Here is a 53259-nt window from a genome sequence, read left to right on the forward strand (position 1 = left end):
CAGCGCGTCGTGCAGCGTCGCGTCCCGGGTCACCGTGTCGTGCACCAGCTGCCCGGCCCTGGCCAGCGAACCCTTGGCCCGGCTCAGGTCGCCGCGCCGCAGCCACTTGTAGGGGCGGTTGTTGCGGTCCAGCATGAGCAGCTCGTTGTGCTGGCCGGCCCGCAGCTTGTTGAAGATCGACTGGAGCGGGTCCTCCACGGTCACCGTGGGGAAGTCCGCGATGCCCACGTCCCGTACGCGGGTGAGGTTGAGCCGCTTCAGGGCGGCGCCCGCTCCCACGAAGCCCGAGACGAAGTCGTCGGCGGGGTTGGTGAGGATCGCCTCGGGGGTGTCGAACTGCGCGATGTGCGAACGCTCCCGCAGCACCGCGATGCGGTCGCCGAGCTTGATCGCCTCGTCGAAGTCGTGGGTGACGAAGACGATCGTCTTGTGCAGCTCGTGCTGGAGACGGATCAGCTCGTCCTGCAGGTGGTCGCGGGTGATCGGGTCGACCGCGCCGAACGGCTCGTCCATCAGCAGCACCGGGGGATCGGCGGCGAGGGCGCGCGCCACCCCCACACGCTGCTGCTGGCCGCCGGAGAGCTGGCGCGGGTAGCGTCCGTGGAATTCGCGGGGGTCCAGCCCGACCAGGTCGAGCATCTCCTCGACGCGGTCCTTCACGCCGGACTTCGACCAGCCCGTCATCTTCGGCACGAGGGCGATGTTCTCGGCGACCGTCATGTGCGGGAAGAGGCCGGAGGACTGGATCGCGTAGCCGATCTTGCGGCGCAGCTTCACCGGGTCCATGTCGGTGACGTCCTCGTCGTTGATCTTGATCCGCCCGGAGGTCGGCTCGATCAGACGGTTGATCATCTTCAGTGTGGTGGACTTCCCGCAGCCGGAGGGGCCGACGAGGATCACGGTCTCGCCCGCCTTGATGTCCATGGACACGTCGTCCACGGCGGGGGTGGGGCTGCCCGGGTAGGACTTGCTCAGGTTCTCCAGCCGGATGGTCGCGCCCGAGGTGGCGGGGCGCGGCGGCGCCGACTCCGTCGATGCGGCGGCGGTCTCAGGCACGGATCCCCCTAGGGATGGTGAGCCGCCCGAGCAGAACGTACGCGGCGTCGAAGAGCAGGGCGAGGATGACGATGCCGATCGTGCCGGCGAGGACCTGGTTGATGGCGTTGGCGCTTCCGAGTGAGGCGAGGCCGCGGAAGATCTCGTTGCCGAGTCCGGGGCCCGAGGCGTAGGCGGCGATGGCGGCGATGCCCATCAGCATCTGGGTGGAGACCCGGATGCCGGTGAGGATCGGCGGCCACGCGAGGGGCAGTTCCACTTTGAGCAGGCGTCGGGTCCGGGACATGCCGATGCCCTTCGCGGCGTCCACGAGGGACGGGTCGACCCCGCGCAGCCCGACGATGCAGTTGCGGACGATGGGCAGCAGCCCGTACATCGTCAGGATGATGACGGTGGGCGGGACCCCGAGGCCGACCAGGGGGATCAGCAGACCGATCGCGGCGAGCGACGGAATGGTCAGGATCGCCGAGGTGGACGTGATCGCCAGTGAGCCGCCCCAGCCGCTCCGGTAACTGACGACACCGATCAACACGCCGAGGAGCGTGGCGATGACCATGCACTGGAAGACGGCGCTGGCGTGCTGATACGTGTCAGTGAGCAGTTGCTGGTGGCGAGTGCCCAGATACTCCCAGAAGTTCACATGTTGCTCCGTAGGCTCAGGTCGGTGTCCCCTGCAGCCTGCTCAACCAGCGGGATAATACGCAGGGGCACCGGGTTTTCCATGACGATCGCTGTGGAAGCCCGGACAATGCCATCAAAACCGACCACGAGGTCGATGACCCGCTGGAGGTCCGCGTTGGAACGCGCGACCAGGCGGCAGAGCATGTCCCCGTGCCCGGTGGTGGTGTGCAGTTCCAGCACCTCCGGGACGCCCCGCAAATGGGCGCGTACGTCCGCGCCTTGGCCCTGCTTGATCTCCAGCGTCGCGAAAGCCGTGACGGGGTAGCCGAGGGCCGCCGGATCCACGTCCGGGCCGAGGCCCCGGATGACGCCATTGGACTGAAGGCGGTCCAGCCGCGCCTGCACCGTCCCGCGCGCCACCCCGAGGCGCCGTGACGCCTCCAGTACACCGATACGGGGCTCGCGGGCCAGCAGCACGATGAGCCGGCCGTCGAGATGATCGATCGCCATGATCCGCCTCCTGATGGTCAGCCTGTACAGATAGCCCGTCCATCCTGGCGTTCGACCGGACAGATTGACCAGTGGATCAGCGAACTGTTGCGCACCTTGCGAACCGGCGGGAACCTTCGGACATGACTGAGACTGTGCACACCACCCCCGACACCGCCCGGCAGGCCGATCCCTTCCCGGTCAAGGGAATGGACGCGGTGGTCTTCGCGGTGGGCAACGCCAAGCAGGCGGCGCACTACTACTCGACCGCCTTCGGCATGAAGCTCGTCGCGTACTCCGGCCCGGAGAACGGCAGCCGCGAGACCGCGAGCTACGTCCTGACCAACGGCTCGGCCCGCTTCGTCCTCACCTCCGTCATCAAGGCGTCCACCGAGTGGGGCACCTTCCTGGCCGACCACGTGCACACCCACGGTGACGGCGTGGTCGACCTCGCCATCGAGGTCCCCGACGCCCGCGCGGCATACGCCTACGCCGTCGAGCACGGCGCGCGGGGCATCACCGAGCCGTACGAGGTCAAGGACGAGCACGGCACGGTCGTCATGGCCGCCATCGCCACGTACGGCAGGACCCGCCACACGCTCGTCGAGCGCGGCGGCTACGACGGCCCGTACCTCCCCGGTTACGCCGCCGCCGACCCGATCGTCGAGCCGGCCGCCAAGCGCACCTTCCAGGCCATCGACCACTGCGTCGGCAACGTCGAGCTCGGCCGGATGAACGAGTGGGTGACCTTCTACAACACGGTCATGGGCTTCACCAACATGAAGGAGTTCGTGGGCGACGACATCGCCACCGAGTACTCCGCCCTCATGTCGAAGGTCGTCGCCGACGGCACGCTGAAGGTGAAGTTCCCCATCAACGAGCCGGCGATCGCGAAGAAGAAGTCGCAGATCGACGAGTACCTGGAGTTCTACGGCGGCGCGGGCGTCCAGCACATCGCGCTCGCCACGAACGACATCGTCGCGTCCGTGAAGGCCATGCGGGCGGCCGGCGTGCAGTTCCTGGACACCCCGGACTCGTACTACGACACCCTGGGGGAGTGGGCGGGAGAGACCCGGGTTCCGGTCGAGACGCTCCGTGAGCTGAAGATCCTCGTCGACCGCGACGAGGACGGCTACCTGCTGCAGATCTTCACCAAGCCGGTCCAGGACCGGCCGACGGTCTTCTTCGAGATGATCGAGCGGCACGGCTCGATGGGCTTCGGCAAGGGCAACTTCAAGGCCCTGTTCGAGGCGATCGAGCGCGAGCAGGAGAAGCGCGGAAACCTCTAGCCGGTCTTCGACCTGGAGATCGAGCCAGGACGCGGCGGAGGAGGGCACCCCGAAGCCCCGGGGCGCCCTCCTCCGTCCCGCTACGGCGCCGCCGTCCCGCCCGGCTCCGGAGCACGCGGGGACGGGGACGGGGCCGCCGGCCGCGAGGGCTTCGGCTCGGGTGCGGACTCCGCCTTCGGCTCCCGCCGGGGTTCCGGCGTCGTCCCGGCCGCGGAAGGCGCCGGAGCCGGGGGCTCGGGGGCCGGCTCCGGGGAGGGCGGCAGCATGTCCGCCGGGCCGCCCGACGAGGGCTCGCCCAGGGCGTCCAGGGCCTCCCGCGCCAGCGGTGCGGCCAGCGGTGAGAAGCCCGGGTCCGTGCGGAGGGCCTCCTCCAGATGACCGCGGGCGGGGCCGTCCTGGCCGAGGGCGCTCTCGATCATCCCCAGGTGGTACGCGTACGAGGCATCCCGTACGCCGGTCTCCACGGCCCGCTCGGCGTACTGCATGCCCTCCTCGCTCCGGCCCGCCCGGTGCAGCGACCAGGCAAGGGTGTCCGCCACCGCCGAGCTGCGGCGCTGCGACTCCCACACGGTGCGCATCAGCTCCACCGCCGCCTCCGGGTCGCCGTGGTCGGCCTCGAAGCGGGCCTCGGTCAGCGACTCGTCGACCCCGTCGGCCTCCGCCCTGGTGAGGAGGGAGCGGAGCTCCGCGTACTGGGTGCGGGCGTCGCCGTCCAGGTCCAGCGACTCGTACAGCTCACCCAGTTCGAGCACGTACGCGGGGCGGGGCAGCTTCGTCGTCACCGTCCGGTAGGCGTCCAGCGCCTCGTCCGTGCGGTCCAGGGCCACCAGGGCGCGGGCCCGGCCCGCGAGGGAGACCAGATGGCCGCGGTCGGTCCGCAGGGCCGCGTCGTACTGCGCGAGTGCCTCCGCGGGCTCCCCGCGCTCCGCGGCGAGGGTGCCGAGCCGGTGCAGGGCCGCAGCCTTCTCTGCGGGCGCGGCCGCACGGTCCGCGGCCTCCTGGGCGGTGGCGAGGGCGTCCTCGCGCCAGCCCTGGTTGCGGTACATCTCGGACGTCCTGGCCAGGGCGGGGGCACCCTTGCGCAGCGTCGCGAACTTCTCCGTCGCTCTGCCCGCCGCCGCGTACTCGCCGAGGCCGTTGTAGGCGTCGATCAGCACCGGGTACGCCGTCCAGTTCCTCGGCTCCCGCGCGCGGACCGTCTCACCCCACTTCTTCCCCGCGAGGAAGTCGTTCCGGGCGTTGGCGAGCGCCCCGAGCCCCACCCAGGCCTCCGCGTTCCCGCGCTCGCCCGGCTGAGCGGCCAGCGAGCGCTGGAGGGCCTGCTCGGCCCGGGTGTAGTACGCCGCGTCCGACGCCCGCCGGCCCCACTCGACGTAGGCCGTGCCGAGCACCGCCCAGGACGGGGCGTCCGCGGGGTGCGTCTCCACCCACTTCTGCCGGTCGCCGATGAGGGCCGTCAGATCGGACAGGGAGGCGGGCGCACCCGCGGCGGCCGCGGCCTCGGCCCGTGCCACCGGTCCCGCCACGGGGGGCGGGGCCTCCTCGGAGCCGTCCGGTACGGCGATCACCGCACCGGCCACGAGCACGGCGCCGGCCACCGCACCGAACGCCGCCCTGCGCAGCGTGGTGCGCATCGGCGTGGGAAGCGGGGGTACGGCCGTCGCACCCTGCGGCGGCAGGGGGGAGGGGGGCGGCTCCGGGTTCTGCTGCGGCTTGGCATCCATGGCCATCACTCTGCGTCAGTACGAAGATCGCATCGCGCTCCGCGAAGGCTGACGCAGACGGGTTCACACCATTGGCCCCGGGTGACACGCTTGGATCATGGACGATCTTCTCGAACGACTGCGCGCGGGTCTCCCGGCCGAGGCCCTGATCACGGACCCGGACGTCACCGCCTCGTACGCCCACGACATGGCGAGCTTCTGCGAGGCCGGTGCCCCTGCCGTCGTGGTGCTGCCGCGGACGGTCGAGGAGGTCCAGCACGTGATGCGGACCGCCACCGCCCTGCGGGTCCCCGTCGTGCCCCAGGGCGCGCGCACCGGTCTGTCGGGCGCCGCCAACGCCTCCGACGGCTGCATCGTGCTCTCCCTGGTGAAGATGGACCGCATCCTGGAGATCAGCCCCGTCGACCGGATCGCGGTCGTCGAGCCGGGCGTCGTCAACGCGACGCTCTCCCGCGCCGTCGACGAACACGGGCTGTACTACCCGCCGGACCCGTCGAGCTGGGAGACGTGCACGATCGGCGGCAACATCGGCACGGCCTCCGGCGGGCTGTGCTGCGTGAAGTACGGCGTCACCGCCGAGTACGTCCTGGGGCTGGAGGTCGTCCTGGCCGACGGCCGGCTCCTGAACACCGGGCGGCGCACCGCGAAGGGCGTCGCCGGATACGACCTGACCCGCCTCTTCGTCGGCTCCGAGGGCAGCCTCGGCATCGTTGTCAAAGCCGTCCTCGCGCTGCGTCCCCGCCCGCCGCGGCAGCTCGTGCTCGCCGCCGAGTTCCCCTCCGCGGCGGCGGCCTGTGACGCGGTGTGCCGGATCATGGAGCGAGGGCACACCCCGTCACTCCTCGAACTGATGGACCGTACGACCGTGCGTGCCGTCAACGCGATGGCCTCCATGGGCCTCCCCGAGAGCACCGAGGCCCTGCTGCTCTGCGCCTTCGACACGCCCGACCCGGCGGCCGACCTCGCCGCCGTCGGGGAGCTGTGCACGGCATCCGGCGCCACCGAGGTCGTGCCCGCGGACGACGTCGCAGAGTCCGAACTCCTGCTCCAGGCGCGCCGGCTGTCCCTCCCCGCCCTGGAGACCGTCAAGTCCGCCACGATGATCGACGACGTGTGCGTGCCGCGCTCGAAGCTCGGCGCGATGATCGAGGGGACCGCCGCCATCGCCGAGAGGTTCGGGCTCACCATCGGCGTCTGCGCCCACGCGGGCGACGGCAACACCCACCCCGTCGTCTGCTTCGACCACACCGACGCCGACGAGTCCCGCAGGGCCCGCGAGTCCTTCGACGAGATCATGGCGCTGGGCCTCGAACTGGGCGGCACCATCACGGGCGAACACGGGGTCGGCGTACTGAAGAAGGAGTGGCTCGCCCGCGAACTCGGCGAGGTCGGGGTCGAGTTGCAGCGCGGCATCAAGGCCGCCTTCGACCCGCTCGGGCTGCTCAACCCCGGCAAGCTCTTCTGACGGCCGCGCACCACCGCTCAGCCCTCGCCGTCCTGCGGCTCGTCCTGGGGCCAGGGGTCGCTCAGCCACGGGTCGTCGGCGGGGAGCGGGGTCAGGAGTTCGGCGAGGGCCCCGTCCAGCCCCAGCAGTGTGCTCTCGGTCCCCGGCGGCACCACCCGGAGGGTGCGCTCCACCCACGCGGCCACCGCGCCCGACGGCACCTCCAGGAGGGCGTTGCCGTCGGGTGAGGTGAGCGCGACACAGATGACGCCGCGGTCCTCGACCTTGGCCGGCCAGATCCGGACGTCCCCGTGCCCGCACGGCCGGAACACCCCTTCCACGAGCAGCTCGCGGGCGAACGTCCAGTGGACGGGCGACTCGGAGCCGATGTGGAAGGTGATGTGCACGGCGTAGGGGTCGTCGGTGAAGTAGGACAGCCGGGCGGGTACCGGGACGGACCGCTCGAGCGACAGGACCAGCTTCACTTCCAGCTCGCGTTCCACGGCGTTCTGCATGGGGGTGCACGACCTTCCGATGCTCGTAGGGGCCGGTCCCTCGACCGGTCCGCACAAGGAGAGAGCGCCCTCCCCGGCGTCTATGACGCGACTTCCCAGAAAAACTTCCCCGGACCCTGAAAGTGGTCCAAACAGCAGGACCGGCCCGGGGGTGCTCGGAGGTCTGATAGATGTGGACCCTTGTATTGAGGACTCGAAGAGATACGGGACCACGGTGATGAGCGCCCCAACCCCGGCACCCGGTGACGAAAGCCCCCGCGAGGGCTACTACCCCGACCCGTCCATTCCCGGCTACGTCCGGTACTGGAACGGCGCTTCGTGGGTCCCCGGCACGAGCCGGCCCGCGCCCGGGCAGGACGGGACGCCGACGGCCGGCCCCGCCCCGCAGCGGCAGGCCCCGGTGGACGAGACCGGACCGATGTACCTCGACGAGGTCGACGGGCCGGACAGCGGCGGTGGGACGAGCGCCCCGGAGGCCGACGTGGCCCCCATCCGTCCCCGGCCGGCGTCCGCCTGGCAGGCCGACACCTCCCGGCAGACCGGCTTCGGCGGTGAACGCGACGACCGCGTGTCCTGGGGCGGCCAGGACCCGCGTACGACCGAACCCCTCACGGCGCCCCCCGCCGCCCCGGCCGACGGCGCCCCCGCCGACCCCCGGCAGCCCGGCGCCCCTGACCCGACGCGCGGTGCCCTGCCCGGGATGCGGGACGGCAACGAAGGGGTGAGCGACGGAACCGTCGCCATCCGCGTCGACCGGCCCGGCGGCAGCGGCGACTCCGGCCGGCCGCCGGCCGAGGGCACGGTCACGATGCGCGCGGTTGGCCCCGGTGGAGCCGCCCGGCCCCCGCGTCCGCGTGAGGAGGGGCCGGCCCCCGCCGACGGCACGATGACGATCCGTGCCGTACCGCCCGGCGGCACGGCACAGCCGTCCGCCCCCACGCCGTCGCCCACCCCGCCACGGGCACAGGCGCAGGCACAAGGTCAGGCACAGCCACCGGGGCAGGCGCAGGCGCAGGCACAGGCACAAGGGCGGGCACAGGCACAGCCACCGGGGCAGGCACAGGCACAAGGGCGGGCACTGGTACAAGGGCAGGCACCCGCTCTGCCCACGCCTCTGACGCCGGGACCCGGCGGTGGGTCCGCGTCCTGGGCGCAGCAGGCCCACCAGCTCGCGCAGCCCGAGCGGACGGCTCGCCCGCAGCCGCAGCCCGGCGCCCGGCAGCAGAGCCCGGTGCCGGCGCGGCACCAGGGCGCGGGACCCGAGCGGCAGCAGCCCGTCGTGCCCTGGAAGCCGCCGGTGGAGGACCCCTTCCAGCAGCTGGCCCGGTCCCAGAGCTCCGCCAGGCCCGCCGGGCTCGGCAAGCGGCTCGCCGCCCGCATCCTCGACACCGTCGTCCTCGGCGCGCTCGTCGGGGCGGTCGGCTTCCCGCTGGTCACGCAGGCGATGGACCACATCGACCGGAAGATCGAGGTGGCGAGGATGTCGGGCGAGACGGTCACCGTCTGGCTCCTGGACGCCACCACGGCGGGACTGTTCGGCGGAGTGCTCGCCGCCTTCCTGGTCCTGGGCTTCGTCATCGAGGCCCTTCCCACCGCCAGATGGGGCCGCACGCTGGGGAAGACCCTGTGCGGGATCGAGGTGCGGGACATCGAGTCCCACGACGCGCCGGGTCTGGGCGCCGCACTGCGCCGCTGGCTGGTCTACGGGGTGCTGGGACTGCTCGTCGTCGGTGTGCTCAACGTCCTCTGGTGCCTCTTCGACCGGCCGTGGCGCCAGTGCTGGCACGACAAGGCGGCCCGCACCTTCGTCGCGGGGCGATGACGTCGCGTACGCCCGTGTGCTGACGCCCCGTCCCCCGAAGGGACCTCTGCCGTTGCGGGCCCTCGTGGGCCGGGGTGCACTGCCCCCATGAGTAACGTGCCACCGCCTCCGCCGCCCGGCGACGACGACCCCTTCTCGAAGAGGCCGCCGCAGGGGCCTCCGCCCCCGTCGAGCGGCTCCCCCTACGACAGCGGGCCGCCGCCTCCGCCCCCGCCGCCGAACGACCCGTACGGGGGCGGTGGTGCGGATCCGCTGGCCGGTATGCCGCCGCTCGCCGAACCGGGCAGACGGATCCTGGCGCGGCTGATCGACTTCCTCATCATCTCGATCCCGCTGTATCTGATCTCGCTGCCCTTCGGCGGCGCGGTCGACGTCTCGTCGGACGACGGCAACGACGACTTCGGCAACGCGGTCGGCAACGCCTACTCGGGCCACCAGCTGGTCTGGTCGCTGATCGGCCTGGTCGTCTACGTCGCCTACGACACGTACTTCACCCACAAGGACGGCCGGACGCCCGGCAAGCGGCTGCTGAAGATGCGCGTCGCGATGCTCAACGACGGCTCGGTGCCCGACACGAGTTCCTCGCTGATGCGGGCCGTGGTGCTCTGGCTCCCGGCCCTGCTGTGCTGTCCGTGCCTGTGGTGGCTCATCAACATCGTGCTGATGTTCACGGACAAGCCCTACCGGCAGGGTCTGCAGGACAAGGCGGGCAAGACCGTGGTCGTCAGTGTCCCCTGAGCCGCGGGGGTCAGCGGTGCAGCGAGTGCTCCCCGACGTGCTGCCGCCGGACGGTGGCGATCTCCACGTCCTCGACGGTGCGGTGCGTCCGGGCGGCGGCGGGCGGTGCCACCCTCCGGGCCGGCCTCGCGCGGGCCGGCAGGGCCAGGGCCACCAGCAGGCCGAGCACCAGCGCCGCGGTGCCGACGGCGGCGACACCGATGCCGGACTCCGTACGGAACAGCAGCAGCATGGCGAGGGCGGAGATGACGACGGTGGCCGAACCGTAAAGGAACTGTGCGGCAGTCGGACGCGGCATGGCGGTATCCGTCCTCGGGGTGTCGGATAGGGGCAGTCTCTCAACACGTTCGCACTGTCAATCGACTCTACGACGGTGGATGCCCGTGAGGAACCGGTAGTAAGCGTGACCTAACCCACGGTACCGGTGCACGGGGGGCGCACGGAGTCACGTTGTGACCAACGAGGCTGCCCGGCGCGCCGGTTGGACGATCGGGCCGCCCGGATGTGCGTCCGGATTCCGGAACGTCACTCCCGCATAGTGCACTTGGTATGTGCAAGTCAAGGTCTGTCTTTTCTCTCGTAACTCCGATCGAATGTCGTCACTTGTGACGCGTTGAACGCGCGCGGCCCGTCTTCACCCCCTGGCCGCGGACGCGAACGCCGGGGAGGACTGCATCAAGTGATCACTCAGAGACGGGCGCTGCGCGCCACCGCGGTGGCCGTGGCGCTGGCCGCCACCGCCGCGACGGCGTCCACCTTCGCCACAGCCCAGGCAGACGACAAGGCGCCGGGATCCGGCACCTCCGTCGTCGACCGTCGCGACCCCGCGCCGGTCAAGGCGACCGAGCACGACCTGGAAGGCCCCTTCAGCAAGGAGCAGGACGCCCAGCGGCAGGCCGCGCTGGAGCAGGTCCTGGCCGGCGACAAGAAGGTGTCCACCAAGGACGGTTCCAAGGTCGTCAAGCTCGGCAAGAGCAAGTACGTCGAGCTCGGCCGGGAGAAGACCGACAAGATCTTCACCATCCTCGTGGAGTTCGGCGACCAGGTCGACGACACCACGATGTTCGACCCCGACGGCGACGGCCCGAAGCCGCCCGTCAAGAAGTTCGGCGGCACGCCCGGCCCGCAGCACAACGAGATAGCCGAGCCCGACCCGGCGAAGGACAACAGCACCGCCTGGCAGGCCGACTACGACCAGCAGCACTTCCAGGACCTGTACTTCGGTCAGGGCAAGGGCAAGGAATCGCTGAAGACGTACTACGAGAAGACGTCCTCCGGGCGTTACTCGGTCGACGGCGAGGTCTCGGACTGGGTCAAGGTCCCGTACAACGAGTCCCGTTACGGCTCGAACTACTGCGGCTCGACCAACTGCGCCAACGTCTGGGACACCGTCCGCGACGGCGTCAACGCCTGGGTCGCCGACCAGAAGGCCAAGGGCCGCTCCCTGGACGAGATCAAGGCCGACCTCGCGCAGTACGACGAGTGGGACCGTTACGACTTCGACGGTGACGGCGACTTCAACGAGCCCGACGGCTACATCGACCACTTCCAGCTGGTCCACGCCGGCGAGGACGAGTCCGCGGGCGGCGGCGCCGAGGGCACGAACGCCATCTGGGCGCACCGCTGGTACGCGTACGGCACCAACGCCGGTGCGACGGGTCCCGAGGGCAACAAGGCCGGTGGCGCCGAGATCGGCGACACGGGTATCTGGGTCGGCGACTACACCGCGCAGCCCGAGAACGGCGGACTGGGCGTCTTCGCCCACGAGTACGCCCACGACCTCGGCCTCCCGGACCTCTACGACACCTCCGGCGGCGGCGAGAACTCGGTCGGCTTCTGGTCCCTGATGTCGGCGGGCTCCTGGCTCGGCACCGGCGACGGCGAGATAGGCAACCTGCCGGGCGACATGACCGCCTGGGACAAGCTCCAGCTCGGCTGGCTCGACTACGCGACGGCCAAGGCGGCCACGAAGTCGACCCACAAGCTGGGTGTCTCGGAGTACAACACCAAGGACAAGCAGGCGCTCGTCGTCGAGCTGCCCGAGAAGGAAGTCACCACCACCGTGACGAAGCCCGCCGAGGGCTCGAAGCAGTGGTGGAGCGACATGGGTGACGACCTGTCGAACACCCTGACCCGCCCGGTCGACCTCACCGGCAAGACGTCCGCCTCGCTGGACCTGTCCGGCTGGTACGACATCGAGGCCGACTACGACTACCTCTACACCGAGGTCTCGGAGAACGGCGGCACCAGCTGGACCGCGCTCGACGGCACCGCCGACGGCAAGGCCATCCCGCGTGACGCCAGCGACAAGCCGGCCCTGACCGACGTCTCCGGCGCGTACAAGAAGCTCAGCTTCCCGCTGGACGCCTACGCCGGCAAGAAGATCGACCTGCGCTTCCGCTACCAGACGGATGGCGGCGCGGGCGGCAAGGGCTTCACGGCCGACGCCATCACGGTCACCGCCGACGGCGCCGCGCTCTTCACGGACAACGCCGAGGGCGACGACAACGGCTGGACCAGCAAGGGCTTCTCGCGGATCGGTGAGTCGTTCACCAACGACTACCCCCAGTACTACATCGCCGAGAACCGGCAGTACGTCTCGTACGACAAGACCCTCGAGGTCGGCCCGTACAACTTCGGCTTCACCACCACCCGCCCCGACTGGGTCGAGCACTACGCCTACCAGAACGGCCTGATGGTGTGGCTCTGGGACACGTCCCAGAAGGACAACAACACCTCGGTCCACCCCGGCCAGGGTCTGATCCTGCCGGTGGACTCGCACGCGAAGCCGCTGAAGTGGACGAACGGGACACTCCTGCGCAACAAGATCCAGCCGTTCGACGCGCCGTTCAGCTGGTACCCGAACAAGGGCTTCACGCTGCACAACGCCGACGTGGCGCTGAAGATCAAGCCCTCGCTGGGCGTCCCGGTCTTCGACGACCGCAAGGGCACCTACTGGTACGCGGAGAACCCGACGGGAAGCGTCAAGGTCTCTGACACCAACACCCGGCTCACCATCGTGAACGAGCCGCTCAGCGGCTCGACGATCACAGTGAAGGTCGGACCCTCGGGCAAGTAGACCGAAAAACGCCTGGTCACAGCATGATCGGCCGTCGCCCTCTAGCGGGCGGCGGCCGATCGTGTTTAGGTGCGTCCTACCGATCCTTATTGACACGAAGTCTTACGGGGGAGCGCGAAGCATGGCAGGCGGAGGTTTCTGCAGGTTGCCCAACGGCACCGTGGTGGTGGCACTGACCCTGAACGGCCCGGCCGGGGGATCCGGCCCCGGAGAGCCGGTACGGGTCCTGGTGCACGCGGCGAACCGGGCGCGCGCCCTGACCAGGCTGCGCAACCTCGGGCTGCGCGCCGTCTACCTCCGGGGCAACGCCCAGCCGCCCACCCCGGACGAGGTCACGGCGGTCCTGCACCACCCGGACGGCCTGCTCTGGCGGACGGCGCCGCAGACCGGCCAGGAGCTCTGGCACCCGATACGGGCGCTGCTGGGATCCTCCGGATACGCGGGACCGGCCCGGCCGGCGGCCTGAGCGCGCGGGGCGGGTCCGGCGGGCCGGACCAGGGGCTCCGAGCTGCTGCCGGCCGGCTCAGACGACCGGCTTGCCCGACAGCTGCACGCCGGCGGTCCGCAGCTCCTCCAGGGCCCGCTCCGTGGTCCCCTCGGCGACCCCGGCGGTCAGCTCCAGCAGCACGTGCGTGGCGAAGCCCTCGCGGGCGGCGTCCAGGGCGGTGGCCCGCACGCAGTGGTCCGTGGCGATGCCGACGACGTCGACGGCGGTGACGGAGCGGTCCCGCAGCCACCGGGCGAGGCCGACGCCGTTCTCGTCGACGCCCTCGAACCCGCTGTAGGCCGCGGCGTACGCACCCTTGTCGAAGACCGTGTCGATGGCTCCCGAGGCCACGGCGGGGGCGAAATTGGGGTGGAAGCCCACGCCCTCCGTGCCGGCGACGCAGTGCGGCGGCCAGGAGTGCTCGAAGTCGGGTGAGGCGGAGAAGTGGTCACCCGGGTCGACGTGGTGGTCGCGGGTGGCCACCACATGGCTGTAGCCGGGCTGAGCCTGGCCGATCAGGTCGGTGATGGCGGCGGCGACATCGGCGCCGCCCGCCACCGCGAGGCTGCCGCCCTCGCAGAAGTCGTTCTGAACGTCAACGACGATCAAGGCGCGATGCATGGCGGTCGTCCTTCGGTGTGGGGTTCGGCGGGTCGGCGGATGTCAGCGGTGGGGATCGCCACCGAGCCTAGAGACTCGGCGCACCCTGCGGGAGGGGGCACACGCCTCGGCTCTCGCGCCGTGCGAGGCGCGGCGGCCCTGGGGCCCGGGCCCGGTCCCCTCTCACACGTACTCGGTGGGCAGCACCGGCTCTCCACGGGACAGCTGCATCGCCGACATCGGCAGCCCCGCCCGCGCCGCGACGTGCCGGTCGCGGGCCGCCTCCAGAGGCTCGCGTCCGACCACCTCGCCGCCCCTGACCAGCTCCACCTGCAACTGCCGGTCCGCCAGCTCCGCCGGAACCTCGCCGCTGCCGATCACCTCGGCCTCGGCCGCCCCGGCCTCGTCCAGCCGGCGGGCCGCCCACTTGCGGCCGCCCCTGGACGACTTCGCGCCCAGCGACTTCTTCGCCACCGGCAGCAGCGGATCGGCCGTGTCGGCGGAGCCCGCGCGCGCGACCAGCTTGTAGACCATGGAGCACGTCGGGTGCCCGCTCCCGGTGACCAGCTGCGTGCCCACCCCGTAGGCGTCGACGGGGGCGGCGGCCAGCGAGGCGATGGCGTACTCGTCCAGGTCGGACGTCACCACGATCTTCGTCTCCGTGGCACCCAGCTCGTCGAGCTGCTGCCGGACCCGGTGCGCGACGAGCAGCAGGTCGCCCGAATCGATGCGTACGGCGCCGAGCTCCGGCCCCGCGACCTCCACCGCCGTGCGGACGGCCTCCGTCACGTCGTACGTGTCGACCAGCAGCGAGGTGCCCCGGCCCAGCGAGTCCACCTGTGCCTGGAAGGCGTCCCGCTCGCTGTCGTGCAGGAGCGTGAAGGCGTGCGCGCTCGTCCCCACGGTCGGGATGTTGTACCGGAACCCGGCCGCCAGGTCCGAGGTGGTGTGGAAGCCGCCGATGTACGCGGCACGGGCCGACGCCACCGCCGACAGCTCGTGCGTGCGCCGCGCGCCCATCTCGATGAGGCGGCGGCCGCCCGCGGCGGCCGACATCCGGGACGCGGCGGCGGCGATCGCCGAGTCGTGGTTGAGGATCGAGAGGATCACGGTCTCCAGCAGCACGCACTCGGCGAAGGACCCCTCGACCCGCAGGAGCGGCGAGCCCGGGAAGTACACCTCGCCCTCCGGGTAGCCCCAGATGTCCCCGCTGAAACGGTAGTCGGCCAGCCAGTCGACGGTCGGGGCGTCCACGACCTTCTGGTCGCGCAGGAAGCCGAGCATCTCGTCGTCGAAGTGGAAGTTCTCCACCGCGTCCAGCACCCGCCCGGTGCCCGCGACGACGCCGTAGCGCCGGCCCTCGGGCAGGCGCCGGGTGAAGGCCTCGAAGACGGAGCGCCGGCCGGCGGTGCCCGCCTTCAGTGCCGCCTGCACCATCGTGAGCTCGTACTGGTCGGTGAAGAGCGCGGTCGACGGCACACCGACCCGTCGCCCAAGGTCCGCTGAGTTCATGCCGGGGATGCTACTCCCTATTCGTCAAAGTGACGAGATGGGGGCGCCGTTTGTGCGCCTGCCCCTGTCTGGTGGCAGCATGGGGTAGGTGAGCGTTGCTGCCCCCGTAGAGATCGAACGTCCCGAATCGGCCGAGGAGACCTTCGCCGTCCCTGAGCCCGATGTCCCCTGGGTGACGCTGGTGCACAACGACCCGGTGAACCTCATGAGCTATGTGACGTATGTCTTCCAGGCCTACTTCGGCTACTCGAAGGACAAGGCGCACAAGCTGATGCTCGACGTCCACCAGAAGGGCCGCGCGGTCGTCTCCAGCGGCAGCCGCGAGGAGATGGAACGCGACGTCCAGGCCATGCACGGCTACGGGCTCTGGGCCACGCTGACCCAGGACCGCAACTGACCCACCGCTGCCCTCCGTCCGACCCATCATCGGAGAATTCATGGCCGGCCACTTCGAGGCCACCCCCGGCGGCGGCGCGTCCGTCGCGCTCGACGAGGTCGAGATCGCCATCCTGCGCTCCCTCGCCGTCCAACTGCTCGAACTGATCGGCCCCGGCGACGAACCCGCCGAGGGTGAGGACCCGCTGGCCGCCCTGTTCGCGGAGGGGCCCAGCGAGCCGCCCACCGATCCCGCCCTGGCCCGGCTCTTCCCCGAGGCCTACGGCGACGGGGACAAGGAGCTGCGCGAGGCGTCCGCCGAATTCCGCCGCTTCACCGAGAATGACCTGCGCGCCCACAAGCGCGAGGACGCCCTCGCGGTCGTGCGGTCGCTGGACGCGCTCTCGCCGGTCTCGGACGGCGGCGCGGTGCTCTCCCTCGCTCCCGACGAGTGCCGCCACTGGCTGGGCTCGCTCAACGACCTCCGGCTGACCATCGGCACCCGCCTCGAGGTGTCGGACGAGGACGAGGGGCAGGACGGCTCGCTCTACCGCCTCCCCGACAGCGATCCGCGCAAGCCCATGGTGATGGCCTACCTCTGGCTCGGCGCCCTCCAGGAAACCCTGGTCGAAACACTCATGCCCGACTGACGCCCGACCGGGCTGCCGGATTCGCTCAACAGATGCTCAAATCCGAATAACGATCCCGTCACCTGAATGGCCTTCTTTGCCGTGCCTGGAAACGCTTGTCCGCTTTTTCCTGTGGCGTGCGCCACATAATGTCCGATGGCTCCTCCCGGCGGGCGTGATAGATCTTCACGACCGCCCGGGGACGCCACCCCTGTCCCCGGGGGCGCTACGAGCCGGCCGAACGCCGGCGGCACTCCATCCATATCCGGGGGGATCAGGACCTGATCCGACGCCGACGACGGCGCGGATCGGCGTGGAGAAAGGCGCACCACCATGACATCGGCGCAGGTCGACAACGGGCAGCCGGACGGCCAGGGGGCCGTCGAGGCCCCGGCGGGCGAGGGCTACCAGCGTGGCCTGGGGGCCCGCCAGATCCAGATGATCGCGATCGGCGGAGCCATCGGCACCGGGCTCTTCCTCGGCGCGGGCAAGGCCATCGACAGGGCCGGGCCCAGCCTCATCCTGGCGTACGCCATCGCGGGCCTCGTCATCTTCTTCATCATGCGCGCCCTGGGCGAACTCCTCATGTACCGCCCGGTGTCCGGCTCCTTCTCGGAGTACGCGCGTGAATTCCTCGGCCCCTTCTTCGGATTCGTGACCGGCTGGACCTACTGGCTCTTCTGGGTCGTCACCGGAATCACCGAAGTCACCGCCGCGGCCACCTATATGACGTACTGGTGGGATATCCCGCAGTGGCTCTCGGCACTGGTGTTCACCTTCATTCTGTACGGCGCCAACCTGATCTCGGTGAAACTCTTCGGCGAGCTCGAGTTCTGGTTCTCGATGGTCAAGGTCACCGCGATCCTCGGCATGATCCTCATCTGCGCCGGCGTGCTCACCCTCGGCTTCTCCGACGCCGGTGACACCGCGACCGTCGCCAACCTGTGGAACGACGGCGGCTTCTTCCCCGAAGGCATCAGCGGCACGCTGATGACCCTCCAGATCGTGATGTTCGCCTTCCTCGCCGTCGAACTGGTCGGCGTCACCGCGGGCGAGTCCAAGGACCCGAAGACCGTCCTGCCCAAGGCCATCAACACCGTGCCGTGGCGCATCGCCGTCTTCTACGTCGGCGCGCTGATCATGATCCTCTCGGTCGTCCCGTGGTCCACCTTCAAGCCCGGCGTCTCGCCGTTCGTCGCCGCGTTCGAGGAGATGGGACTCGGCGTCGGCGCCGCGATCGTCAACTTCGTCGTGCTCACCGCCGCGCTCTCCTCCTGCAACTCCGGCATGTACTCCACCGGCCGCATGCTGCGCGACCTCGCGCTCAACGGCCAGGGCCCCAGGGCCTTCACCAAGCTGACGAAGAACGGCCTCCCGCTCGTCGGCACCACGTTCTCCGCCGCGCTGATGCTCGTCGGCGTCTGGATCAACTACCAGTGGCCGGGCGACGCCTTCAACTACGTCGTCTCCTTCGCGACCATCTCCGGCATGTGGGCCTGGATCATGATCCTGATCTGCCAGATCCGCTTCCGCGCCAAGGCCGACCGAGGCGAGCTGCCCCAGTCCACCTTCAAGGCTCCGGGGGCACCCTTCAGCAGCTGGTTCGCCCTCGCCTTCATCGCCCTCGTCATCGTCATGATGGCCATCGACAAGGACGCCAGGATCTCGCTGTACTGCGCACCCGTGTGGGGCCTCCTCCTCGGCGTCTCCTACCTCGTGCTCAAGGCCCGCAACCCCGACAACACCGCCTTCGCCAAGCGCTGACCCGCGCCGCGGCGCCTCCGGGACACCGGCCGCCCCAACGGCCACGTCCGGCATCCGGGCCCTTCCGTACCACCCCTCGGTACGGAAGGGCCCGTCTGCTTATCCTGGGCGCCATGCTGACCATCACCCAGGCGCTCCACGACCAGATCGTCGCGCACTCCCGCGCCGACCACCCCGACGAGGCGTGCGGCGTCGTCGCCGGTCCCGCGGGAACGGACCGCGCCGAACGCTTCGTCCCCATGCTCAACGCCGCGCGCTCACCCACGTTCTACGAGTTCGACTCCGGGGACCTGCTGAAGCTCTACCGCGAGATGGACGACCGCGACGAGGAGCCGGTGATCATCTACCACTCCCACACCGCGACCGAGGCCTACCCCTCCCGCACCGACCTCACCTACGCCAACGAACCCGGCGCCCACTACGTGCTGGTCTCCACCGCGGACACCGACGACGCCGGCCCCTTCCAGTTCCGCTCGTACCGCATCGTGGACGGTCAGATCACCGAGGAAGAGGTCGAGGTCGTCGAGGCGTACGCGCCGTCAGCCTGACGCCCGGGACGTATCCGGAGCCTCCGACTCCGCAGCATGTCCGACCGGTGAACGCTCACCATCCACCATGTGGGATCACACTCCGGGTTCGGGGTGGGGAATCGATACGATGAGCGCATGGTTCCCCATGACGTGAGCGACAAGACGCCGGGCATGCTGCTCGTCGCGCGCCTGCACGTCGACCTGTGCAGGATCTCCAGCGCGATGTGTCCGGCTGCCGCCTGCCCGTGAACCGCCCGGCCTGAGCCGCGGTCCGAGCGCACCACGTACGCACCACCCCCGCGCGGGGGCACACAAACGCGCGCCCCACGCCACCTCCCCGCTTTCGACAGGAGCCCACGCCATGGCCATCGAGGTCCGCATCCCGACCATCCTCCGCACCTACACCGACGGCGCCAAGGCGGTCGAAGGCAGCGGGGAGACCCTCGCCGACCTCCTGACCGACCTGGAGACCCGCCACAACGGCATCCGCGAGCGCATCGTCGACGGCGACCAGCTGCGCCGCTTCGTGAACGTCTACCTCAACGACGAGGACGTCCGCTTCCTCGACGGCATCTCCACCAAGCTCGCCGACGGCGACAACGTCACCATCCTCCCGGCCGTCGCCGGCGGCATGCGCTGATGCGGTACGACTCCCCGCTGGCGGCCGTGGGCAACACCCCCCTCGTCCGCCTCCCGCGGCTGTCCCCGTCCGAGGACGTCCGGATCTGGGCCAAGCTCGAGGACCGCAACCCCACCGGCTCGATCAAGGACCGCCCCGCGCTCCACATGGTCGAGCAGGCGGAGAAGGACGGCCGCCTGACACCCGGCTGCACCATCCTCGAACCCACCAGCGGCAACACCGGCATCTCGCTCGCCATGGCGGCCAGGCTCAAGGGCTACCGCATCGTGTGCGTCATGCCGGAGAACACCTCGCAGGAACGGCGCGACCTCCTCACCATGTGGGGCGCCGAGATCATCTCCTCGCCCGCCGCCGGCGGCTCCAACACCGCCGTACGCGTGGCCAAGGAGCTCTCCGCCGAGCACCCCGACTGGGTCATGCTCTACCAGTACGGAAACCCGGACAACGCGGGCGCCCACTACGCCACCACCGGCCCGGAGATCCTCACCGACCTCCCGTCCATCACCCACTTCGTGGCAGGACTCGGCACCACGGGCACCCTCATGGGCGTCGGCCGCTACCTCCGCGAGAACAAGCCCGACGTCACCGTCGTCGCCGCCGAACCGCGCTACGACGACCTCGTCTACGGCCTGCGCAACCTCGACGAGGGCTTCGTACCCGAGCTCTACGACGCCTCCGTACTCACCACCCGCTTCTCCGTCGGCTCCGCCGACGCCGTCACCCGCACCCGGGAGCTCCTCCAGCAGGAGGGCATCTTCGCGGGCGTCTCCACCGGCGCCGCACTCCACGCCGCGATCGGCGTCGGCCGCAAGGCCGTCAAGGCCGGCGAGTCCGCCGACATCGTCTTCGTCGTCGCGGACGGCGGCTGGAAGTACCTGTCGACCGGCGTCTACACCGCCCCCACGACGGAAGCCGCCATCGAGACCCTGCACGGACAGCTCTGGGCGTAACGGCCCACCGGCCGAGAACCTCCGGGCGGCGCGGGGCGGCAGCACACCCCGCCCCGCGCCGCCCGCACACTCAGCCCAGCCCGCGCACCCGCCCCCACACCCCCGGGTCCAGCTCGCCCGCCTTACGGCGGAACCCCGACAGCGCCACGTCCCGCAGCTCGTCCGTCTCCAGGAAGCTCCGCCGGCCCCGCGCGTCACCCACCGCACCGGGCGGCAACGCGATCACCCCCGGCCGCTCCTCATGATGCCTGCTGGTGATCTTGGCGACCACCGCCGTGCCACCCCGCACCGACAGCACCAGGCACGGCCGGTCCTTCGACCCGGGCCCGTCCTCGTACGGCACGTCGGCCCACCAGATCTCCCCGGGCCGGGGAGCCCCGTGCGGGCGCCCCCTCTTCCGCTCAGGAGCATGCCCCGGAGCGGCACCCGCCGGACGGGTCCGCCCGCCCGGACGCCGAGGCCCGCGCCCGCCCCGGCCCCGCGCGTCGGAGACCGCGGCCACCAGAGCCAGCAGGACGACGGCAGCCAACGCCACCCACCACCATGTGTTCATCACCCGACCGTACCGGCGACCGACGCCACCCCGGCCTTCCATCGAACCGGTGACAGCACAGGTGAGTTCCCCCACAACGGCAGGCCCTGGAGGAGCGACCAGCGGTTTCGCGCCTTACGCTCGACGGACCGCACGAACCCTCCCCGTTCCCAGGCCTCGGAGGTTCACGCTCCATGAAGCTCACCGTCGTCGGCTGCTCCGGCTCGTTCCCGTCCGCGGGTTCGGCATGCTCGAGCTACCTCGTAGAGGCCGACGGCTTCCGGCTGCTCCTCGACATGGGCAACGGCGCCCTGGGCGAGCTGCAGCGCCATGTGGGTCTCTACGACCTCGACGCCATCTTTCTCAGCCACCTCCACGCCGACCACTGCATCGACATGTGCGCGTACTTCGTCGTCCGCTACTACCGCTTCGACGGGGGACGGCCCGCCCCCCTCCCCGTCTACGGCCCCGAGGGCACCGAGCAGCGGCTGACCACGGCACACGCCGACACCCCGTCCGAACACGCGATGGGGGAGGTCTTCGACTTCCACACGCTGAAGTCCGGCTCCTTCGAGATCGGCCCCTTCTCCGTCCGCACGGAGAAGCTCCTCCACCCCGTCGACACCTTCGGCATCAGGATCGAGCACGACGGACGCACCCTCACCTACTCCGGCGACACCGGCACCTGCGACGCGCTGGCCGAACTCGCCGAGGACGCCGACCTGTTCCTCTGCGAAGCATCGTTCATCCATGGCAAGGAGGACATCCCGGACCTCCACCTCAACGGCCGCGAAGCGGGCGAATACGCCGCGGCCGCCGGAGCGGGACGCCTCGTCCTCACCCACATCCCGCCGTGGACCGACGCCGAGCGCAACCTCGCCGACGCCCGCGAGGTCTACGACGGCCCCGTCGAGCTGGCGGCCCCCGGCGCGGTCTACGACATCTAGCACCGCGTCACACGGACGCCGCCTGATCCGGCACCAGGAACGCGCGACGACGGCGAAGCCCCGTCCTCCACGTGGGAGGACGGGGCTTCGCCGTCGTGCGGGGCGGCCGGACTACTTGGCCTCGGCCTTCTGGAGCTCGGCGAGCTCCTCGTCGGACTCACGGCCCGGCGTCGGCAGGTTGAACTTCGTGATCGCGAAGCGGAAGACCACGTAGTAGACCACCGCGAAGCAGAGACCCACCAGCACCAGCAGCCAGGGCTTCGACGCGATGCCCAGGTTCAGCAGGAAGTCGACCAGACCGGCCGAGAAGCCGAAGCCGTCCTTCATGCCGAGTGCCCAGGTCAGGGCCATCGAGACACCGGTCAGCACCGCGTGGATCGCGTACAGCACCGGCGCGATGAACATGAAGGTGAACTCGATCGGCTCCGTGACACCCGTGACGAACGAGGTCAGCGCGAGCGAGAACATCATGCCGCCGACGACCTTGCGGCGCTCCGGACGGGCACAGTGGACGATCGCCAGGCACGCCGCCGGGAGGGCGAACATCATGATCGGGAAGAAGCCGGTCATGAACTGTCCGGCGTTCGGGTCACCGGCGAGGAAGCGGGCGATGTCACCGTGGGCGCCGTCGTACTCGCCCGCCTGGAACCACGGGAAGGAGTTCAGCAGGTGGTGCATGCCGACCGGGATCAGCGCGCGGTTGGCGACACCGAAGATGCCCGCGCCGACAGCGCCGGAACCGACCAGCCACTCACCGAAGTTGTGCAGGCCCGTACCGAGCACCGGCCAGATGAGGCCGAAGACGATGCCGATGACCAGACCCGCGAAGGCGGAGAGGATCGGGACCAGACGGCGGCCGCTGAAGAAGCCCGCCCAGTCGGGCAGCTTCGTCCGGTAGAACTTCTGGTACAGCAGGGCCACGACTATGCCCATCACGACACCGCCGAGCACACCCGCGTTGACCGGGGCGTCGTTCATGACGATCTCGCCGTCGGCGACGCTCGCGACCTGCGGCAGGTTGCTGTCCGTGAAGGTGGCGAGCACCTTCTGGAAGACCAGGTAGCCGGTGACCGCGGCGAGAGCCGTGGAGCCGTCCGACTTCTTGGCGAAGCCGATGGCGATGCCGACCGCGAACAGCAGGGCCATGTTGTCGAGAATGGCGCCACCGCCGGCCGCCATGTAACCGGCCAGCTTCGTGATCACGGTGGGGAACGACTCGCGGCCGAGCATGTCGGCATTGCCGAGCCGGACCAGCAGCGCCGCCGCGGGCAGAACCGCGACCGGCAGCATCAGGCTGCGGCCGATGCGCTGCATGACAGCCATCACGCCTGCGCCCCGCTTCTTCGCGGGGGCCGCCGGAGCGGTGTCCGTACTCATCAACTTCCTCCAGTAGGCAAGGCGCCGCCAGGGACAGGATTTCGGGGGCGGCGACTCGAGGAACGCGGCGGCAGGAACGGCCGCGTGGTCTGGACCACTCAGTGGTGTAGACCAGTTTTAGCACGGTGAGGGTTAGATAAGGAACCTTCGATTCCTCACAATCTGGGGGGTAGTGCCACCGCCACCCTGGGTGACGTGGCAAAGGCCCCCGGACCAGTGGTCCGAGGGCCTGAGGGGTGGGGGAACCTCTACTTCGTGAGGTCCTCCTCCGTCCTCTCCTCCTCCTCCAAGGGCTCGCGCCCCGGGGTCTGGAGGTTGAACTTGGTGATCGCGAACCGGAAGATCACATAATAGATCACCGCGAAACACAGCCCGATCGGGATGATCAGCCACGGTTTCGTGTCCAGATGCCAGTTGACGACGTAGTCGATCAGCCCGGCGGAGAAGCTGAACCCCGCGTGCACACCGAACGCCCAGGTGACCCCCATCGAGACACCGGTCAGGATCGCGTGCACCCCGTACAGCAACGGCGCCACGAAGAGGAACGAGAACTCCAGCGGCTCCGTCACCCCCGTCACGAACGAGGTCAGCGCCACCGACAGCATCAGCCCCGACACTTCCTTGCGCCGCTCCGGCCGTGCGGTGTGGGCGATCGCCAGCGCCGCGGCCGGCAGGCCGAACATCATGATCGGGAAGAACCCCGAGGTGAACTGCCCCGCCGAAGGGTCCCCGGCGAAGAAGCGGGAGATGTCGCCCTGCACCGTCCCGTCGTCACCGGTGAACTCGCCCGCCTGGAACCAGAAGAACGTGTTGAGGAACTGGTGCATGCCGATCGGGATCAGCAGGCGGTTCGCGACACCGAAGATCGCCGCACCCCAGGCGCCCAGGTCGATCAACTGCTTGGCGAACCACGTCAGCGCGTCACCCACCGGCTGCCACAGCAGGCCGAACAGCGTCCCCAGGATCACGCAGAGGAACGCCATCAGGATCGGGACCAGGCGGCGCCCGTTGAAGAAGCCCAGCCAGTCGACCAGCTTCGTACGGTGGTAGCGCTGCCAGACGACGGCGGTCAGCAGGCCGATGATGATGCCGCCCAGGACACCCGGATTCTGCGGCACCCCGTCAGGGGTGGCCTCGGTGACGGTGTCGTCCACCGGGAACGCCGCCAGCACGCCCCGGTAGACGAGGAAGCCGACGACCGCGGCGAGCGCCGTCGAACCGTCCGCCTTCTTCGCGAAGCCGATCGCGACACCGATGCAGAAGAGCAGCGGCAGGCCCACCTCACCGTCGAGGATCGCCGTTCCGCCGTTGAGGAGGACCTTCGCGAACTTGTCCCAGAACGCGCCGTGCAACGAGGAGTCGAAGAGGTTGCCGAGGCTGACGAGAAGACCCGCCGCGGGCAGCACGGCCACCGGCAGCTGCAGGCTGCGGCCGACCTTCTGCAGTCCCTGGACCGGCCCGTTCCACCACTTCCGCTGCGGTGCGCTCGCCGCGTTCGAACTCATCGGCATCCTCCCGGAACACGCCAGGTTTGGCGGTCGTTGCAAACTGGTGTAGACCAGTTGCGATACGGTGCGGAGCCCTGCCGGAAGGCGGAGCGCCGGTGATCGTCATCATTGGGGACTGTGCGGTTACCCGCCCGTGAAGTTGGGCCAACCGTGCGTTACCGTGACGAAACGGACCCATGGTGGGCCGCCCCACGCAAGCACAGACCAGGGAGAAGGACATGGCCAGCAAGGCTGAGAAGATCGTCGCCGGCCTCGGCGGTATCGAGAACATCGACGAGATCGAAGGCTGCATCACCCGCCTCCGCACCGAGGTCCACGACCCCAGCAAGGTCGACGAAGCCGCGCTCAAGGCCGCCGGAGCCCACGGCGTCGTCAAGATGGGCACCGCGATCCAGGTCGTCATCGGCACCGACGCCGACCCCATCGCCGCCGACATCGAAGACATGATGTGACCGGCTGACCCCGCCGGCCCACCCAGGTCCCACGCGCAGGCCCCGCTCCGCCCCCGACCGGCACGGAGCGGGGCCTGCCGTGCATCCGCCCCCGCGCCTGCCCACCCCTGCGCCCGCCGCGCAACCACCCCTGCGCCCGCCGCCCCTGCGCCCGCCGCCCCTGCGCCCGCCGCCCCTGCGCCCGCCGCCCCTGCCCGTCGCGCCCGCGCCCGCCGTGAGCCCCGCCCGGCACCGCACCGCACCCGCCCATGCACCCGAACGGACCCGGCCGCCCCAGCCGATAGGCTCGACGCCATGTCTCGTATCGACGGCCGCACCCCCGAACAGCTCCGCCCCGTCACCATCGAACGCGGATGGAGCAAGCACGCCGAAGGCTCCGTACTCATCTCCTTCGGTGACACCAAGGTCTTCTGCACCGCCTCCGTCACCGAAGGCGTCCCCCGCTGGCGCAAGGGCAGCGGCGAAGGATGGGTCACCGCCGAGTACTCCATGCTGCCCCGCTCCACCAACACCCGCGGCGACCGCGAATCCGTACGCGGGAAGATCGGCGGCCGCACCCACGAGATCAGCCGCCTCATCGGCCGCTCCCTGCGCGCCGTGATCGACTACAAGGCCCTCGGCGAGAACACGATCGTCCTCGACTGCGACGTCCTCCAGGCCGACGGCGGCACCCGCACCGCGGCCATCACCGGCGCCTACGTCGCCCTCGCCGACGCCATCGCCTGGGCCCAGGGCAAGAAGATCATCAAGCACGGCCGCAAGCCCCTCACCGGCACCGTCGCCGCGGTCAGCGTCGGCATCGTCGACGGGATCCCGCTCCTCGACCTCTGCTACGAGGAGGACGTCCGGGCCGACACCGACATGAACGTCGTCTGCACCGGCGACGGCCGCTTCGTCGAGGTCCAGGGCACCGCTGAGGCCGAACCCTTCGACCGCACCGAGCTCAACGCCCTCCTCGACCTCGCCACCGCCGGCTGCACCGACCTCGCCAAGCTCCAGGAAGAGGCACTCGCGCGCACACTCGGCGAGTAAAGAAGCAACCAAATACGCAGCGCACAGCGTCGTAGCGGGTACGGGCGCACGGGTCGAACCGTGCGTCCGTCCATGTATCCACCCTGGGGAGGGACCGCACCATGGCCTCGCGCCGCCACCACCGCACCGCACTCGCCGTCACGGCCACTCTGCTGACCCTCACCGCCGCCGTCGGCTGCGGCGCCGTCGACAAGGCCCTGGACTGCGTCCGCACGGCCGATGCCATCGCCACCAGCGTCAACAACCTCCAGCAGGCGGTGTCCAACGCCTCCGAGGACGTGACCCAGGCCTCCGAATCCCTGGACCAGATCGACAAGGAGCTCAAGGACCTCGGCGACACCACGGACAACGCCGACCTGAGCAAGGCCGTCGACGACCTCCAGGCAGGCGTCACCAACGTCCGGAAGTCCATCGAGAGTGGCGACGCCACCCCTGACATCACCCCCGTCACCGATGCCGCCACCGAGATCGGCAAGGTCTGCACACCGTGAACAGGCGGCGATAATCGACGCATGACGCGCCTGATCCTCGCCACCCGCAACGCCGGGAAAATCACCGAACTCCACGCGATCCTCGCCGACGCGGGCCTGAACCACGACCTCGTCGGCGCGGACGCGTACCCCGACATCCCCGACGTCAAGGAAACCGGCGTCACCTTCGCCGAGAACGCCCTCCTCAAGGCCCACGCCCTGGCCCGGGCCACCGGCCACCCGGCCGTCGCCGACGACTCCGGCCTCTGCGTCGACGTGCTCGGCGGAGCCCCCGGCATCTTCTCGGCCCGCTGGTCGGGCGCCCACGGCAACGACGCGGCCAACCTGGACCTGCTCCTCGCCCAGCTCGGCGACATCTCCGCCCCCCACCGAGGGGCCTACTTCGCCTGCGCCGCCGCCCTGGCCCTCCCCGACGGCACGGAACGCGTGGTCGAGGGCCGCCTCACGGGCACCCTGCGCACCGCTCCGGCCGGCGGATACGGCTTCGGCTACGACCCGATCCTGGAGCCCGACGGCGAGACCCGGACCTGCGCGGAGCTCACCCCTGCGGAGAAGAACGCGATCAGCCACCGCGGCAAGGCGTTCCGGGCACTGGTGCCGGTGGTGCGGGAGCTGGTGGGGTGAGGCGCCGGATATGAAAACGGCCTACGAATCAATCCTTCGATTCGTAGGCCGTCCTCGTGCGGCGGAAGGGATTCGAACCCTCAAGCCGTTTCACGGGCCACAGATCCTAAGTCTGCTGTGTCGCCATTGCACCACCGCCGCTAGCCGTCTGTCATCGTACCGGGCGGGCTGTTGAGGTGGTAAGCGAGTCTTGAGGGTGTGCTGTTCGGCGTGTACCCCCTCGGCACCAGGTGCTGGTGACTGCATGGCAGTTCGGGCACAGTAAGCGGAGATTCTCGGCGCGGTCATCGCTCCGGTCGCCGTTGATGTGGTCGATCTCCAGGGTGATCGGATTTCCATGCCAGACCGGGCTGGTTCCACACTCGGCACAACGCTCGGGGACGCCGATCGCGGAGAGAGCCCGACGTAACAGCACGGTCTTCGTACGGCGTTTCCCGTCGTGCTTCACCAGCACGTCCGTGGGGCGTCTGCTGGGCGTCGTCGATGGCATGCCGCGTTGGTGTCCTTGGCCCAGGAGGTGTGCGGTTGTCAGGCCTTCTTCCGCGATCCACCGGCGTAGGAGATTTCGCTGGTGCCCATTGTCCCGGCGCCCGAGCTTTCGCAGCAGCTCGGCCAGAGAGCGGGAGTTCGCCACGGATTCACGGAGCACGTCCGAGGGCGGGCGCGTTGCGACGGTGTCGGAACGGTGGTGTGGGAAGTGGGAGACGTCGATACCGTAGTGGGCGAGCCGTCGTAGTAGATAGCGGCGGAGGCGCTCGTGGGGGTGAGCGCCCAAGAAGGCTATGACTCCGTCGATACTTGAGCAGTTCTCCGCTGCTTCGGTCAGCACCTCGCGGGTGTACTTCCGCTTCTGGATCATCGGCTGTCCTGTGCTCGGCGGCTCTTGGCGCGACCGCGGTACGTGTCGGTCGTCGAATGGCAGTTGGGGCACAGGAGCCGCAAGTTCTCCAGACGGTTGTCGCGCCAATTGCCGTTGATGTGGTCCACCTCGAGTGGGAGCGGCCGCCCTCGCCAAACCGGCTCTGTCCCACATAGGGCGCAGCGGTCCGCGACGCCCAGTGCCGACATCGCGGGCTTGAGGCGGGCACCCGGAACGCGGCGGGCACGCGGCGAAGTGTCCTCCACCAGGCGTTCCCGGGGGGTGCGGCGACGCTGCTTCATCCCGGTTTTGGGCGGCTGGGCGAAGTGCGAGGTATCGATGCCGTATGCCTTGATGCGTCGGCTGATGTTGGTGTGGTGGCCCCCCACCGCTTCGAGGCCGAGGCGGTGGAGGACCTCGTACACGCTCGTTGATGCGGCCACCACGGGCTCCAGGACTTCCCTGGTCCATCGAGCGCCCTCGCGCTCGAAGTGCGCCGTGGTGATGCCCATTTTCTTCATGCGGTCGAGGAGGTATGGCCGCGACGAGCTCTTCGGGTCCACCCCGAGCTTCGTCAGCGCCTCCGAGAGTGTCCGTGACGACGAGGCCGCTTCCATCAGGCGCTCTCGCGTGTACGGGCTTACCGGCATGTCCCCCTCCGTATCCGGCCGCGCGTTCGCGGTCTCGTACGGAGCAACGAACCGTTAATCGGATGGTCACGTCCGTAATGCGACGAGATGCGGAAGGGCCCGTACCGCTTCGGGGAAGCGGTACGGGCCCTCAGCGCACGGTGGGTCAGAACTTCGGGTCCGGACTCTGGGCGTGGACCAGTTCCGCGGCTTCCTCTTCCGTCTCGACCGAGGGCGGGGAGCCGGCCAGGGGCTGGTTGGCGGTCTCCTTCATGCAGGCCACGGCGATCACGCCGACCAGGGCCGCCGCCATCGCGTAGTACGCGGGCATGAGGTTCGAGCCGGTCCAGCTGATCAGGGCGGTGATCACCAGCGGGGTCGTGCCGCCGAAGATCGAGGCCGAGAGGTTGTAGCCGACCGACAGGGAGCCGTAGCGGACGTTCGTCGGGAACAGGGCCGGGAGGGCGGCGGACATCGTGCCCAGCATGCAGACCAGGGAGAGGCCCAGCATCAGCATGCCGATGATGATCGCCGGGATGCTGCCCTGGCGGATCAGGAGGAAGGCGGGCAGCGAGAGGACCAGGAAGCCGATCATGCCTGCCATCAGTATCGGCTTGCGGCCGAAGTGGTCCGACAGCTTGCCGAACTGGCTGATGATCATCATGAGGAAGACCATGACGCCGAGCAGGATGAGCAGGCCGTGGGTCTCGCTGTAGCCGAGCTCGTCCGAGAGGTACGTCGGCATGTACGACAGCAGCATGTAGTCGGTGATGTTGTACGCGCCGACCAGGGCGATGCAGAGGATCAGCGTCGGCCAGTACTGGCGGAAGATCTTGGCGAGGTCGCCCTTGGCGGTGGACTCGACGTGGTCGGCGGCCTCCGTGGCGTGGGCCGTGCCGCCCTCCAGCTTCTGGAAGGCGGGGGTCTCGTCGAGGCGCAGTCGCAGGTAGAGGCCTACGAGGCCGAGCGGGCCGGCGACGAGGAACGGGATGCGCCAGCCCCAGGACTCCATCTGGCCGGTGTCCAGGAGGGCGTACAGGAGGGTGACGAGCCCGGCGGCGCCGACGTATCCGGCGAGGGTGCCGAATTCGAGGAAGCTACCGAAGAAGCCGCGGCGCTTGTCGGGGGCGTACTCGGCGATGAAGGTGGAGGCGCCGCCGTACTCGCCGCCGGTGGAGAAGCCCTGGAGCATCCGGAAGAAGATCAGCAGGACCGCGGCCCAGACGCCGATGGTGTCGTGGGAGGGGATGAGGCCGATCGCGAAGGTGCCGATCGCCATGAGGATCATGGTGAGGGCGAGGACCTTCTTGCGGCCGATCTTGTCGCCCATGGGGCCGAAGAACATGCCGCCGAGGGGGCGGACGAGGAAGGCCACGGCGAAGGTCGCGAACGACGAGAGGAGCTGGGTGGTGTCGTTCCCGGAAGGGAAGAAGACGTGCCCGATGGTGACGGCCAGGTAGGAGTAGATCCCGAAGTCGAACCACTCCATGGCGTTACCCAGGGAGGCCGCCTTCACCGCGCGCTTGACCGCCTGGTCGTCGGTGACGGTGATGTCCGTCCGACGGAGCCGGGGGTTCTGGCGCTTCCGGATGGCCCGGAAGAGCGCGGGGTGGCGTTTGACCGCATCAGGGTCGGCCGCCTGGTGGGGGTCGGAGGCCGCCATGGCCGGTTCCTTTCGTCGAACGGTGTTCCAGGAAAGGCTTCTGCGCAGTCATGGCGGTTGCAAACCGAATCAACAGCTGTTTGCGATCTCGATCACATCGATTTCGGCCGGTACCGGTCGAAATCGAGTCAGATGCCGAGGTCCTTGATGATCTTGGCAACGTGTCCGGTCGCCTTGACGTTGTAGAGGGCCTTCTCCACCTTGCCCTCTTCGTCGACCACAATCGTGGAGCGGATCACACCCGTCACCGTTTTGCCGTAGAGCTTCTTCTCTCCGAACGCGCCGTACGCCTCCAGAGTCTCCTTGGAGGGGTCGCCGACCAGGGTGACCTTGAGGTTCTCCTGCTCGCGGAACTTCGCGAGCTTCTCGGGCTTGTCGGGCGACACGCCGATGACGTCGTAGCCGGCTCCGGTGAGGAGGTCCAGGTTGTCCGTGAAGTCGCAGGCCTGCTTGGTGCAACCGGGGGTAAGCGCCGCGGGGTAGAAGTAGACGATGACCTTGCGGCCCTTGTGGTCCGCGAGCGAGACCTCCTTGCCGTCGGCGTCCGGAAGGGTGAAGGCGGGGGCGGTGTCGCCGGTCTGGAGTCGCTCGCTCATGTCTCTCCTCGAGTGGCACGTGGGCTGTGTGGCACCGAGCGTAATAGGGGGTGCCGCCGGGTGGAGGGGCGGCTGAGCTGACAGACTGTCGATGAAGGTTTACCCGACGACGACCACGGAGGCGGCGCAGTGTCGGATACCAGGACCCCTGCGCAGATCGAGGCGGACATCATCAGCAGGCGTGCGCAGCTTGCGGTGGTGCTGGACGAGATCGGGGTGCGCGTGCACCCGAAGACGATGATCGGTGACGCGAAGGCCAAGGTCGCGTCGACGGTGGACCGGACGGCCGGGCGCGCGTTCGTCGCCGTGAACCGTTCGGTTTCGGACGTGAGGGCGCAGTTCGTGTCCGAGGACGGTTCGCCGCGGCTGGAGCGGGTGATTCCGGCGGCGCTGGTGGTGGTGGGTGCGGTGGCGCTGCTGACGCTGTCGTCCGGGTCGCCGCGGTCCTCGCGCTCTTCCCGGTGTGCGCGGCGCAAGAGGCGCTGAGGACGGGTCCGGACGTGCCCTGGGGCGTGCGGGCCGGTGCGGGGCAGGTAGGTTTCGGGGCGTGAGCGACAACGGCATGAGCAACACCGACGACAAGCTGCCGATCCGGATGCTGCACGACCGGGTGCTGGTCCGGTCCGATTCGCCTGAGGGTGAGCGGCGGTCGGGCGGCGGCATCCTGATTCCGGCGACGGCTGCGGTCGGCCGGCGTCTGGCGTGGGCCGAGGTGGTCGCGGTGGGTCAGAACGTGCGGACGGTTGAGCCGGGTGACCGGGTGCTGTACGACCCCGAGGACCGTGCCGAGGTCGAGGTGCGGGGTGTGGCGTACGTGCTGATGCGTGAGCGGGATCTTCACGCGGTGGCGGCGGACCGGTTCGAGGGTTCGGTGGATTCGACCGGGCTGTATCTGTAAGTGGCGGTGGAAGGGCCTGGTGACTGTCGTCACCAGGCCTTTTGTCTGTTCTGTGGGCTTGCTACGGTGGGGGGACCCCGACGAGACGCGCCGTACCGGGTTCCGTAAAGACGACGCATCCGTGTTCTGTCCGTGTGTGTCGTCGTGGAGGTGCCGTCGTGGCGTGGGTTCTGCTGATCGTGGCCGGTTTCCTTGAAGTGGGCTGGTCGATCGGGATGAAGTACACCGAGGGGTTCACCCGGCTGTGGCCGAGCGTGTTCACCGGTCTGGGGATCGTGGCCAGCATGGTGCTGTTGTCGCATGCGGCGAAGACGCTGCCGATCGGTACGGCGTACGGCGTGTGGGTGGGGATCGGCGCGGCGGGTGCCGCGGTGCTGGGCATGGTGGTGCTGAACGAGCCGGTGACCGCCGCCCGTATTTTCTTCGTGTGTCTGCTGCTGGTGGCCGTGGTGGGGCTGAAGGCGACGTCCGGGCACTGAGTGGTCAGGGGCGGGTGGGGCCGTGGAGGTCCTGTCCGCCCCTGTTCCGTTCGTCGGCCGGGCGGTCGCCGGGGTGGTCGGCGGGCTCTTCGGGCCGGTCGTCCGGGGGCTCGTGGTGGGGTCGCAGGGCGGCGGGTTCCTGGAGCCGGGGTGTGCGCGTCGGAGCGTCGGCGGGGGTGGCGGTGCGGGGCGTTCCTGCGGCCGGGGAGGCTTCGGAGGGTGCGCGGGTGCGGTTCGTGCCGTCGCGTTCCTGACGGGTCTCCCCGGTTCCGGGCTCGTCGGTGTCGCTGTCCTGGCGCTCCGAGTCGTCCTCGCGGTTCCGGCGTTCCCTGGTGTTCCCGGCTTCCTCGGTGTCGTCGTCCTCGGTGTCCTCGCCCTCGGCGCTCTCGTCCGGGTCGGGTTCTTCGGGGCCTTCGTCGGCCTGGAGGTCGAAGCCCTGCACCTCGCTGCCTTCGAGTGCGGCGCGGGTGTAGGCGGCCCAGGTCTGGGCGGGTGCGCCGCCGCCGTTCATGCGGGCGAGGCCGAGGGCGCCGTAGAGGGGTTTCTGGATGCCGGTCTTCGGGTCCTGGCCCATGACGGCGATGACGGTGGCGAGGTCGGGGGTGTAGCCGGCGAACCAGGCGGCCTTGTCCTCCTCGGCGGTGCCGGTCTTGCCGGCGGCGGGGCGGCCGGCGGCGAGGGCTGCGGTGCCGGTGCCGCCGTCGACGACGCTGCGCAGGACGGAGGTGGTGGTGTCGGCGGCTTCGCGGGGGATGGCGCGCCGGGTGTTCCTGGTGGGGAGGTCGAGGGCGACGGTGTTCTTGCTGATCTTGGAGACGAGGGTGTGGGTGCGCTGTCTGCCGTGGTCGGCGAGGGTGGCGTAGGCGGAGGCCATGTCGAGGACGCTGGCGGTGGCGGGTCCGAGCGCGATGGAGGGGGATGCGGTGAGGTCGGGTGTGTTCTGGGGGATGCCGAGGGCGATCGCGGTGTCCTTGACCTCGTCGGGGCCGACGTCCTGGGCCATCTGGGCGTAGACGGCGTTGACGGATTTGTCGGTGGCCTCGCGGACGGTGATGGAGCCGTAGTCGACGTCGTCCTCGTTGGCGGGGGAGTAGTCGGTGGGGCCGGTGGCGGCTTGGACGGTGCGTTCGTTGTCGCCGTCGTAGCGGGTGTTGGGGGTGATGGGCCGGTCCTTCTGGGTGGTGGACCCGTTGGCGAGGGCGGCGGCGAGGACGAAGGGCTTGAAGGTGGATCCGACCTGGTAGTCGCGGCGGGTGGCGTTGTTGACGAACTGCCTGGTGTAGTCGATGCCGCCGTAGAGGGCGACGACGTGGCCGTTGGCGGGATCGACGGAGGCGCCGCCGGCGCGGACGTTGCGGTCTGCCTCGCGGTCGTCGCTGGTCTTGGAGAGGACGTTCTCCTCGACGGCTTCGACGAGTGCGTCCTGCTTCTTCTTCTGGAGGGTGGTGGTGATGCGGTAGCCGCCGGTGTCGAGGGTGTCCTCGTCGATGATCTTGTTGGTGGTGAGGTAGTCCTCGACGGCGTGGACGATGTAGCCGCGCTGGCCGGAGAGTGCGGTGGCGGGCTTCGGCTTGCCGGGGACGGGGAAGGTCATGGCGTCGCGGTCGGCTTCGGTGAGCCAGTGGTGTTCGACCATGCCGTCGAGTACGTAGTCCCAGCGGGCGAGTGCGGCCTTCTTGTTCTCGGGGTGGGCGACGACGTCGTAGGAGCTGGGGGCGTTCAGGAGGGAGGCGAGGTAGGCGCCTTCGCCGGGGCCGAGGTCTTCGACGTCCTTGCCGTAGTAGGCGTGGGAGGCGGCCTGGATGCCGTAGGCGTTGCGGCCGAAGTAGCTGGTGTTGAGGTAGCCCTCGAGGATCTCGTCCTTGCTCTGTTCGCGGTCGAGCTTGATGGAGATGAAGAATTCCTTGGCCTTGCGGACGAGGGTCTGTTCCTGGCCGAGGTAGTAGTTCTTGACGTACTGCTGGGTGATCGTGGAGCCGCCCTGTCTGCCCTTGCCGGTGACGGTGTTCCAGCCGGCGCGGAGGGTGGCCTGGACGTCGATGGCGTCCTCCGAGTAGAAGTCGCGGTCCTCGGCGGCGAGTACGGCGTGCTGGACGGGGCGGGGGACGCGGCGCAGGGGGATGTTCTCGCGGTTGGTCTCGCCGTCGCGGGCGATGACGGTGCCGTCCTCGTAGAGGTAGACGTTGGACTGCGCGGTCGCGCTGGCGTTGGCGGCGGGGATGTCGATGAGCTGGTAGCCGGCGATGAATCCGCCGACGAGGAGCAGTGCGAGGAGGAGTACGCCGCCGAGGGTCATGCGCCAGGTGGGGATGGCGCGGCGCCAGCCGGTGCGCTTGGGCCGCTTGGGGCGTTTCGTGCGCCCCTTGGGGGCTTCTGCGCCGTTCGGGTGCTGGGTGTCGGCCGCGGAGGCCGCGGAGGCCGCGGCCGAGGGGTCTCGGGGGGCCCAGCCCCCGGAGCCCTGTGTACCAGGGTCTCCGCCGTGCTGCGGTGGCTCTTGGCTCATGACTGTGGAGGCTCCTCGACTGCGGATGATTTTCCTATAGTGCACTTTTCGGACGCATAACCCTCGGAACCCTCCACGGAAATGGGGTCGCGGCGGCCGGGCGCGGTGGACTAGGGTCGTGCGCTTTGGCGGCAGAGGGGGGCGGGATGCGGCTCTACGCCGTAGTGGCGGCCGGTGGGTTCCGGCGGCATGCCACGTATCGGATGGCGACGTTCGCGGGAGTGTTCACCAACACCGTCTTCGGCTTCATCATGGCGTACACCTACATCGCCCTGTGGGACGAGCGTCCGCACCTCGGCGGCTACGACACGTCGCAGGCGCTGACCTATGTGTGGCTGGGTCAGGCTCTGCTGATGACCTGCGCGATGATGGGCGGCGGCTTCGAGGACGAGTTGATGGAGCGCATCCGTACGGGTGACATCGCGGTCGATCTGTACCGCCCCGCGGATCTGCAGCTGTGGTGGCTGGCGGGGGACCTGGGCCGGGCGGCCTTCCATCTGCTGGGGCGCGGGATCGTGCCGATGGTGCTGGGGGCGGTGGCCTTCGATCTGGCGCTGCCCGGTTCCCCCTGGACGTGGCTCGCCTTCCTGGTGTCCGTGACGCTCGGGGTCGTGGTGAGCTTCGCGGTGCGATTCCTGGTGGCGCTCTCGGCCTTCTGGCTGATGGACGGGGCCGGGGCGATGCAGATCACCTGGCTGGCCGGGCTGTTCTTCTCCGGGATGCTGCTGCCGCTGAACCTGTTCCCGGGGCTGCTCGGGGATGTGGCGCGGGCGTTGCCGTGGTCGTCGCTGCTGCAGGTGCCGGCCGATGTGTTCCTCGGGACGTACGCGGGCTGGGATCTGCTGGGGGCGTACGCCTTCCAGGCGGGCTGGGCGGTGGCGTTGCTGCTGACGGGGCGGCTGTTGCAGTCGGTGGCGACCAGGAGGGTGGTGGTCCAGGGTGGCTGAGGTCCGGACCGGGCGGATGCCCGTGGTGGAGCCGGAGACCGTGTTCCCCGAGCGGTCGCGGCTGGTCGAGGGGGTGCGGGCGTACGGGCTGATCGTGGCGATGTGGCTGCGCTCGACGATGGCGTACCGCGCGTCGTTCGTGATGACGGCTCTCGGGAACTTCGTCGCGACGGGGTTCGACTTCGTCGCGATCCTGCTGATGTTCTCGCACGTGGACGTGCTGGGCGGGTTCACGCTGCCGGAGGTCGCGCTGCTGTACGGGGTGTCGGCGACCGCGTTCGGCCTGTCCGACCTGGTGCTGGGGTCGATGGACCGGCTGGGGCGGCGGGTGCGGGACGGGACGCTGGACACGCTGCTGGTGCGGCCCGTGCCGGTGCTGGCGCAGGTGGCGGCGGACCGGTTCGCGCTGCGGAGGCTGGGGCGGATCACGCAGGGGCTGCTGGTGCTGGGGTACGCGCTGGGGACGCTGGACATCGCGTGGACCCCGGTGAAGGTGGTGATGCTGCCGCTGATGGTGCTGAGCGGGGCGGCGATCTTCGGGGCGGTGTTCGTGGCGGGTGCGGCGTTCCAGTTCTACGCCCAGGACGCGTCGGAGGTGCAGAACGCGTTCACGTACGGGGGGACGACGCTGCTGCAGTATCCGCCGTCGGTCTTCGCGAAGGACCTGGTGCGCGGGGTGACGTTCGTGGTGCCGCTGGCGTTCGTGAGCTGGCTGCCGGCCCTGTACGTGCTGGGCCGGGACTATCCGCTGGACCTGCCCCGGTGGGTGGCGTTCCTGCCACCGGTGGTGGCGGTGGGGTGCTGGGTGCTCGCGGGGCTGGCGTGGCGCGTGGGGCTGCGGGCGTACCGCAGCACGGGAAGCTGAGGAGTGGGCGTGGACGACATGGACTTCATCGAGCTCGACGGCGTCGAGAAGGTCTTCGACGTGCGCCGCAAGACCGGCTTCATGCGGCGTGAGCGGCGTGAGGTGCGGGCGGTGGACGGCATCAGTTTCCGGGTGCCGCGCGGGGAGATGGTCGGCTACATCGGCCCGAACGGGGCGGGCAAGTCGACGACGATCAAGATGCTGACGGGCATTCTCACGCCGAGCGGCGGCCGGTTGAGGGTCGCGGGGATCGATCCTTCCCGGGAGCGCACGAGGCTGGCGCACCGGATCGGTGTGGTGTTCGGGCAGCGGACGACGCTGTGGTGGGACCTGCCGCTGCGTGACTCGTACCGGCTGATGCACCGGATGTACCGGATCCCTGACGCCCGCTTCCGGGAGAACATGGACCGGTGCGTCGAACTCCTCGATCTGGGTTCGCTGCTGGAGGTGCCGGTGCGGCAGTTGTCGCTGGGGCAGCGGATGCGGGGGGACATCGCGGCGGCGCTGCTGCACGACCCCGAGGTGCTGTACCTGGACGAGCCGACGATCGGGCTGGACGTGGTGTCCAAGGCCAAGGTGCGGGGGTTCCTCAAGGACCTGAACGCGGAGCGGTCGACGACCGTGCTCCTGACGACGCACGATCTGACCGACATCGAGCAGTTGTGCAAGCGGGTGATGGTGATCGACCACGGCCGTCTGGTGTACGACGGTGCGCTGGCCGGGCTGCACGAGGTGGGGGCGAGCGAGCGGACGCTCGTCGTGGACCTGGAGCGCGAGCTGCCGCCGATCGAGCTGGGGTCGGAGCCTTCGGCGCGGGTGGTGAGGGTGGAGGGCCCCCGGCAGTGGCTGGCGTTCCCCGCCGGGGCTTCGGCGGCGCCGCTGGTGGCGCGTATCGCGGCGGACTACCCGCTGGTCGACCTGTCGGTGCGGGAGCCGGACATCGAGTCCGTGATCGCGAGGATGTACGTGTCGGATTCCGCTGCCTAGGCCCGCCCCGTGTTCGCTCTATAGGGTGCCGGTATGACAAGTGAGAACCCGGACATGCGTGCCTCCGACGCGGAACGCGAACGGGTCGCCGAGACCCTCCGGGAGGCTGTGGCCGAGGGCCGGCTGGACATGGACGAGTTCGAGCAGCGGCTCGAGGCGACGTACGGCGCGCGTACGCACGGGGAGTTGGTGCCGCTGGTGCGCGACCTGCCGGTGCCGGGCGGGGTCGCGCGGCCGGTGGCCGGGCGGAGGGGCTCGTCGGTCGACTGGCGGGCGCGGATCGGCGGAATCGCCACCTCGGCGGGGGCGTTCGCCTTCTGGGGCGGGTTCAGTCGTCAGGGCCGCTGGACGGTGGGCCCGAAGTTCACCGCGTTCGCGATGTGGGGCGGGGGCGAGATCGATCTGCGCGAGGCCCACTTCGCGGAGCGCGACGTCGTGATCCGCTGCATCACGATCATGGGCGGGATGCAGGTGACGGTGCCTCCGGACATCGATGTCCAGGTCAACGGGCTCGGCTTCATGGGTGGCTTCGGTGAGCACTCCAAGCTCGACGAGGAGCCGGAGCCGGATCCGGAGTCCCCGCGGGTGAAGGTCACCGGGTTCGCGCTGATGGGCGGGGTCGGGGTGGAGCGCAAGTGGAGCAGGGCGGAGAAGCGGCGGCGGCAGGAGGAGCGGCTGCGGCTCGCGGATCCGGACCGGGGGGACGGGCCGGGGCGCAAGGAGCTCGGCTGAGCCGGCGGTCCGTGCGGACCGCCGCTGCCGTGCCCGGCCGGCGCCGGGTCAGAAGGCGTCGGCCTTCGGTGTGCCGTCCACCGTGGCGAGGCCGATGGTGCGGCCCAGGGTGCGGTAGCCGGCGTCGTTGAAGTGCAGCCGGTCGCCCGAGTCGTACTCGGGCAGGATCCGGTTGGGCGCGTAGGGGTCGCGCACGGCCCGGTCGAAGTCGACGAACGCGTCGAAGATCCGGCCGGAGCGGATCTCCTCGTTGACCGCCAGGCGCACGGCGTTGCGTTCGGGCGTCCAGGTGGAATAGCCCTGGAAGGGCGTCAGCGTCGCTCCGACGACCCGCAGCCCCTGGGCGTGCGCGCGCTCGGTGAGGGCGCGCAGCCCGGCGGTGATGCGCTGGGGGTCCGGCTCCTGGGGGAACTGCTGCACGTCGTTGATGCCGAGCGCGATGATGACGGTCTTCGCTCCGGCGACGGACAGGACGTCGCGGTCGAAGCGGTGGGTGGCGCTCTGCCCGCCGAGGTGCTGCACGCCCCCCAGTGCGAGCGGGCTGTCGCTCAGGAGGCGGTTGCCGGCTATGCCCTGGTTGGCGATCCCGTAGAGGTGCCGGAGCCGGTCGGAGAGGACGTCCGGCCAGCGGGTGTTGGCGTCGGTGGTGGAGCCGGTCCCCGCGGTGAGGGAGTCGCCGATGACGACGATGGCCCCGGCCGACGTCTTGGTGCGGACGTCGACGGCCGTCAGATAGCGCCACCGGGTGGTGCTCCAGGTGGCCCGGTCGTCGGCCAGGAAGGACGTCTGGTGGGTGTTGGGGTGCTGGGTGACGGGCCCGGCGGCGTACGGGGTGCGGAGGGTGACCTCCAGGTCGGCGTCCGGCGCGACGGGGACGACGACCGGGTCGCTGACGACCTGTCGGCCCGCGGCGACGGTGACGGTGGGCAGGCCCTGGAAGGTGACCCGGCGGGTGTTGACGGTGGCCTCGTCGATCACGAGGGGGGCGGCGCCGAAGAGGTTGGACAGGGTGATGCGTGCGGCGTCACCACCGACGCTGGTGTGCACGATGTTGCGGATGGTGCGGCCGGGGTAGCCCTGTGCGGCGTTCGGCTCGGCGCTGACCGGGGCCGCGGTCCAGGTGGCGACCCAGGTGCCGACGGAGTTGGCCGGTGCGGCGGGATTGCGGGCGGCCGTGTGGCTCTCCGTCCCGCTGAGCGGTGTCCGGCGCTCCTCGGTGAGCAGCGTCGTGCCGAACGCGACGGCGGTGGCGAGCGTGGCTGTGCCTGCTGCGAGGGCGATGAGCAGGGCATGGCCCTGGCGCCTGGGCATCTGTGGTGTTTCTCCTTGCGGGGTCGGTCCCGTTGTCCGGGTAACTCTCATGATGCGACAGGCCCCGGGGAACTCGACGTGCGGCCCGGGAGTAGGTGAGACAGGGACAATGCGAACGGCACGGCGTGAGGCGTACGCGGACGGGTGGAGCGGATGGAACAGGACGCGGGACAGGGAACGGCATCGGGGCCGGAGGGCCGTGGGCCCGGACGGCCCGGGGCCGGGCCGCCGGGCATCGGGGCCGCGCCCGCCGCGCGGCCGGGGCCGGAGGCCGGCGGGCCGGGCTCCGAGGCGCCCGGGGCGCGGGTGAGGCCCTCGCTGGGCGGGTTCGCGTACACCGCCGCCGATGAGGAGAAACGGCGAGGTGTGCGCCGTATGAAGACCACCGCCACGGGTCTGCTCCTGCTCGTCGCTCTCGTGTACGTTCTCGCCACCTGGGCGGAGAACGCGGGTGTGGGCGGCTGGCCGGGCTACGTCGCAGCGGCTGCCGAGGCGGGGATGGTCGGTGCGCTGGCGGACTGGTTCGCCGTCACGGCGCTCTTCCGGCGCCCGCTCGGTCTGCCCATTCCGCACACCGCCATCATTCCCACCAAGAAGGACCAGTTGGGAGCCTCACTCGGTTCCTTCGTGGGCGAGAATTTTCTCTCCGGAGACGTCGTTCGTGACCGAATTCACGCTCTGGGCGTCGGTTCGCGCCTCGGCGCGTGGCTGGCGGAGCCCGCACACGCGGACCGGGTCACCGCCGAGCTGGCCACGGCGCTGCGCGGCGCGCTGACCGTGTTGCGGGACTCCGACGTGCAGGCGGTCGTGGGGGAGGCGATCACCCGGCGGGCGGACGCGGCGGAAGTCGGCCCGGGGATAGGCAAGATGCTGGAGAAGATCGTCGCGGACGGCGGGCACCGCAGGGTGGTCGACCTCGTCTGCGTGCGGGCGCACGACTGGCTGGTCCTGCACGGTGACTCCGTGATGGACGCGGTGCAGGGCGGGGCGCCCGGCTGGACGCCGCGGTTCGTCGACAAGCGGGTGGGTGAGCGGGTCTACAAGGAACTCCTGCGCTTCATCACGGAGATGCGGGACATGCCGGGCCATCCGGCACGCGGCTCGATCGACACGTTCCTCACGGACTTCGCCGCCGACCTCCAGACGGACTCGGACACGCGGGCCCGGGTGGAGCGGCTGAAGTCGGAGGTCCTGGGGCGGGGTGAGGTCCAGGACGTCATCGCCTCCGCGTGGTCGTCCGTCCGCACGATGATCATCGCGGCGGCCGAGGACGAGCGGAGCGAGCTGCGGCTGCGGGCCCGGGCCTCGCTGATGTCGCTGGGCGCCCGGCTGTCCACGGACGAGCGGCTGCAGGCCAAGCTGGAGGGCTGGCTGGAGGACGCGGCGGCGTATGTCGTCACGACGTACCGTACGGAGATCACTTCGCTGATCAGTGACACGGTGGCCGGCTGGGACGCGGACCAGACGTCGAAGAAGATCGAGGCGCACATCGGGCGCGACCTGCAGTTCATCCGGATCAACGGCACGGTGGTGGGTGCGCTGGCCGGCCTGGCGATCTACTCGCTGTCCCACGCGCTGGGAGGCTGACCGGGGACGCGCCCGTCCTGTCGTCCGGGCACGTCCCCGGGTCACGCGGGGAGTTGCTCTTCAGTACGCACCCCGCGGCGCCCGTGTTCAATCCCCGGGAGCGGACTTTCTCGGGGCGGGCGCCCGGCGGGGCGTGATCGGGCGCCCGGAGGGGCGTATCGGGCACCGGGGCGAGTGCCGCGGCGCCCGGGAGGTGAGCGGTGTGGCGCCCCCGGGTGGTGAGCCGGGTGGTGGGCGGCGCGCGGGACCGGTGAGGCGGCGCGCGGTGCCCATGGGCGGCGCGGCGGCGGTGGCCTGTGTCAGGCGCTGCGCCGGGTCACGGCCCAGGACGCGGCGGCGACCCCGCCCGCGACGGCGAAGACCGCGGGCCAGGCCCCGACCTTCTTGGCGAGCGGGTGCGAGCCGGCGAACGCGGCGACGTAGGCGAGGGTCAGCCCGGTGGCGGCCCTGGCCCCGGCCTGCTGGTTCCACCCGTACGCGGCGACCGAGCCGGCGGCCGCGAGTGCGACGCCGCCCAGCGGGCGCTTCTTCGTCCAGCGGGCGATGCCGTACCCGCCGACGAGACCGCTCGCCGCCACTGCCGCTGCCGGGACCCTGGCCATTGCCGCCACCTTCGCTCTCCTGCGTATGTGTCCGAGGATCCGAGGATAGGCCGCCCGCCCGGAGGCGGGCCGGCCCGGTCCCCCGGTCAGTCGGTGCCGAACTCCATGGCGGCGCGGTCCAGCAGCTCGTCGTCGCCGGAGACCTCGCCGCGTGAGGCGATGGCCTGCGCGCCGCCTTCCGACATGGCGCCGATCAGACCGGTCGCCGCCGCCTGGGCCGCGCCGATCAGCGTGGCCTGGGGCGTGCCGACGAGGCCGAGGCCGGCGAACTGCTCGAGCCGGGCGCGCGAGTCGGCGATGTCGAGGTTGCGCATGGTCAGCTGGCCGATGCGGTCCACCGGGCCGAACGCCGAGTCCTCGGTGCGCTCCATCGACAGCTTGTCCGGGTGGTAGCTGAAGGAGGGGCCGGTGGTGTTGAGGATCGAGTAGTCCTCACCGCGCCGCAGCCGCAGGGTGACCTCGCCGGTGACGGCCGAGCCGACCCAGCGCTGCAGCGACTCGCGGACCATCAGCGCCTGCGGGTCCAGCCAGCGGCCTTCGTACATCAGCCGCCCGAGGCGCCGGCCCTCGTTGTGGTACTGGGCGACGGTGTCCTCGTTGTGGATCGCGTTGACGAGGCGCTCGTAGGCGGCGTGCAGGAGCGCCATGCCGGGGGCTTCGTAGATGCCGCGGCTCTTCGCCTCGATGATGCGGTTCTCGATCTGGTCCGACATGCCCAGGCCGTGGCGGCCGCCGATCGCGTTGGCCTCGTTCACCAGGTCGACGGCGGTGGCGAAGGCCTTGCCGTTGATCGACACCGGGCGGCCCTGCTCGAAGCCGATGGTGACGTCCTCGGTGGGGATCTCGACCGACGGGTCCCAGAAACGGACGCCCATGATCGGTTCGACGGTCTCCACGCCGGTGTCGAGGTGCTCCAGCGTCTTCGCCTCGTGGGTGGCGCCCCAGATGTTGGCGTCGGTGGAGTAGGCCTTCTCGGTGCTGTCGCGGTAGGGCAGCCCGTGGGCCACCAGCCACTCCGACATCTCCTTGCGGCCGCCCAGCTCGGTGACGAAGTCGGCGTCGAGCCACGGCTTGTAGATCCGCAGGTGGGGGTTGGCCAGGAGGCCGTAGCGGTAGAACCGCTCGATGTCATTGCCCTTGAACGTCGATCCGTCGCCCCAGATCTGCACGTTGTCCTCGAGCATCGCCCGGACCAGCAGGGTGCCGGTGACCGCGCGGCCCAGCGGCGTGGTGTTGAAGTACGCGCGGCCGCCCGAGCGGATGTGGAACGCGCCGCAGGCGAGTGCGGCCAGGCCCTCCTCGACGAGTGCCGCCCGGCAGTCGACCAGGCGCGCGATCTCGGCGCCGTAGGCCTTCGCGCGGCCGGGCACCGACGCGATGTCGGGCTCGTCGTACTGGCCGATGTCGGCGGTGTAGGTGCACGGGACGGCACCCTTGTCGCGCATCCACGCGACCGCGACCGAGGTGTCGAGGCCGCCCGAGAAAGCGATGCCGACGCGCTCGCCGGTGGGCAGGGAGGTGAGAACCTTAGACATAGGAAGAGTATGCACTCGTTGGTATGTATATGCAAATGACGTCGTGAAGGGCCCGCCGGGCCGGATCGGGGGCCACTGCGAGCCTCCACCGCGAGGGGCCGGCTCTCGTGCACCGCGCTGACCGGTGCGCCCCACGCAGGAGCAGCTGGTCGCCGGCTGAGCCGCCGGCGTGGGATAAGGTCCGGGCCAACCGACGAGGGGGGCCTCATGTTGATCCGCACCGGCCTGCGTGCCGCGATACCGGCCGTGATCCTGGGGGCGCTGCTGGTGGGGTGCAGCGCCGCGACCACCACCGACGGACCGGGAAGTGACGTCCCGTACGTCGACCCGTCGGCGGCCCAGGCGGCCAGGGCCCAGGTGGAGAAGGCGGAGCTGACGGCCACGCCCTCACCCACGCCGACGCCGATCATCCAGGCGGACCCGGACGCACCGGAGCTGGTCCGTGACGCCTTCTCCGGGCTCCAGGCCACCTACCAGGACGGCTGCGCCCCCGGGGGCGCGAACTGCGCCTACTTCCTCGGGCGGGTCAACAGCGAACTGAACCGCCTGGACAAGGCGATGAAGGCCGACAAGAAGGGCCCCGGCCACTTCAAGGAGCCCATCGCCTGGATCGGCACACTGCGGACGACGCTGGACGGCGACCTCGCCACCCCGAACCTGGAGAAGCACCGCGGCGAACTGATCGGCACCCGGGACCGCATCAACACCTGGATGCAGGACCACCCGGAGGACTACCGCTGATCCGGCGGGGTCACACCCGCAGGACGTCGACCCCCAGGGCGGTGAACTCCTCGACGACGTCCTCCGGCGCGTCCTGGTCCGTCACCAGGACCGACACCGCGCTCGTCTCGCAGACCTGGGCGAAGGCGCGGCGCCCGAGCTTGGAGGAGTCGGCGACCACGATCACGGTGCCCGCGCACTCGGCGAGGGCGCGGTTGGCGCCGGCCTCGGACTCGTCGTGGGTGGCCGCTCCGAAGCGGGGGTGCACCGCGTCCACGCCGAGGATCGTGTAGTCCAGGGCGAAGGTGCGCAGGACGGAGTCGACCAGGGGGCCGACGAGTTCGTACGAGTTCGGCCTGGCCACCCCTCCGGTGACGACGATCTTCACCTGGGGGCGGACCGCGAGCTCGTTGGCGATGTTGATCGCGTTGGTCACCACGGTCAGGGCCGTACCCCCGCCCGAAGGCTCCGGCCGCAGAGCCAGCTCCCTGGCGACCTCCGAGGTCGTCGTGCCGCCGTTGAGGCCGACCGTGGAGCCCGCCGGGACCAGCTCGGCCGCGGCCTTGGCGATGCGCTGCTTCTCGTCGGCCCTGCGAGCCGCCTTGTAGCGGAGCGGCAGGTCGTAGGCGACGCTGCTGACCACCGCGCCGCCCCGCGTGCGGGTCAGCAGATTCTGCCGTGCGAGCTCGTCCAGGTCACGGCGCACGGTGGCGGCGGAACAGCCCAGCTTCTCGGCCGCGTCGAGTACGTCGAGGTGGCCCTGGTCGCTGAGGATCTCCAGCAGCCTGGTCCATCGTGTGTGTGCCGCCACCTGGTCCTCCTTGCTCGGACCGAACCCTATCGCCCGGGCCGGGCCAGGACGTCCAGCAGGCGTGCCACCTCCGCGGCGACCGCGTCGCGGGCCGGGCCGAGATAGGCGCGGGGGTCGGCGGCGTCGGCGTGGGTGTCCAGATGGGTACGGACGGCCCGGGTGAACAGCTTGTTGAGGTGGGTGGAGATGTTGACCTTCGTCATGCCGGCGCCGATCGCCGCGGCGAGGCCCGCGTCCCCGACACCCGAGGAGCCGTGCAGGACGAGCGGGACCCCCACCGCGTCACGCAGCCGGGAGATCAGCGCGAAGTCGAGGACGGCGTCACGGGTCAGCATCGCGTGCGAGCTGCCGACCGCGACCGCGAGCGCGTCGACGGCCGTGGCCTCGACGAAGGCCCGCGCCTCGTCCGGGTCGGTCCGCACGCCGGGGGCGTGCGCCCCGTCCTTGCCGCCGATCTCCCCGAGTTCGGCCTCCACCCAGACCCCGTGGTCGTGGCAGTAGGCGGTGATCTCGCGGGTCGCGGCGACGTTGTCGTCGTACGGGAGCGCCGAGGCGTCGAACATGACGGAGGTGAAGCCGAGCCGGACGGCCTCGCGTACCAGGCCCGCCGACTCCGCGTGGTCGAGGTGCACGGCCACCGGCACGCCCGAGGCGCGGGCGACGGCGAGCGAGGCGAGCCCGATCGGCTCGAGGGCGCCGTGGTAGCGGGCGGTGTTCTCGCTGATCTGGAGGATCACCGGAAGCCCGGCGGCTTCCGCCCCGCTCGCGATGGCCTGCGCGTGTTCGATCTGCACGACGTTGAAGGCACCGACGCCGGCCCTGCCGGTCCGTGCGTCGTGCGTGATCTCACCGGTGGATATGAGCGGCATGGGCTTCCCTCGCGGATGCGGGTTGCGTGAACCCAGGCGAATGATGCTCGAAGTTGCTCATTTATAGCGCGTTTGAATCAGATTGGAAAAGAGCAGCCGCCTCCGGCGAAGGCCGGAGGCGGCTGAGGGGTGAGGAGGTGTGGAGCTACTCGCAGGCGACTCCGTCACCGTCCCGGTCGAGGTGGGACCCGTATCCGGGGTCCCCGCGGTGGATGGGGGCGGCCCCGGCGGCGCGGACGGCGGTGCAGTTGGCGTAGGAGGTGCCGCCCCCGCCGGTGGACCCCCCGCTCGAACTCCCGCCGGACGTGCCCCCGGACGAGCCCCCGCTCGACGATCCGTACGGCTCGCAGCCGACTCCGTCACCGTCCCGGTCCAGGTGCGCGGCGTAACCCGGGTCGCCGCGCCGGACGGGAGCGGCGCCGGCGGCCCGTGCGGCGTCACAGTTCGCGTAACGGACCGTGGGTGCGGCAGGCTTCGCCTTCGGTGTCTTCGCGACCGTGGGCGTGGGCGTGGGCGTGGGCGTGGGCGTGGGGGTCGGGGACGGGGTGGGTGCGGACACGGTGATCCGCACGAGAGCGCTGTCGGCCGCCGGGGCCCCGCCCTTCGCGCCCTTCAACGCGACCTCGTACGTGAACTCGTCCTCGCCGGCGTAGCCGTCCGCCGGGGTGTACACCAGCGAGGCGCCCTCGACGGTGACGGTCCCGTGCGGCGTCGGGCTGTCCGCGGTCACGGTCAACTCGGCTGCTCCGTAGGTGTCCAGGAGCGCCGCGTCGGTGCCGTCCTCCAGGGTCACCAGGTCATTGGCCAACGCCTCGATCTCGATCTCCCGGCCGGCTTCCGCGCTCGCCGTGTCGTCGGCGAGCGCGAGCGTCCGCGCCCGTTCCGCCGAGGGTGAGGCGGACGCCGCCACGGGCTTCGCGTCCTTGCTCACGCCGTCGTCGCCTGCGCCCCCGCATCCGGCCAGAGCAAGCGCCAGGGCCGCGGCCCCCGCCGACAGTCCGAGCCGGCCGTTCGTCACGCGCGTCTTCATGTGCCCCCCAAAGTGCTTCCGAACTGCTGTGCAGCCGGGGGGCGATGCTCGCAGCGGAGGACCGGTGGGGCGGTCCCTTCGGCGGAAAGGAAGCGCAATTGTGATGAAAATGTGGAGGATGAGTGGGGGAGATGTGTGGTGTGAGGTCGCCTGTCGCGGTGCGGGGGTTCCCGTCTTACGCGGTCCGCCGCTCAGGTCATCGCCTGGGTGCCGATGACATCGAGCAGGGCGAGCCGGGCGGCGCCCTCGCTGCCGGGTGCCGCCGTGTACGCGACGACCCGCAGGTCGCTGCCCGGGGCGATCAGCACATCGCAGTCGAGGACGAACGGACCGATCTCGGGGTGGTCGATGTTCTTGCTCGCCGATTCGTAAGCGCCCACGATGCCCGAGTCCCACAACTCCGAGAAGCGGGCGCTCTCCTGCCGCAGGTCCTTGATCAGGGAGCGGAGTTCCTGGTCGGCGGGGTAGCGGGCGGTGGACGCCCTGAGGTCGGCGACCATCGCGGCCTCGAATCCGGCGCGCTGCTCGGGGGTGGGCCGGGCGTAGCCGTAGCGGCCGGTGAACTGCCGCCAGGCGATGTTGCGTTCGCGACCACGCTGCGCGGACGGTTCGCCGAGCAGGGCCGCCCAGGACGGGTTCCACTCCAGGAGGTTCCACGCGGCGTCGTGGACGCTCAGCGGGGTGCCGTTCAACTGGTCGAGCAGCCTGCGGAGTCCGGGCGGGATGTGGCACGAGATGTGGCCGGGGCCGGGTTCGGGCTGTCCGGCGAGGAGGTACAGGTAGGTGCGTTCGTCGCGGGACAGGCGCAGGGCGCGGGACAGCGAGGCGAGGACCGGAGGCGACGGGGAGGTGGCCCGGCCTTGTTCGAGGCGGGTGATGTAGTCCACGGACAGGGAGGCGAGCTGGGCCAGTTCCTCCCGGCGCAGCCCGGCTGCCCGCCGGACCCCGCCGGCGGGGAGGCCCACGGTGGCGGGGGAGATCCGGTCGCGCCAGCCGTGCAGCGCCCTGCCCAGGTCGTTGGAGTCCCGGGCTCCCGAAGGGGAGTCCGGGGCCTTGGCCGGGTTCTGCCGGGATGCGCTCACCCCTCCAGTATCCGTGCGGGGGCGCGCGACAGCCTGGTACTGGCAGTCCACCCGCTGAGGCGGGTACTGCCTGTCCTCCGTGGCGCCGAGGAGGCTGGACGCATCGACCGACCTACTGCTGAACACGGGAGCGTCACCATGACCACCACCCTCGTCACCGGAGCGAACAAGGGCCTCGGCTTCGAGACCGCCCGCCGTCTCGTCGAGGCCGGGCACACGGTCTACGCCGGGGCGCGCGACACCCGGCTCGGGGAGGAGGCGGCCGCCCGCCTCGGCGCGCGCTTCGTCCGGCTCGACATCACCGACGAGGACTCCGTGCGGGCCGCCGCCGACTTCGTACGCGAGGACGCGGGCCGGCTGGACGTCCTCGTCAACAACGCGGGGATCGGCGGCGCCGGCAAGCCGGTCGGCGAGACGACCGGGGCGGACATGGCGAGGACGTTCGAGACCAATGTCTTCGGCGCCGTACGGGTGACCAAGGCATTCCTCCCGCTGCTGGACGCGGGGAAGGACTCGGTCGTCGTCAACGTGGCCAGCGGTCTCGGTTCGCTGGCGGCGACGAACGACCCGAGCCGCGTCGAGTCCGGTGTGCTGCTGCTCGACTACAACTCGTCCAAGACCGCCCTGGTCATGGTGACGTCGCAGTACGCGAAGGCGTACCCGGGCATCAGGTTCAACGCCGTGGACCCCGGCTACACCGCCACCGACCTCAACGGGCACACGGGCCCCAAGAGCGTGGAGGAAGGCGCGGAGGTCATCGTCCGCATGGCGCTGATCGGTTCGGACGGCCCGACCGGCGGCTTCTTCGACGAGGACGGCGTCGCCGCCTGGTGACTCCGTCCCGCGGGTGACCGCTCCCCGGTGATCCACATGCGGTCCGGGGGCGGGGGCGCGAGGATCGTGGATACGGGCGGTGGCCCGGTGGCGCCTCGGCCCTCTCGGGCCGGTCTCCCTTCCAGGCGCACCGGTCCGCCTCCCGGCCCAGCCGCCAGGGGGGTCTGGAGGTACCGGATGCCACGGCCCCTGTGGACAGGAGCGATCAGCTTCGGGCTGGTCACCATCCCGATCAAGGTGGTGTCCGCCACCGAGAACCACTCGATCTCCTTCCACCAGTACCACCAGGAGGACATGGGCCGGATCCGTACCCGCAAGGTGTGCGAGATCGACGGCGAGGTCCTCTCGCAGGACGAGATCGGCAAGGGGTACGAGGTCGCCAAGGACCGGACCGTGCCCGTCACGGACGAGGAACTCGACCGGATGCCGTTGCCGACGGCGAAGGCCATCGAGATCGTCGCGTTCGTGGACGCCGACGACATCGATCCCGTCCGGATCAGCGACAGCTACTACCTCGCGGTCGACGGCCAGGTCGCGGCGAAGCCGTACGCGCTGCTGCGGAAGGCGCTGGAGCGCAGCGACAAGGTGGCCGTGGCGAAGTTCGCCTGGCACAACCGTGAGCGGCTCGGCCTGCTCCGGGTGCGCGAGGAGGCCATCGTGCTGCACTCGATGCGCTGGCCGGACGAGATCCGCAGCCCCGAGTCACTGGCACCCCGGGAGACCGAGCTGGACGAGGACGAGATCGCCCGTGCCGTGCAGCTGACCGACAGCATGGCCCTGGACGACCTCTCCGGCTTCCGTGACCACTACCGGGAGGCGCTGGAGGAGCTGCTCGCGGCCAAGTCCGAGGGCAAGGCGGTCCCGGCGGCGGCGGGGGAGGCGGAGGAGGAGCCGGGGAAGGTCATGGACCTGATGGCCGCGCTGAACGCGTCCGTGAAGGCGGCCAAGGAGACGCGGGGCGAGGACGCGACCGTCCACGAGATGACGCGCGACAAGCCCCGCGCCCGGAAGAAGGCGGCCCCGGCCGCGAAGAAGACGGGCTCCCGGAAGACGGCCTCCGCGAAGACGTCCTCCGGAAAGACGGCGGCGGGAGGGAAGCAGCCGGCCCGGAAGACGGCGGCGAAGAAGAAGGCGGCGTCCTGACCGGGTCCCTCACCCGATGTCGTCCGGTGCGAGGTCCGGCCGCAGTCGGTGCCAGGACGGCTGGCGCAGCCGTCCCGCCTTGGTCCGGGTCGAGTACCGCACCTCGCCGACCAGCCGTGGCAGCACCCAGTGGGCGCCCGCGACCGGTGGCGTCTTGTCGAAGGGGCACGTGTCGACCGCGGCCACCCGGAGGAGCCCCGCGAGTCTGGTCCGCTCGGCGTCGCTCCACCCGGTGCCGACGCTGCCCGCGTAGCGCAGGCCGCCCGGGTGCCGCTCACCGACGAGCAGCGCCCCCGGCAGGCCGCCCAGCCGCCCCCGGCCGGGCACCCAGCCTCCGACGATCACGTCCACCGTGCGGGCATGGCGGATCTTGATCCACGTACGGGAGCGGACGCCAGGCTCGTACACGGAGCCCAGCCGCTTCGCGACCACGCCCTCCAGCCCGGCCTCCCGCGTCATGGTCAGGGCCTCCTCACCGTGCCCGACGACCACCGCAGGGGTCGACCAGCGCGGGCCGTCCAGCCCGAGCCCCTCCAGCGCCGCCCGCCGCTCCGTGTAGGGCAGCGGCACCAGGCTGCGGTCGCGCAGGAACACGGCGTCGAACAGCACCAGGTGGGCCGGGACCCGCTGCGCCATGCGCGCGGCCTTCGCGGGTGAGCCGGAGAGCCCCATCCGTTGCTGCAGACGCTCGAAGTCGCTGCGCCCCTGGTCGTCCAGGGCGACGATCTCGCCGTCCAGCACCGCCGCTACCCCGCCCAGAGCGGGCCCGAGCCCCGCCAGGTCCGGGTACGCCGGGGTGATGTCGGCCCCGGATCTGGCCAGCAGCCGGACCGATCCGTCCCCCGGCAGGTAGGCCATGGCCCGCTGGCCGTCCTGTTTCACCTCGTACGCCCACTGCTCGTCCACGGCGGCGGGGGGCAGCCGGCCGGGGGTCGCGAGCATGGGGGCGAACCGGGGCAGAGAGGTCATGGCGGCAGCCTCTCAGCAGTCGCCGCGCAGGGCCGTCTGCCACGGCCGGTGGCCCGCCGCGACAGGTGCCCCGGGACACGACAGGTGCCCCGGGCACGGCGGGCGCGGCCGGGCTCCCGGAAACGAGGGAGACAGCCGTGCGCGGGCGTGGCACGCTGTGCGGCATGACGACGAACCGAAAGGTCCATGCCGCGTAGCCGCGCAGGACACCTCCGAAACGGCCCGGTCCGCCCTCGCCGGGCGAACGGCCCGAGCACCGTCATCGACGGCCTGTCCTCGCGCACCCTGGCGGAGATCGCCCGCCTGGAACTGGACCGCAACTACCTGGAGCCCGGCCGGGTCAGCGAGGCGGTGCGCGTCTGGAGGCGTCATGTGCGGCAGCCGCTGGGCGCGCTGTGGCGTGACTACGAACTGGGCAACAGCGAATGGGACTGCTGCGGCCACCCGCTGGAGGCGCGGGAGCTCCTCGGCACCGTGATGGGCGCGCTGTCGCCGCGCGGCGCCCGCGAACTCCGGCGTCTGGTCGACGGACTCGACGGCGACTGACCCGTGACCGGCCTGCGGCTGACGGACGACGGGAGACGGGGCGGCTCCGGGGCCACCGCCACCGCTAAGGGGAGGCCGACGGTGTGACGGCCGTCGGGGCGGGGGTCAGGGAGGGACTGACCCAGGGGAGGGACCGGCACATCTCCCTCTCGGTCTCCCGCATGGCGACCCGCGGCTTCCCGCCCCGCCGCGGCGTGACGTCGAAGACGTAGCACCCCACGGTGATCGTCTCGTGGGTGAGGAGGAAACCCGGTCCCACGCCCTCGAGTTGGGTGGTGATCCGGATGGATCCGGCGTCCCGGTCGACGGCGAGCCGCCCTTTGCCCTTGCCCATCCCGCCCAGACTCGACGCGATCTCGGTGTCCGTCAGCCGGCCGTCGGCCGCCTGAAGGGCGAGGAGTTCCTTCCGGCTCTCGGCGCCCGCGCGCATGTCCGCACGGGCGGTGTCCTCGTTGCGTCCGGGCTGGACCGACATCCAGATCATCACCCAGACGACCAACGCGAGGCACAGACCGAGGACCGTGACACAGCCTCTGAAGAGGCACGAGCCGACCGTCATCCCCGCCCCGCCGCTTCCCGCCGTCCGGTCCATGGGGGACAGCCTGGAGGGAGGCGGCGGGAGTGACCGGGGGAGAGACCGATCCGTGACCGTACCGACCGGTGTCCGATACCGCGTCCGGAGTCGGGGAGCGCCGGCGCCGCTCGCCACCCACGCCCCGGAAGCGGCCGCCGACACGTCCACCGCGCTTGGACCTCCAGGGCGGGCGTTCTACTGAGGCGTCGTCAGGGGGTGCTGAGTGGAGGGGCGGTGAACGTGACGTCGGCGGCCCTGGCCGTGACGTCGGCATCCCTGCTCAGGGGCCAGGCGGCGACCCGCGAGACCGTGGCCGCCGGAACCGCGGGGCTGATGCCGGGCTCCGCCGGGATGTCATGCGTCCCGTGGGCGTCGTACGGCAGGACCACCCGGTAGCCGTGCGCCACGGCCGTACGGGCCGTCGCCTGTACGCACATCTCGGACATCAGGCCGCAGACGACGAGTGACCGTACGCCTTGCGCGGCCAACAGGGCCTCCAGCGGCGTCTCCTGGAACGCGTCGTCATGGGTCTTGCGGATCGCCGCCTCCGTGGGCCCCGCCTCGACGGAGTGGTGCAGCTCCCAGCCGGCGGTGTGGGGTTCGTCGTCCGAGCCGGCGGGCCCGTCGTTCTGGACGTGGACGACGAGCGCACCGGCCGTCCTTGCGCGGGTGATCAGGTCCGCGGTGCGGTCCACGAGGCGCGCAGCCCCGGGCAGCGCGCCGTCACCACGGACGAACGCGCGCTGTACGTCGACAACGACGAGCGCGTGGAGGGGAGTTCTGTGCGGCGTCATGCCGCAATGATGACCTGGGCCGTCAGGCGATCGGTGCGTGGCCTGCGAGGGACAGGCGCATGGCGCACTCGTCCTCCGCCTCGACCGAGACCGCGATGCCCCAGTGCTCGCTCAGCATGCGGGCCACGTCCACGAGCCGCCGGCGCTCCTCGGGGCTGTACGCGGGGAAGCGCGTCCAGCCGCGGTCGGCGATCGTGTTGCCCAGTTCGGTGAACAGGGTCGCCCTGGCGCGCTGCTCCTCGTCGGGCGTCAGCGGAGCGGGCCCGGCTCCGGGGCCCACCGTGTGCACGTTGTACAGGTCGCGGATCACGGGCCGATCCTCTCAGGGCCGGGTGGCGGCGCGCAGCGCCTCGATGACGCGCCGGCAGTCCGGCCGCTCCTGAGGGAAGCGACGGCCCCGCTCGACTGCGAGCTTCTCGGCCTCGGGCGACGGCTCGGCGCCCCGGCGGAGCAACTGCCGCACCATG

58 protein-coding genes, 1 tRNA gene and 1 riboswitch (2 of these 60 only partly in view) are annotated in these 53259 nt (G+C 70.6%); of the genes, 30 read left to right on the plus strand and 29 right to left on the minus strand.

Annotated features, from left to right (window positions below):
* The 3 genes in view from ACIRJR_RS29285 to ACIRJR_RS29295 are tightly spaced (each overlapping or abutting the next) and all read right to left on the minus strand, a layout consistent with a single transcriptional unit that may run on beyond the window.
* Positions 1-1056, minus strand: partial view of a betaine/proline/choline family ABC transporter ATP-binding protein gene (locus ACIRJR_RS29285; RefSeq protein WP_403786109.1) — the 5' portion only. Its footprint begins 213 nt before the window's first position; the window shows 1056 of its 1269 coding nt (coding positions 1-1056); its start codon is at positions 1054-1056; its stop codon lies beyond the left edge, outside the window.
* Positions 1049-1696 carry an ABC transporter permease gene (locus tag ACIRJR_RS29290; RefSeq protein WP_403786111.1) on the minus strand — a complete coding sequence of 216 codons (648 nt, stop codon included), beginning with the start codon at positions 1694-1696 and terminating at the stop codon, positions 1049-1051. The genes ACIRJR_RS29285 and ACIRJR_RS29290 overlap by 8 nt, the downstream gene beginning before the upstream one ends.
* Positions 1693-2187 (minus strand): Lrp/AsnC family transcriptional regulator, encoded by a 495-nt coding sequence (locus ACIRJR_RS29295; protein ID WP_403786113.1) that lies wholly within the window; start codon positions 2185-2187, stop codon positions 1693-1695. Before ACIRJR_RS29295 ends, ACIRJR_RS29290 begins: the two co-directional genes overlap by 4 nt.
* 122 nt (positions 2188-2309) lie before the next feature.
* On the opposite strand from ACIRJR_RS29295, the gene hppD reads away from it, so the two are divergent.
* The gene (gene hppD, locus ACIRJR_RS29300) at positions 2310-3455 is read left to right on the plus strand and encodes a 4-hydroxyphenylpyruvate dioxygenase (RefSeq protein WP_403786115.1); all 1146 of its coding nucleotides are present in this window, start codon (positions 2310-2312) and stop codon (positions 3453-3455) included.
* A gap of 80 nt (positions 3456-3535) precedes the next feature.
* Here hppD and ACIRJR_RS29305 read toward each other — a convergent pair whose 3' ends face one another.
* Positions 3536-5179: a tetratricopeptide repeat protein gene (locus ACIRJR_RS29305; RefSeq protein WP_403786117.1), complete on the minus strand. Its 1644-nt coding sequence runs from the start codon at positions 5177-5179 to the stop codon at positions 3536-3538.
* A 97-nt stretch (positions 5180-5276) separates the two neighbouring features.
* On the opposite strand from ACIRJR_RS29305, the gene ACIRJR_RS29310 reads away from it, so the two are divergent.
* Positions 5277-6644 carry an FAD-binding oxidoreductase gene (locus tag ACIRJR_RS29310; protein WP_403786119.1) on the plus strand — a complete coding sequence of 456 codons (1368 nt, stop codon included), beginning with the start codon at positions 5277-5279 and terminating at the stop codon, positions 6642-6644.
* A gap of 17 nt (positions 6645-6661) precedes the next feature.
* On the opposite strand, the gene ACIRJR_RS29315 is transcribed toward ACIRJR_RS29310, so the two are convergent.
* Complete coding sequence (locus ACIRJR_RS29315; RefSeq protein WP_403786121.1) at positions 6662-7138, minus strand: SsgA family sporulation/cell division regulator; 477 nt, start codon at positions 7136-7138, stop codon at positions 6662-6664.
* 217 nt (positions 7139-7355) lie between these two features.
* On the opposite strand from ACIRJR_RS29315, the gene ACIRJR_RS29320 reads away from it, so the two are divergent.
* Complete coding sequence (locus tag ACIRJR_RS29320) at positions 7356-8960, plus strand: RDD family protein (protein WP_403786123.1); 1605 nt, start codon at positions 7356-7358, stop codon at positions 8958-8960.
* Between the two features lie 87 nt (positions 8961-9047).
* Entirely contained in the window at positions 9048-9698 is a 651-nt protein-coding gene (locus tag ACIRJR_RS29325; protein WP_403786125.1) for an RDD family protein, read from the plus strand.
* A 10-nt stretch (positions 9699-9708) separates the two neighbouring features.
* Here the strand turns inward: ACIRJR_RS29325 and ACIRJR_RS29330 are convergent, their stop codons facing one another.
* Positions 9709-9996 carry a hypothetical protein gene (locus ACIRJR_RS29330; RefSeq protein ID WP_403786127.1) on the minus strand — a complete coding sequence of 96 codons (288 nt, stop codon included), beginning with the start codon at positions 9994-9996 and terminating at the stop codon, positions 9709-9711.
* A 381-nt stretch (positions 9997-10377) separates the two neighbouring features.
* Between ACIRJR_RS29330 and ACIRJR_RS29335 the strand changes: the two genes are divergently transcribed.
* Both ACIRJR_RS29335 and ACIRJR_RS29340 read left to right on the plus strand, forming a co-directional pair.
* Complete coding sequence (locus ACIRJR_RS29335; protein WP_403786129.1) at positions 10378-12777, plus strand: immune inhibitor A domain-containing protein; 2400 nt, start codon at positions 10378-10380, stop codon at positions 12775-12777.
* A gap of 121 nt (positions 12778-12898) precedes the next feature.
* Complete coding sequence (locus ACIRJR_RS29340) at positions 12899-13243, plus strand: hypothetical protein (RefSeq protein WP_103516706.1); 345 nt, start codon at positions 12899-12901, stop codon at positions 13241-13243.
* A gap of 57 nt (positions 13244-13300) precedes the next feature.
* On the opposite strand, the gene ACIRJR_RS29345 is transcribed toward ACIRJR_RS29340, so the two are convergent.
* The gene (locus ACIRJR_RS29345; RefSeq protein ID WP_403786131.1) at positions 13301-13885 is read right to left on the minus strand and encodes an isochorismatase family protein; all 585 of its coding nucleotides are present in this window, start codon (positions 13883-13885) and stop codon (positions 13301-13303) included.
* 162 nt (positions 13886-14047) lie between these two features.
* A complete protein-coding gene (locus tag ACIRJR_RS29350; protein WP_403786133.1) occupies positions 14048-15376 on the minus strand; it encodes a nicotinate phosphoribosyltransferase in 1329 nt (442 codons plus the stop codon).
* Between the two features lie 88 nt (positions 15377-15464).
* Here ACIRJR_RS29350 and clpS point away from each other — a divergent pair, with 88 nt between their 5' ends.
* The 7 genes from clpS to ACIRJR_RS29385 all read left to right on the plus strand — a co-directional run bounded on the left by clpS (position 15465) and on the right by ACIRJR_RS29385 (position 20264).
* Positions 15465-15773 (plus strand): ATP-dependent Clp protease adapter ClpS, encoded by a 309-nt coding sequence (clpS, locus tag ACIRJR_RS29355; protein WP_031100168.1) that lies wholly within the window; start codon positions 15465-15467, stop codon positions 15771-15773.
* A gap of 40 nt (positions 15774-15813) precedes the next feature.
* Positions 15814-16401 carry a DUF2017 domain-containing protein gene (locus tag ACIRJR_RS29360; RefSeq protein ID WP_403786135.1) on the plus strand — a complete coding sequence of 196 codons (588 nt, stop codon included), beginning with the start codon at positions 15814-15816 and terminating at the stop codon, positions 16399-16401.
* 312 nt (positions 16402-16713) lie between these two features.
* Complete coding sequence (locus ACIRJR_RS29365; RefSeq protein ID WP_403786137.1) at positions 16714-18144, plus strand: amino acid permease; 1431 nt, start codon at positions 16714-16716, stop codon at positions 18142-18144.
* Positions 18145-18257: 113 nt separating this feature from the next.
* On the plus strand, positions 18258-18692 hold the full coding sequence (locus ACIRJR_RS29370) for a Mov34/MPN/PAD-1 family protein (RefSeq protein ID WP_403786139.1): 435 nt from the start codon (positions 18258-18260) through the stop codon (positions 18690-18692).
* A gap of 117 nt (positions 18693-18809) precedes the next feature.
* Positions 18810-18923, plus strand: coding sequence for a putative leader peptide (locus ACIRJR_RS29375; RefSeq protein ID WP_403786140.1), 114 nt, complete (start codon positions 18810-18812; stop codon positions 18921-18923).
* A gap of 112 nt (positions 18924-19035) precedes the next feature.
* A complete protein-coding gene (locus ACIRJR_RS29380) occupies positions 19036-19314 on the plus strand; it encodes a MoaD/ThiS family protein (RefSeq protein ID WP_376380094.1) in 279 nt (92 codons plus the stop codon).
* Positions 19314-20264, plus strand: coding sequence for a cysteine synthase (locus tag ACIRJR_RS29385; protein WP_358979423.1), 951 nt, complete (start codon positions 19314-19316; stop codon positions 20262-20264). Before ACIRJR_RS29380 ends, ACIRJR_RS29385 begins: the two co-directional genes overlap by 1 nt.
* 70 nt (positions 20265-20334) lie before the next feature.
* Here the strand turns inward: ACIRJR_RS29385 and ACIRJR_RS29390 are convergent, their stop codons facing one another.
* A complete protein-coding gene (locus ACIRJR_RS29390) occupies positions 20335-20817 on the minus strand; it encodes a type II toxin-antitoxin system PemK/MazF family toxin (protein WP_403786143.1) in 483 nt (160 codons plus the stop codon).
* Between the two features lie 173 nt (positions 20818-20990).
* Between ACIRJR_RS29390 and ACIRJR_RS29395 the strand changes: the two genes are divergently transcribed.
* Complete coding sequence (locus ACIRJR_RS29395; protein WP_403786145.1) at positions 20991-21743, plus strand: MBL fold metallo-hydrolase; 753 nt, start codon at positions 20991-20993, stop codon at positions 21741-21743.
* Positions 21744-21854: 111 nt separating this feature from the next.
* On the opposite strand, the gene ACIRJR_RS29400 is transcribed toward ACIRJR_RS29395, so the two are convergent.
* Positions 21855-23120 (minus strand): PTS transporter subunit EIIC, encoded by a 1266-nt coding sequence (locus ACIRJR_RS29400; RefSeq protein ID WP_403786147.1) that lies wholly within the window; start codon positions 23118-23120, stop codon positions 21855-21857.
* Between the two features lie 248 nt (positions 23121-23368).
* Positions 23369-24625 (minus strand): PTS transporter subunit EIIC, encoded by a 1257-nt coding sequence (locus ACIRJR_RS29405; protein ID WP_403786149.1) that lies wholly within the window; start codon positions 24623-24625, stop codon positions 23369-23371.
* Between the two features lie 221 nt (positions 24626-24846).
* Between ACIRJR_RS29405 and ACIRJR_RS29410 the strand changes: the two genes are divergently transcribed.
* The 4 genes from ACIRJR_RS29410 to rdgB all read left to right on the plus strand — a co-directional run bounded on the left by ACIRJR_RS29410 (position 24847) and on the right by rdgB (position 27227).
* Positions 24847-25080: a glucose PTS transporter subunit EIIB gene (locus tag ACIRJR_RS29410; protein WP_014156020.1), complete on the plus strand. Its 234-nt coding sequence runs from the start codon at positions 24847-24849 to the stop codon at positions 25078-25080.
* Between the two features lie 294 nt (positions 25081-25374).
* Positions 25375-26112 (plus strand): ribonuclease PH, encoded by a 738-nt coding sequence (rph, locus tag ACIRJR_RS29415; RefSeq protein ID WP_403786151.1) that lies wholly within the window; start codon positions 25375-25377, stop codon positions 26110-26112.
* Between the two features lie 101 nt (positions 26113-26213).
* Complete coding sequence (locus ACIRJR_RS29420; protein WP_403786153.1) at positions 26214-26603, plus strand: hypothetical protein; 390 nt, start codon at positions 26214-26216, stop codon at positions 26601-26603.
* Between the two features lie 21 nt (positions 26604-26624).
* Complete coding sequence (rdgB, locus tag ACIRJR_RS29425; RefSeq protein ID WP_403786155.1) at positions 26625-27227, plus strand: RdgB/HAM1 family non-canonical purine NTP pyrophosphatase; 603 nt, start codon at positions 26625-26627, stop codon at positions 27225-27227.
* Between the two features lie 57 nt (positions 27228-27284).
* Here the strand turns inward: rdgB and ACIRJR_RS29430 are convergent.
* The 5 genes from ACIRJR_RS29430 to bcp all read right to left on the minus strand — a co-directional run bounded on the left by ACIRJR_RS29430 (position 27285) and on the right by bcp (position 30974).
* Positions 27285-27368: transfer RNA gene (locus ACIRJR_RS29430), tRNA-Leu, on the minus strand.
* 10 nt (positions 27369-27378) lie between these two features.
* A complete protein-coding gene (locus ACIRJR_RS29435) occupies positions 27379-28086 on the minus strand; it encodes an HNH endonuclease (RefSeq protein ID WP_403786157.1) in 708 nt (235 codons plus the stop codon).
* Positions 28083-28736 carry an HNH endonuclease gene (locus tag ACIRJR_RS29440; protein WP_403786159.1) on the minus strand — a complete coding sequence of 218 codons (654 nt, stop codon included), beginning with the start codon at positions 28734-28736 and terminating at the stop codon, positions 28083-28085. The genes ACIRJR_RS29435 and ACIRJR_RS29440 overlap by 4 nt, the downstream gene beginning before the upstream one ends.
* A 145-nt stretch (positions 28737-28881) precedes the next feature.
* Entirely contained in the window at positions 28882-30378 is a 1497-nt protein-coding gene (gene proP / locus ACIRJR_RS29445; protein ID WP_403786161.1) for a glycine betaine/L-proline transporter ProP, read from the minus strand.
* Between the two features lie 128 nt (positions 30379-30506).
* Complete coding sequence (bcp, locus tag ACIRJR_RS29450; RefSeq protein ID WP_403786163.1) at positions 30507-30974, minus strand: thioredoxin-dependent thiol peroxidase; 468 nt, start codon at positions 30972-30974, stop codon at positions 30507-30509.
* A 129-nt stretch (positions 30975-31103) separates the two neighbouring features.
* Here bcp and ACIRJR_RS29455 point away from each other — a divergent pair, with 129 nt between their 5' ends.
* The 3 genes from ACIRJR_RS29455 (at position 31104) to ACIRJR_RS29465 (ending at position 32351) form a co-directional block, all read left to right on the plus strand.
* Positions 31104-31460, plus strand: coding sequence for a DUF3618 domain-containing protein (locus tag ACIRJR_RS29455; protein ID WP_403786165.1), 357 nt, complete (start codon positions 31104-31106; stop codon positions 31458-31460).
* Positions 31461-31536: 76 nt separating this feature from the next.
* Positions 31537-31872 carry a co-chaperone GroES gene (locus ACIRJR_RS29460; RefSeq protein ID WP_099173024.1) on the plus strand — a complete coding sequence of 112 codons (336 nt, stop codon included), beginning with the start codon at positions 31537-31539 and terminating at the stop codon, positions 31870-31872.
* Positions 31873-31924: 52 nt separating this feature from the next.
* Positions 31925-31992, plus strand: a riboswitch (guanidine-III (ykkC-III) riboswitch).
* Positions 31993-32030: 38 nt separating this feature from the next.
* On the plus strand, positions 32031-32351 hold the full coding sequence (locus tag ACIRJR_RS29465; protein WP_403786167.1) for a DMT family transporter: 321 nt from the start codon (positions 32031-32033) through the stop codon (positions 32349-32351).
* 4 nt (positions 32352-32355) lie between these two features.
* On the opposite strand, the gene ACIRJR_RS29470 is transcribed toward ACIRJR_RS29465, so the two are convergent.
* Positions 32356-34854, minus strand: coding sequence for a transglycosylase domain-containing protein (locus tag ACIRJR_RS29470; RefSeq protein ID WP_403786169.1), 2499 nt, complete (start codon positions 34852-34854; stop codon positions 32356-32358).
* A 146-nt stretch (positions 34855-35000) separates the two neighbouring features.
* Here ACIRJR_RS29470 and ACIRJR_RS29475 point away from each other — a divergent pair, with 146 nt between their 5' ends.
* The 4 genes from ACIRJR_RS29475 to ACIRJR_RS29490 are packed head-to-tail and all read left to right on the plus strand — an operon-like array spanning position 35001 to position 38385.
* Positions 35001-35801 carry an ABC transporter permease gene (locus tag ACIRJR_RS29475; protein ID WP_403786171.1) on the plus strand — a complete coding sequence of 267 codons (801 nt, stop codon included), beginning with the start codon at positions 35001-35003 and terminating at the stop codon, positions 35799-35801.
* A gap of 16 nt (positions 35802-35817) precedes the next feature.
* Positions 35818-36666 (plus strand): ABC transporter permease, encoded by an 849-nt coding sequence (locus ACIRJR_RS29480; protein ID WP_403786233.1) that lies wholly within the window; start codon positions 35818-35820, stop codon positions 36664-36666.
* Between the two features lie 18 nt (positions 36667-36684).
* On the plus strand, positions 36685-37653 hold the full coding sequence (locus tag ACIRJR_RS29485; RefSeq protein ID WP_403786235.1) for an ATP-binding cassette domain-containing protein: 969 nt from the start codon (positions 36685-36687) through the stop codon (positions 37651-37653).
* A 33-nt stretch (positions 37654-37686) separates the two neighbouring features.
* Positions 37687-38385, plus strand: a complete 699-nt coding sequence (locus ACIRJR_RS29490; protein ID WP_403786173.1) for a DUF1707 domain-containing protein — start codon at positions 37687-37689, stop codon at positions 38383-38385.
* Positions 38386-38433: 48 nt separating this feature from the next.
* Here ACIRJR_RS29490 and ACIRJR_RS29495 read toward each other — a convergent pair whose 3' ends face one another.
* A complete protein-coding gene (locus ACIRJR_RS29495) occupies positions 38434-39696 on the minus strand; it encodes an SGNH/GDSL hydrolase family protein (RefSeq protein WP_403786175.1) in 1263 nt (420 codons plus the stop codon).
* A 153-nt stretch (positions 39697-39849) separates the two neighbouring features.
* On the opposite strand from ACIRJR_RS29495, the gene ACIRJR_RS29500 reads away from it, so the two are divergent.
* Positions 39850-41283, plus strand: a complete 1434-nt coding sequence (locus ACIRJR_RS29500; RefSeq protein WP_403786177.1) for a DUF445 domain-containing protein — start codon at positions 39850-39852, stop codon at positions 41281-41283.
* A 299-nt stretch (positions 41284-41582) separates the two neighbouring features.
* Here the strand turns inward: ACIRJR_RS29500 and ACIRJR_RS29505 are convergent, their stop codons facing one another.
* Entirely contained in the window at positions 41583-41885 is a 303-nt protein-coding gene (locus tag ACIRJR_RS29505; protein WP_403786179.1) for a hypothetical protein, read from the minus strand.
* Positions 41886-41971: 86 nt separating this feature from the next.
* Positions 41972-43420 carry an argininosuccinate synthase gene (argG, locus tag ACIRJR_RS29510; protein WP_403786181.1) on the minus strand — a complete coding sequence of 483 codons (1449 nt, stop codon included), beginning with the start codon at positions 43418-43420 and terminating at the stop codon, positions 41972-41974.
* A 207-nt stretch (positions 43421-43627) separates the two neighbouring features.
* Here argG and ACIRJR_RS29515 point away from each other — a divergent pair, with 207 nt between their 5' ends.
* Positions 43628-44161 (plus strand): hypothetical protein, encoded by a 534-nt coding sequence (locus ACIRJR_RS29515; RefSeq protein WP_403786183.1) that lies wholly within the window; start codon positions 43628-43630, stop codon positions 44159-44161.
* A gap of 10 nt (positions 44162-44171) precedes the next feature.
* Here the strand turns inward: ACIRJR_RS29515 and ACIRJR_RS29520 are convergent, their stop codons facing one another.
* The 4 genes from ACIRJR_RS29520 to ACIRJR_RS29535 all read right to left on the minus strand — a co-directional run bounded on the left by ACIRJR_RS29520 (position 44172) and on the right by ACIRJR_RS29535 (position 47932).
* On the minus strand, positions 44172-44951 hold the full coding sequence (locus ACIRJR_RS29520; protein ID WP_403786185.1) for a DeoR/GlpR family DNA-binding transcription regulator: 780 nt from the start codon (positions 44949-44951) through the stop codon (positions 44172-44174).
* A 26-nt stretch (positions 44952-44977) separates the two neighbouring features.
* Entirely contained in the window at positions 44978-45820 is an 843-nt protein-coding gene (locus ACIRJR_RS29525; protein ID WP_403786187.1) for a ketose-bisphosphate aldolase, read from the minus strand.
* 145 nt (positions 45821-45965) lie between these two features.
* Positions 45966-46850, minus strand: a complete 885-nt coding sequence (locus tag ACIRJR_RS29530; RefSeq protein ID WP_403786189.1) for an excalibur calcium-binding domain-containing protein — start codon at positions 46848-46850, stop codon at positions 45966-45968.
* A gap of 191 nt (positions 46851-47041) precedes the next feature.
* Positions 47042-47932, minus strand: a complete 891-nt coding sequence (locus ACIRJR_RS29535) for a helix-turn-helix transcriptional regulator (protein WP_403786191.1) — start codon at positions 47930-47932, stop codon at positions 47042-47044.
* Between the two features lie 138 nt (positions 47933-48070).
* On the opposite strand from ACIRJR_RS29535, the gene ACIRJR_RS29540 reads away from it, so the two are divergent.
* Both ACIRJR_RS29540 and ACIRJR_RS29545 read left to right on the plus strand, forming a co-directional pair.
* Positions 48071-48766, plus strand: coding sequence for an SDR family oxidoreductase (locus ACIRJR_RS29540; RefSeq protein WP_403786193.1), 696 nt, complete (start codon positions 48071-48073; stop codon positions 48764-48766).
* Between the two features lie 177 nt (positions 48767-48943).
* The gene (locus ACIRJR_RS29545; RefSeq protein WP_403786195.1) at positions 48944-49909 is read left to right on the plus strand and encodes a Ku protein; all 966 of its coding nucleotides are present in this window, start codon (positions 48944-48946) and stop codon (positions 49907-49909) included.
* A 9-nt stretch (positions 49910-49918) separates the two neighbouring features.
* Here ACIRJR_RS29545 and ligD read toward each other — a convergent pair whose 3' ends face one another.
* Entirely contained in the window at positions 49919-50878 is a 960-nt protein-coding gene (gene ligD / locus ACIRJR_RS29550; RefSeq protein WP_403786197.1) for a non-homologous end-joining DNA ligase, read from the minus strand.
* Positions 50879-51064: 186 nt separating this feature from the next.
* On the opposite strand from ligD, the gene ACIRJR_RS29555 reads away from it, so the two are divergent.
* Positions 51065-51424, plus strand: coding sequence for a hypothetical protein (locus ACIRJR_RS29555; protein WP_403786199.1), 360 nt, complete (start codon positions 51065-51067; stop codon positions 51422-51424).
* A 64-nt stretch (positions 51425-51488) separates the two neighbouring features.
* Here the strand turns inward: ACIRJR_RS29555 and ACIRJR_RS29560 are convergent, their stop codons facing one another.
* The 4 genes from ACIRJR_RS29560 to ACIRJR_RS29575 form a co-directional block, all read right to left on the minus strand.
* Positions 51489-52016 (minus strand): hypothetical protein, encoded by a 528-nt coding sequence (locus tag ACIRJR_RS29560; RefSeq protein WP_403786201.1) that lies wholly within the window; start codon positions 52014-52016, stop codon positions 51489-51491.
* Between the two features lie 191 nt (positions 52017-52207).
* Positions 52208-52792: a cysteine hydrolase family protein gene (locus ACIRJR_RS29565; protein ID WP_403786203.1), complete on the minus strand. Its 585-nt coding sequence runs from the start codon at positions 52790-52792 to the stop codon at positions 52208-52210.
* 22 nt (positions 52793-52814) lie between these two features.
* The gene (locus tag ACIRJR_RS29570; RefSeq protein WP_403786205.1) at positions 52815-53102 is read right to left on the minus strand and encodes a hypothetical protein; all 288 of its coding nucleotides are present in this window, start codon (positions 53100-53102) and stop codon (positions 52815-52817) included.
* A gap of 12 nt (positions 53103-53114) precedes the next feature.
* Positions 53115-53259, minus strand: partial view of an ankyrin repeat domain-containing protein gene (locus ACIRJR_RS29575; RefSeq protein WP_403786207.1) — the 3' end only. Its footprint extends 470 nt past the window's final position; only the last 145 of its 615 coding nucleotides appear in the window; its start codon lies off the right edge, out of view; its stop codon occupies positions 53115-53117.

This window comes from Streptomyces sp. NPDC102402, from assembly GCF_044765765.1.
In the GTDB taxonomy this organism is placed as follows: Bacteria; Actinomycetota; Actinomycetes; order Streptomycetales; family Streptomycetaceae; genus Streptomyces.

What these genes read in the sequence shown, in the direction of transcription:
- ACIRJR_RS29485 (WP_403786235.1), top strand. Translation starts at nt 36,685, where the DNA reads ATGGACTTCATCGAGCTCGACGGCGTCGAGAAGGTCTTCGACGTGCGC.
- ACIRJR_RS29410 (WP_014156020.1), top strand. Translation starts at nt 24,847, where the DNA reads ATGGCCAGCAAGGCTGAGAAGATCGTCGCCGGCCTCGGCGGTATCGAG.
- ACIRJR_RS29420 (WP_403786153.1), top strand. Translation starts at nt 26,214, where the DNA reads ATGGCCTCGCGCCGCCACCACCGCACCGCACTCGCCGTCACGGCCACT.
- ACIRJR_RS29385 (WP_358979423.1), top strand. Translation starts at nt 19,314, where the DNA reads ATGCGGTACGACTCCCCGCTGGCGGCCGTGGGCAACACCCCCCTCGTC.
- ACIRJR_RS29390 (WP_403786143.1), bottom strand. Translation starts at nt 20,817, where the DNA reads ATGAACACATGGTGGTGGGTGGCGTTGGCTGCCGTCGTCCTGCTGGCT.
- ligD (WP_403786197.1), bottom strand. Translation starts at nt 50,878, where the DNA reads ATGACCTCTCTGCCCCGGTTCGCCCCCATGCTCGCGACCCCCGGCCGG.
- ACIRJR_RS29360 (WP_403786135.1), top strand. Translation starts at nt 15,814, where the DNA reads ATGGCCGGCCACTTCGAGGCCACCCCCGGCGGCGGCGCGTCCGTCGCG.
- ACIRJR_RS29525 (WP_403786187.1), bottom strand. Translation starts at nt 45,820, where the DNA reads ATGCCGCTCATATCCACCGGTGAGATCACGCACGACGCACGGACCGGC.
- ACIRJR_RS29375 (WP_403786140.1), top strand. Translation starts at nt 18,810, where the DNA reads ATGGTTCCCCATGACGTGAGCGACAAGACGCCGGGCATGCTGCTCGTC.
- rph (WP_403786151.1), top strand. Translation starts at nt 25,375, where the DNA reads ATGTCTCGTATCGACGGCCGCACCCCCGAACAGCTCCGCCCCGTCACC.
- ACIRJR_RS29555 (WP_403786199.1), top strand. Translation starts at nt 51,065, where the DNA reads ATGCCGCGTAGCCGCGCAGGACACCTCCGAAACGGCCCGGTCCGCCCT.
- ACIRJR_RS29505 (WP_403786179.1), bottom strand. Translation starts at nt 41,885, where the DNA reads ATGGCCAGGGTCCCGGCAGCGGCAGTGGCGGCGAGCGGTCTCGTCGGC.
- ACIRJR_RS29560 (WP_403786201.1), bottom strand. Translation starts at nt 52,016, where the DNA reads ATGGACCGGACGGCGGGAAGCGGCGGGGCGGGGATGACGGTCGGCTCG.
- ACIRJR_RS29435 (WP_403786157.1), bottom strand. Translation starts at nt 28,086, where the DNA reads ATGATCCAGAAGCGGAAGTACACCCGCGAGGTGCTGACCGAAGCAGCG.
- ACIRJR_RS29310 (WP_403786119.1), top strand. Translation starts at nt 5,277, where the DNA reads ATGGACGATCTTCTCGAACGACTGCGCGCGGGTCTCCCGGCCGAGGCC.
- ACIRJR_RS29370 (WP_403786139.1), top strand. Translation starts at nt 18,258, where the DNA reads ATGCTGACCATCACCCAGGCGCTCCACGACCAGATCGTCGCGCACTCC.
- ACIRJR_RS29365 (WP_403786137.1), top strand. Translation starts at nt 16,714, where the DNA reads ATGACATCGGCGCAGGTCGACAACGGGCAGCCGGACGGCCAGGGGGCC.
- ACIRJR_RS29320 (WP_403786123.1), top strand. Translation starts at nt 7,356, where the DNA reads ATGAGCGCCCCAACCCCGGCACCCGGTGACGAAAGCCCCCGCGAGGGC.
- ACIRJR_RS29405 (WP_403786149.1), bottom strand. Translation starts at nt 24,625, where the DNA reads ATGAGTTCGAACGCGGCGAGCGCACCGCAGCGGAAGTGGTGGAACGGG.
- ACIRJR_RS29515 (WP_403786183.1), top strand. Translation starts at nt 43,628, where the DNA reads ATGTTGATCCGCACCGGCCTGCGTGCCGCGATACCGGCCGTGATCCTG.
- ACIRJR_RS29480 (WP_403786233.1), top strand. Translation starts at nt 35,818, where the DNA reads ATGCCCGTGGTGGAGCCGGAGACCGTGTTCCCCGAGCGGTCGCGGCTG.
- proP (WP_403786161.1), bottom strand. Translation starts at nt 30,378, where the DNA reads ATGGCGGCCTCCGACCCCCACCAGGCGGCCGACCCTGATGCGGTCAAA.
- ACIRJR_RS29295 (WP_403786113.1), bottom strand. Translation starts at nt 2,187, where the DNA reads ATGGCGATCGATCATCTCGACGGCCGGCTCATCGTGCTGCTGGCCCGC.
- rdgB (WP_403786155.1), top strand. Translation starts at nt 26,625, where the DNA reads ATGACGCGCCTGATCCTCGCCACCCGCAACGCCGGGAAAATCACCGAA.
- ACIRJR_RS29490 (WP_403786173.1), top strand. Translation starts at nt 37,687, where the DNA reads ATGACAAGTGAGAACCCGGACATGCGTGCCTCCGACGCGGAACGCGAA.
- ACIRJR_RS29330 (WP_403786127.1), bottom strand. Translation starts at nt 9,996, where the DNA reads ATGCCGCGTCCGACTGCCGCACAGTTCCTTTACGGTTCGGCCACCGTC.
- ACIRJR_RS29305 (WP_403786117.1), bottom strand. Translation starts at nt 5,179, where the DNA reads ATGGATGCCAAGCCGCAGCAGAACCCGGAGCCGCCCCCCTCCCCCCTG.
- ACIRJR_RS29400 (WP_403786147.1), bottom strand. Translation starts at nt 23,120, where the DNA reads ATGAGTACGGACACCGCTCCGGCGGCCCCCGCGAAGAAGCGGGGCGCA.
- ACIRJR_RS29315 (WP_403786121.1), bottom strand. Translation starts at nt 7,138, where the DNA reads ATGCAGAACGCCGTGGAACGCGAGCTGGAAGTGAAGCTGGTCCTGTCG.
- ACIRJR_RS29540 (WP_403786193.1), top strand. Translation starts at nt 48,071, where the DNA reads ATGACCACCACCCTCGTCACCGGAGCGAACAAGGGCCTCGGCTTCGAG.
- ACIRJR_RS29340 (WP_103516706.1), top strand. Translation starts at nt 12,899, where the DNA reads ATGGCAGGCGGAGGTTTCTGCAGGTTGCCCAACGGCACCGTGGTGGTG.
- ACIRJR_RS29495 (WP_403786175.1), bottom strand. Translation starts at nt 39,696, where the DNA reads ATGCCCAGGCGCCAGGGCCATGCCCTGCTCATCGCCCTCGCAGCAGGC.
- ACIRJR_RS29395 (WP_403786145.1), top strand. Translation starts at nt 20,991, where the DNA reads ATGAAGCTCACCGTCGTCGGCTGCTCCGGCTCGTTCCCGTCCGCGGGT.
- ACIRJR_RS29470 (WP_403786169.1), bottom strand. Translation starts at nt 34,854, where the DNA reads ATGAGCCAAGAGCCACCGCAGCACGGCGGAGACCCTGGTACACAGGGC.
- ACIRJR_RS29475 (WP_403786171.1), top strand. Translation starts at nt 35,001, where the DNA reads ATGCGGCTCTACGCCGTAGTGGCGGCCGGTGGGTTCCGGCGGCATGCC.
- ACIRJR_RS29545 (WP_403786195.1), top strand. Translation starts at nt 48,944, where the DNA reads ATGCCACGGCCCCTGTGGACAGGAGCGATCAGCTTCGGGCTGGTCACC.
- ACIRJR_RS29350 (WP_403786133.1), bottom strand. Translation starts at nt 15,376, where the DNA reads ATGAACTCAGCGGACCTTGGGCGACGGGTCGGTGTGCCGTCGACCGCG.
- ACIRJR_RS29565 (WP_403786203.1), bottom strand. Translation starts at nt 52,792, where the DNA reads ATGACGCCGCACAGAACTCCCCTCCACGCGCTCGTCGTTGTCGACGTA.
- ACIRJR_RS29325 (WP_403786125.1), top strand. Translation starts at nt 9,048, where the DNA reads ATGAGTAACGTGCCACCGCCTCCGCCGCCCGGCGACGACGACCCCTTC.
- ACIRJR_RS29530 (WP_403786189.1), bottom strand. Translation starts at nt 46,850, where the DNA reads ATGAAGACGCGCGTGACGAACGGCCGGCTCGGACTGTCGGCGGGGGCC.
- ACIRJR_RS29380 (WP_376380094.1), top strand. Translation starts at nt 19,036, where the DNA reads ATGGCCATCGAGGTCCGCATCCCGACCATCCTCCGCACCTACACCGAC.
- hppD (WP_403786115.1), top strand. Translation starts at nt 2,310, where the DNA reads ATGACTGAGACTGTGCACACCACCCCCGACACCGCCCGGCAGGCCGAT.
- ACIRJR_RS29345 (WP_403786131.1), bottom strand. Translation starts at nt 13,885, where the DNA reads ATGCATCGCGCCTTGATCGTCGTTGACGTTCAGAACGACTTCTGCGAG.
- argG (WP_403786181.1), bottom strand. Translation starts at nt 43,420, where the DNA reads ATGTCTAAGGTTCTCACCTCCCTGCCCACCGGCGAGCGCGTCGGCATC.
- ACIRJR_RS29440 (WP_403786159.1), bottom strand. Translation starts at nt 28,736, where the DNA reads ATGCCGGTAAGCCCGTACACGCGAGAGCGCCTGATGGAAGCGGCCTCG.
- ACIRJR_RS29460 (WP_099173024.1), top strand. Translation starts at nt 31,537, where the DNA reads ATGAGCAACACCGACGACAAGCTGCCGATCCGGATGCTGCACGACCGG.
- bcp (WP_403786163.1), bottom strand. Translation starts at nt 30,974, where the DNA reads ATGAGCGAGCGACTCCAGACCGGCGACACCGCCCCCGCCTTCACCCTT.
- ACIRJR_RS29500 (WP_403786177.1), top strand. Translation starts at nt 39,850, where the DNA reads ATGGAACAGGACGCGGGACAGGGAACGGCATCGGGGCCGGAGGGCCGT.